The following is a 57,671-nucleotide window of genomic DNA, read 5'->3' on the forward strand; positions in this document are numbered from 1 at the left end:
TCTTTAGTTTTCAAGGAACACGCTGAAATTCTTTTTTATCAAACGCGTTTCGCGGCGACAAAATAGATAATAACACCTTAAATAAATTTCGTCAACACTTTTTTTAAAAAAATGTTTTTGCGGCATAACCTCGGGATGACACTCAACAAAATCATCAGGGGATTGGGCCTCCCTGACCGCCCGACAAATATGCGGGAAGGCCAGAGAAGCATCCCCGGCCCTTTCTTTACCGATCTCGCCTCAAGCCTCTTTTAGATCTTTGGAGACGGCAACAGCCTCCGGCTTACTGGATGGCAACCGGAACACAAACAGCAGCGCGAGAACCGCGATGCCGACCAAAATGAGGAAAATGTGATGCAGACCATAAACGAGCGCTTCCCGCATCGTTTTCATCACGCTCGACGGAATTTGCCCGATGTTGTGCGGATCGAGCAAGCGGTTGAGATCTGACACATTGATATTCTTCACCTCGGCGTGCCCCATCATGAACACCTTCATGTAATGGTTAAAAAGCGTCCCAAAGACCGCCACACCGATCGTTTGTCCGAGCGAACGCAAAAACGTGTTGGAAGCCGTGGCAGCTCCGCGCAGGTTCCACCCGACGGAAGACTGGACAATAACCGTGTATACCGTCATCGAGAAGCCGAAGCCGAAACCGATTATAAGCATGATCACGCTTAAAACCCAATCTGGCGTCGTCTGGCTGATAAAAGCCAGAGACACATTTCCTGCCAAAATGAGAATCAGCCCCAGCACCGCTGTTTTGCGCGGACCGACTTTGAGCATCAGCCTGCCTCCGAGAGTGGCACCAATCGGCCAGCCAATCGACATCGGCAGCAGCGTTAACCCCGAACCGGTTGCTCCGCGCCCGTGTACCCCTTGAACCCAGAGGGGCAAATAAACATTGAGCGCGATCAGAATGCCGCTCGACAAGAGAGCAGCCAAATTGGAAACGAGGATGGACGGAATTTTGAACAATTCCAGCGGCAGCATCGGCTCTTCAGCCTTGAACTCCACCCAGATGAAGATCAGCAAAAACAGGATTCCAACCAAAAACAGGCCGATGATGATTGCCGATCCCCAAGAATAGACCGTTCCTCCCGTTGACAGGGCAAACAGGATCGAGGCGACGGCGATGGAAAAAGTGAGAACACCTAAATAATCGATTTTTCTTTCGCGGGAATCTCCTTCTTCCCGCAAAAAGATCCAGAGCATGATCACAGAAACCAGACCAAACGGCAAATTGATATAAAAAATCCACCGCCATGATACGTAATCAACCAGAAACCCGCCGACAAGGGGGCCGACCAGTCCGGATAATCCCCAGATCGAACTAAACCACCCCTGAACTTTGGCCCGCTGTTCATAAGGGAAGATATCGCCGATAATCGTAAAGGTTGTCGGCATGATTCCTCCGGCGCCCAACCCTTGCAATGCGCGGAACCAGATCAGCTGATGCATCGACGAAGACAATCCGGATAACATCGAACCCAATAAAAATAAAGCGGCCCCAACCGTGAAGACGACTTTTCTTCCATAGAGATCAGCCAGTTTGCCGAAAATGGGCGTCGTCACAGTTGAGGTGAGAAGGTATGCGGCAAATACCCAACTGATGAATTGCAATCCCCCCAGTTCACTGGCAATCCGGGGCATTGCCGTACTGACGATCGTGACCTCAATTGCCGCCAAAAACGTCGCGATCAACATCGCGATGGTCACTTGTTTACGATTCGTTTGCATGAACCAACCTCCACAACTGGGCAAAAATTTAATTGCTCCATTTTATCATAGCATGCTTCCTTTTCCCCAAAAATCATAAAACAAACCTTTTTATTTATTATGTTGCAAAATCGGACATCTTCTTGATCCCGCCCGCACATCCCTTTGATTGCGCAAAAAATGCGTTCGTGTTACAATCTTTCTGACATTGAAAGCGCTTTTTAAGGAGGGGCCGTATGCTGCTTTCCGGCAAGCTGAATAAAATTCGCACCTTTGCCCTTGGCCTGATTTTTGCCGGCGTGGGAGTCATGTATCTGGGATTCCTGGCCAAAGACCTGATCGCCCTCTTCCTGGCGATTGGCATGATCTTCATCCTGGCCAGCGTTGGCATTTATTTTTGGATCGGAATCATCTCCACTCAATCCGCGCACATCATCTGCCCCGCTTGCGGGAAACAGACAAAGGTGTTGGGAAAAAAGGATGAATGCATGCATTGCAGAGCCATTTTATCGTTTGACCCCGCAGATGCTCCCAAGCAATCCGAAACACCACCAATGTAGCGAGGCCCTTCACTGACAAAGGGCTTCGCTTCGTTATGCCGGCCCGAAACTTCTCTTCCGAGTCAATTTCCGCTATAATAGTACCAATTCTTTGAAAACGGGACAGGCTGTCGCCAAACTTGAGAAGCAATCTTGGAAAACCGGCAGAGATCCATGACAGGGGTGAAGCAGAAGGTTCTACAGATCCTTTGCCCCAAAGGAACCGGGGCACCGGAACCCGACAGACTTCTGTTTTTCGGCCTTTGCAAAACAATTTGTTTCTTGAAACATGATGCACCGAAAGGAGGAACAGGCAATTGAAACCACATAATCTTCTTGAAATGGTCTCACAAACGGTCAGCCGATTTCCGGACAAAACGGCGCTGCTGTGGACGGAAGACAGCCAGCCGCGCTCGATGACTTACCAAAAACTGTGGGCCACCGTTCGCGATTTCGCTTTTGGCCTGGAACGGCTGGGAATAAAGGCAGGAAGCAAAGTGGCCATCATCTCGGAAAACCATCCCCGCTTTCTCATCAGCGATCTTGCCATTTTAAGTTTGGGTGCCGTTTCCGTTCCCATCCATCCGTTGAAACCGGCCGCCGACATCAAAAAAATCCTGCTCCATTCCGAAGCCGAGGCTGTCCTGGTCGGAACTCCTCCAATGCTGGATCAGCTTGATCCGCCTTCAGAAATCCGTCACACCATTCTGTTGACCGGAAAAGCGGAAGGAAAACGCGGAGCCCTTCGCTTTGAAACAGTCATCCAGTTGGGGCAAACGGTTGCCCTCGAGGAGCTGGATTGGGTTTACCCCGCGATTCAGCCCCCTGAGCTAGCCGCTATTGTCTATCAGCAAGGCGTCCATGGAAAACCGAAAGGAGCGATGCTCTCCCATGCCAACATTCTCAGCCACCTGGAAAGCATCTCTCATGTCATCCCGATGGTATCGGATGACATTGTCCTTTCCGCTTTGCCCGCCTCCTCCAGCCTGACCCGGCTGGCCGGACAGATGGCCCCGCTCCGATGCGGTGCAACGATTGCATACACGGATCAAACAGATGATCTGCTCAGCCCCATGATCCAATACCGGCCAACCATTTTCATCGGAAGTGCGAAACAGGTGGAACGTCTGTACAATCTGGTGCACAGCGAAATCGAACGTTCCCAATTCAGGGCATTTCTTTTTCGGACGGCACGCCGCCTCACGCAAACCTACTACGATCATGCCCGTAAGGGTTTCAACTGGCCCATACCCGGTACAGCCAGATGGACGCACACCCTGGCCCATACCCTGGTCTTCTCCAAATGGGTGCACCGGTTCGGCGGAAGATTGCGATTTCTGATCAGCGATCAACTTTCCTTGTCGGATGAGGCACGGGGCTTTTTTGAAACACTGGGTTTGCCGGTTATTACAACGCACAATACCGCCGCTTGCACTTCCATCATATTGGCAAGCCGTCTTACTGATCCGGCAGACGGCAGCAGAAATACCCTGCCCGGGATCGAATACCGTTTCCTCTCGGACGGCGAATTGCTGGTGAAAAGCGCCAGCGTAATGATGGGCTACTACAACCGACCGGAGAAAACCCAACAGACGATTGTGAACGGATGGCTTCACACGAGGGAATTCGCTGAAGCCGTTTCGGACGGACAGATCAAAATGACCGGGCTCAGAAAAAATTGTGTCACCTTGTCCGACGGAACTCTGGTAGACACCGATGATTGCGAAGATGCGCTCAACGCAAGCCCTTTGATCGAGAGAGCCGTTTTGCTCGGAAACGCCCGTCCGTACATAACCGCGTTGATCACACCTGATCCCGCTGCCTGCGCCGGAAAGAGCCCGGCAGAATTGGAAGAGCTGATAAAAGAGGAAATCGACCGCCGGTTAGAAGGTTTTTCATTGATAGAAAAGCCAAAGCGGTTTGCCCTCCTGCACCGCTCTTTTTCCCAAAGCCGCGGGGAATTGACTTCTACCCAGAGGCTGCGGCTGCCAAAAATCGAGGAAAACTATGCGGAAATCATCGAAGCCATGTATAGCGAAAGCACAGCTTCCCGATCGGCTGCCGCAACCGAAAGCAAAGACCCTGCCACACCTTAAGCAGGGCCTTTTCATTGCTTCTCTTTTTTTTGACATTCAGGACAAACTCCGTACACTTCCATGCGATGTGTTTCAACCTGATATCCTGTCGCCTTTGCTGCTTCCTGCTCCATTTTGAAGAGCGGCGGATGATCAAAATCGGTGATCTTTCCACACTTCCGGCAAATCACATGATAATGATCGTCCATATTGGCATCAAAGCGGCTGGAGGCGTCACCATAGGTCAATTCCCTGACCAATCCCGCATCTTTGAACACACGCAAATTATTGTATACGGTTGCCACGCTCATATTGGGAAAATTTCCTTCCAGCGCCTTATAAATCTCATCAGCCGTCGGATGACCCATTGAAGAGTAGAGATAGGTTAAAATGGCATGACGCTGCGGGGTCATACGAACTCCAATCCCTTTGAGCATCTCGACTGCTTCTGCCAGGCGGTTGGTCATTGTTCTCCACCTCGCTGAATCCGCCCTGTGAAAGAACGATTCTCACTTAATAATCTATATAATTAGTCTACGCCCCCCTTTGCCCTTTTGTCAATGAAAGAGGTCATTTTCCTGTATCGATCCTTTTTTATTTTTGTCCGGATTAAAAAATAACAAACACCAAAAGAGGCGAAAACATTCATATCCAAATCCATAAAGCAGGGTCTTGGCGCTTCTCTTTGCCCCGGTCGTAACGGTCGATGCGGAGAAGCACCAATCCCCTTTTGCTTTCGTCTGTCGACAGCTTCAACTTCTTTCGTCTGATCTTTCCAACTTTTGCAATTAGAGTTAAAGAGATACTTTCAATTGTTTTTTAGAATCCAGATTAAATAATCAATCTCCGTTCTCAAAGAATGACCGGCAATTCCTTTAAACCGCGCATCAGGAAACTGGGGCGCCATTCCAACTGTTCAAGGGAGGTGCCCGGCTTTATATCGGGGAAGCGGTTAAGCAGCGACGAAATGGCAATCTGCGCCTCCAAACGGGCTAAAGGTGCTCCCAGACAGTAATGGATCCCATAGCCAAAACCGATGTGCGGATTATGTTTACGGGTGATATCCAGTTGATCCGGATTGACAAATTGCTCCGGATCCCGATTGGCCGATGCCAGAGCAACCAGCACCATATCCCCTTTTTTAATGGTCTCTCCATGCCAGTTCACATCTTCTATCGCAAAGCGGTTGGTCGTAAACTCAACCGGGCTGTAGTAACGCAGAAACTCTTCCACCGCCGTTTGAATCAGTTCCGGATTTTGCTGCAAAAGGGCCATCTGATCAGGATTTTCAAGCAGGGCCAGCACTCCGTTTCCGATCAGGTTGACCGTTGTTTCATGCCCGGCGACAATCAGCAGAAAAATCATGGCATAAAGTTCTTTCTCAGAAAGTTTATCTCCTTCTGCTTCTGCATGAACAAGACTGGAGATCAGATCATCGGTTGAATTTTGCCGGCGTTTTTCCACCAATTCCTGCAAATAAGCGACAAAAGCTTTGATTTTGGGACCAGCCTTCCTCATCCGGTCCGGATGATTATTGGCATCAATGATCGCGTTGGACCAATCGCGAAATTTCATCCTGTCTTCAGTGGGAATTCCCAGCATTTCGCTGATTACGATGATGGGCAGGGGAAAGGCAAACTCACTCATTAAATCGATTGGTTTTCCTTTTTCCATTTTCTCCAACAGCCCGTCGGCGATATTTTGGATATTCTCATGCATCCCCTGGATCATCTTGGGCGTAAACGCTTTGGATACCAGACTTCTGAGTCGGGTATGATCGGGCGGATCCATCGCCAGCATGGTTTCCATTAAGTACTCTGATTCCTCAAGCACGATCAATTTTTTAAACCGCTCTTCCCCGAGCGCGGTTCGCCCTCTTTTGATAAAGCGGCTGTCCTTTAAAGCCGAAAGCGCATCCTCGTAGCGGGTAATCAGCCAGGCATCGAGCCCGTTCGGCATTTTCACTTTGTAAACGGGCGCTTTTTCCCGCAATTCAGTATAAAACGCATAGGAGTGTTTCTTATAATCCGGAGCAAACAGATCAAACTGAAGTTTCATTGAGGCCCCCATCCTTTTTGGAGAAAATAAATTACTCTATTATATTCCCCTTTTTTAATTCATTAATCAATGAATTGTTTTTTAAAAAACCGGGCAGTCCAAAATGGTCTCCCCTTTTTTATTTGGTCCAGGTTGCAAGGGTATGGCGAACCCATTCGCACAGGAATTGTTCTTTCCTTTTGCGACTGCGGCTTTTTTCCGGAAAGTAAATATTTTGTGCCAGATAAAAGATAATGGCACCGACAAACTGATTCACCATCATCGACGGATCAAATTGATGAAAGTGCCTCTCATCGATCTTTGCTTCGATCAGGGCGCAGATCTCCCGCCAGACCTCACAAAGCTGATGGATGCTCCTCTGCAACAGCGCAGGGTCGAGCAGCGAACGTTCTTTCAGATAGATGATGAGCAATTCCCGGTCGCGAACGGCATATTTCATCAAAAGGCTGCCAATTTGAAAAAGAACGTCTTTAAGCTCGTCAATCTCCGCAATCTTTTGCAATTCTTGCTTGATCCGGCCGATTTTCCGGTCGATCTCTTCTTCAAAAATCGCATGCAAAATTTGCAATTTCCCCCCGGGAAAATAGTGATACAGAAGCCCGTCCGCCATTCCGATGCTTTCATTGATCGCTTTCGTTGTTGTACCGTGATAGCCCCGCTCGGCAAATAACTTTTTCGCCATCTCCAACAGCTGCTTGCGCCGCTCGATCGCCTGGATTTCCCGGGTTTTTTTCCTCGTTTCCCGCAATTTATTACCACCTCTTCATTTTGCCTTCAGTGAAAGATTCAGTTGGACAATTTAGGCATCACCACCCGGTGTGGCTCATATATATCTAACAAACCAAAGGAAAGAGAGTGAGGTTTATGGCAAAAGGATTCGCCAGGATCATAGGAGTTTTGCTCACCCTCATCGGGGTGATCGGCTTCTTTTTACCAACTCAAGGCACCATTTATAATCTCCTGCATTTAACCTTGGCTCATAACCTGTTTCATCTGATTAGCGGCATTATCTTTTTGGCCGTAAGCGCCCAAGAGAAGTGGAGCCTGCTGACTGCACGGGTCTTCGGCGTTTTGTACGGCATCATCGCGATTCTCGGCCTTTTCGACGGCCTTGTTGAAAATACTGCCACGATTGAAGTCGTTCATATCCTGGTCGCCCTTGCCGCTTTATACTTCGGATTCAGAGATTGGGCCAGGGAAGTCAAAGTGAAAAAGGAAAAACAAACCGAATCAAAAGGTTCATAATTTGACCCTTAATTCCCCACCCTTCTATCCCGGTGGGGCTTTTGTGCATGACGGCGGATCAGCCGCGAATCATGCAAAAAGGCGGTGTTTTAGTTAAAAGGCGACTTTTGACTGATCAAAAATCGCCTTCTTCGCGTTCTCCTTTTACCGCCCCGCCGGCTCGTATTTCCCCTTCTCCTTTTTCACTTTTTTCCCGTACCAACAGTAAGGCAGGAGGTCGCAGATCTGGCATTTGGGATTTCTCGCGGCGCAAACGCGGCGGCCGTGCCAGATGATCCGATGATGGGTGTCGCTCCATTCGGCCCGGGGAACCCGTTTCATCAGTTGGCGCTCCGTCTCAAGCGGGTTGTCGCTATCCGCAAGGGCCAAGCGGTTGGCCACCCTCTGTACATGCGTATCCACCGCCAGCGCCGGAACACCAAAGGCATTGCTCAATACGACATTGGCCGTTTTGCGGCCGACTCCGGGCAATGCTTCCAGCTGCTTGCGGTCTTGCGGCACCTCTCCTCCGTACTTCTCCACCAAAATGCGACATGTTTGCAAAATGCTCCTGCTTTTATTGCGATACAATCCCAGACCGCGAATGTGCTCCGCCAGATCTTCCTCGGTCAAATCAAGAAAATCTTCCGGCCGGGGGAACTTTTCAAACAATCCTTTCGTCACTTTGTTCACCTGGCGGTCGGTTGATTGCGCCGACAGAATCGTGGCGATCAAGAGTTCAAAAGGATTTCGGTAGTTCAGTTCACAATGGGCATCCGGATACATTTCGGCGAGGGTTTCCAAGATTTTTCGCGTCGGTACGCGTTTCGGCTTCTGCACTTCCATTTTCTCCCCTCCCTACAAAACGCGTTTAGCCGCTTCAATAATCAATTCGTCGCTGCGCGCGTCAAAAGGCGTGCGGTAAAATGTGCCAAAGCGATGAAGAATTTTAAATCCGCACAGGTTTAAAAGATGGTTGATTTCGGACGGGTAAACATAACGGAGCCGGAACAGCGTGCGGATTCGCTCAATCATTAAACCTGAAGGATCAAATCGTTCCATGTAACGAATCACATTGGCAATTTGGGCAAAATGGTCATATTCGATAAAATCATGAAGCTCTACGGTTTCACCTGTTCCCGGCACCGGAAACGTACCGCGAAAAGTATAACGTCCATCCGTTTCATAAAGAGCTTTAATTTTGGGAACGAAGATATTGAAAGCAAACAATCCCTCGTCCGCCAAATGGACGCGCACCCGTTTCAGCGTTTCCACCTGGTCGCGAACCGTCAACAGATGCAAAAACGAACGGTACGGAATAATGATCAGGGGAAAACAGCGTCCCAATTGAAAGCGGGACATATCCCCTTCGATCCATTCCACCATCCCGGCGAGTTCCATTTCCTCCGCTTTTCGTTTCGCTTTTGCCAGCATGGCCGAAGAAAGGTCAAGCCCGACTACCTTGATTCCGGCGCGGGCGATCGCCAGGGTAATCCGTCCTGTCCCGCATCCGAGCTCCAAGACCGGACCTCCCGTTTGCTGTGCCAATTCTACATAATAGGTGAGATCGTGATCAAGCCCCGTGGATGTCCAATCGTAATAATCGGGCCAATCGTAAGCATTCACCATTTTTTACCACATCCTTTATCGATTGGCGAAAAACGGGCCCTGTGGCAGGAACCCGTCAACGGAGATGTTCTTTGATATATTGCAAAACTTCCTTTACATGCCCCATCGCTTTCACTTTTCGATAAACCTTGACAATCTGTCCTTCCCCATTGATCACAAAGGTCGAGCGTTCGATGCCTTTAAACTTTTTGCCGAACATATTCTTGTCTTTAAGCACACCATAGGCTTCACACACCTTGCCGTCGGGATCACTCAGAAGCAGGAAAGGGAGATTCTGCTTTTCCACAAATTTTTGATGGGAAGCAACGGAATCCCGGCTGACTCCCAAAATCACCGTATTCAGATCTGCAAATTCCTGATGGTGATCACGAAAACCGCACGCTTCCACGGTACAACCCGGTGTGTTGTCTTTGGGATAGAAGTACAAAACAACATTTTTCCCCCGATAATCGGAAAGCGACACTTTTTCTCCGTTGGATGCCTCCAGTGTAAACCCGATCGCTTGCTCTCCTTCTTGCGGCATGATTACACCTCCATCATTTACTTCACAGGTTATTCACATTCTACCATTTCTCAAAGGCGAAATTAAGCGCTGCAAATGGATGTTGAATGGGAAGCGGACAGATCCATGACAGACAGGCATCCACGCAGTCCCGGGAGGGGAGCGGAGACGTCACTGAGCAACCGGCAACACCCTTACGTGAAAAAAACGAACGGGGCCTGTCATCGGCCCCGGCTGGAAATATATGCAATCGCTATCGTCAGATAAGAGATTTCAGAAAGACGTTCAAACTGCGGATCGAGCAGATTGCCTTGATCCCCCAAATCGGCACCACCGTCAGCAGGATAAAAAGTTCAGCGATCAATTTCATCCGACTCAATCCCTTCTTAAGAAATGCAATTTATACTCCAATCATAAGAAGGGCATATAAGAGAAATATGAGAATCGGATTAATCTTTGATTAGAAACGGGGCAACATAATGATGACCGCAGTCCCTTTCCCAAGTTGGCTCTTAATGTCCAGCTCTCCGCCCATTTTTTTAACCAGTTCCAGCGCGATGGAAAGTCCCAGCCCGCTGCCGGTGTTTTTGCGCTGTCGTTTGGCCCGGTAAAAACGGTCAAAGATAAAGGGGAGATCAGCCGCAGAAATTCCCTGCCCCGTATCCCGCACCACGATTCGGATGCGCTTCGGGGTTCCCCGCAATTTGACCGTGATGCGGCCGCCTTCTTCCGTATATTTGCCCGCGTTGTCCAAAAGGATATCCAGCAGTTCCTCCAAATCCGCCTGATAGCTTCTGCACTCAAGTTCCTCATCCCGGGCATCATAAACAATCTCCAGCTCACGGTGAACTTGCTGCCAGCGCTTCACCCGTTCGGCAATAACCGAAGTGATGTTGAAAGTTTCCGGTTCCTGAACCGGCTCCTCCATTTCCAGACGGGCCAACTTGAGCAAGCGCTCAGTCATTTTTTCAATCCGGGTCAGCTCCTCATCCATGGTGGAAAGAGCTTCCTCCGCCACATCCGGCTTTTTCATTCCCCAACGGCGCAATAAATTCAAATATCCCCGCACCACGGCGATCGGTGTGCGCAACTCGTGGGAGACATCGCTGACAAAGCGATTTTGCTTTTTTATCAAATCATAGATCCGATCGAGCAGTAAGTTAAACACTCTCGACAGCAGCGCAATTTCATCCCCGGTGTTCGGCACCTTCAGCCGGTGAGTCGGCCTGGCCGGATCAAATTCCTGTACCGCCTTTGTAATCATCTTCACCGGGCGAAACGCGATCGTGCTCATCACATATCCGCCGATCACCACAAACACGAGGAGCACGGATGAAGCAATGACCAATGCGGTGATCATCGAGCTGATATACTTGCCACTGGAAGAATAATCGGAATATAACTCCATCCGCCCTTTTCCCCGGTTGAGCGGCATTGTCAGCACCAGCACTTCCCGGTCGGTATATTTTTCGATCTTCTCCTTTTTGTTGGGATAGGACATCGGCAGAAAGACTGTTTCGGAAATTCCCTTGTTAACGGAAGCGATCACCCGTTTGTTCCGAATCAGCCTAACTGCTTGTCCTTCTTCGATCATCGAGGGGAGCCATGCGGAATAAGGAAGTGAGGAAAACGCCTCCTGATCGTAAACTTTCTGAATCGAGATCAGCTTATCCCGAAGCACCGATTCTTCCGTTCCAATCAACCAGTTCTTTAAAAGAACATAGACAAAGATATGAAACAGGATCAAAATCCCAATCAGTCCGATCGTCGATAAAACAACCAGTCTCCAGCGTATCGGCATCTTAATGTTCCCGAACCACATAACCCACTCCCCGCACGGTTTCAATGAAATATTCCAGACCGATGGATTCCAGTTTCGCGCGCAAATAACGGATATAGACGTCCACGACATTGGTGTCCCCCGCATAATCGTAGCCCCATACCTTGGTCAGAATCATCTCCCTTGTCAGGACATGATTTTTGTTTTGCATCAGGTAGGAGAGCAAATCAAATTCGCGGGCGGTCAATTTGATTTCCTTTCCGTACGCTTCGGCCTTTCTCTCATCGAGATAGAGGGTAATCGGGGTCACCCCGATCACGTTCGCCTCCTCTTCCCATGAATGCCGCCGTTCAATCGCCCGGAGGCGGGCCAAAAGTTCTTCAATCGCAAACGGTTTTGTCAGATAGTCATCCGCGCCGGCATCCAACCCGCTGACACGGTCGGGAACGGCATCTTTGGCCGTCAACATGATGATCGGAACCTGGTTGTCGGAACGAATTCGGCGACAGATCTCGATTCCGCTGAGGTCAGGCAGCATAATGTCCAGTATCACCAATTGCCAGTCTTCTTCTTTCATCATTCTCAGCGCAGATCTGCCGTCATGGGCAACCTTGACCTCATATCCTTCATGTCTTAACTCCAACTCCAGAAACCGGGCAATGCTCTTTTCATCTTCAACAATCAAAATTTTCTTTTTCATCCCTACCACCCAAACCTCTGCTTTTTCCGGGCTTTTTTTATTCTCTCATTTCCAGAAAAAACTTCCAAGTGTTAAAAAAACAGGCCAATTCACAGCCCGTTTGACCCAAGTTTTTTCATTCCCGGATTACACATGAATGATTCCTGCGGGAGGGACCGTCATCCTTCGGACTTTTGGCTCCGGCCGGCGGCGGAATTGGCGGACCCGGTTGAGTGGGAATTGGCGGCTGCGTCTCCGGCGGATTCGGTACTTCCGTTTTTTCTTCCTGCCCTCCCGGTTTCTGTGGCTGCCGGGGTGATACCAGTTGCTCCCGTTGATTGACAATATTCAGTGTGGAACCGATATTCATCGAGCCCGCATCCGCAACCGTATTCACCTGAAGCGAACGAATTTCCACATGAATCAATGCCCGTCACCTCATCCCGTGGAATCCACAATATCCGGATCGAGATACACATTCCGCTCAAAATCGAGGTTCCGGCTGAAATCCCCAATCGGTGAAGATCCACCAAGCGATTTGGTAAAGCTTTCCGCGCCGATGTTGATAGTATTTCCGAAATTGACGGAAGCAGCACTGGATATGCTGTTGATTTTGATATTAAAAATATTGTTGATCGTCCCCATGGATGTCCCTCCCTCGGTCAGTGTTACTCCCGGTCATCCATCTTCAGTTTCATCGCATGGTTCTGAGAAGGTTCCTTATGAATGGGAAACCGAATTTCCAAAATCCCTTTGCGGTAACGCGCGCTGGTATATCGCCTGGCAACAGGAACACCCAATGGAATGGTTTTCTGAAATTCTCCTTTTTTACGCTCGGAAAGCGATACATGAAACCCTTCATAAGGGTTTGGGATTTGTCCTTTTATCCAAAGCGTTTCCCCTTCCACTCTCATTTCCAGGGTATGGATATTTTCCATCCCGGGCAAATTGATCACCACAATCACTTCATTCGGCCCATGAAACACATCGACGGCCGGTTCGTCTTTTTCGGCCGCATGCAAGATTTCCTTAAAAAAATCTTCCCCCAGAAACTGCCGGGCCAAATGATGCCACCGCGCAAATTGGGTATTCCCGCTCACCAGAAAAACCTCCTTTACAGGCCGAATCACAATACGGATGCCCATATTTTATTCGCTTGGGCTTTGTCCTGTCACAATTCTGGCATCAATTCTTACCTCATCCCCATATATTTTAAAAGAGATTGCCCATTTCATCCCGACGGAAAATGCATAACCTTTCGGCACAGCTGAGTGATGCAGGCTTAAGCATGCTCCGGAAAGGAGCGGACACAACCGGCGGAATATGGAATGGTTGGAATGAACAGACAACGACATTCCTGTGACGCATTTTCGCAAAAAACATGAAGCACTGGAAAAGGGATTCAGCTTGCTTAATTCATTTTTATTAATGAAGAAAACCAATAGTGCACATAAAGGAGTGAAATCGCTTGTACGGATATGATCCTTTCTCTTATCTTTGGCAACGGCTGGAGCATATGGAGCAGGACCTCAATCAGTTGAAGCAGCAAAATGAAGAACTGCAAAAGCTGGTCGAGAAAATCAAGCCGCTTCAGGTGGAAAAAATCGAATACAAGATTCACGAGCTGCATGTGCAAACGCTGAGCGGAACCTTAAACGTCGGTTTAACCGCCACCGGAGACGATTCCGCCGTGGGAGACATTATCGAGCAGGTGGTGGAAGAACACCGCAAAAATCTGGTGAATGAAGAAGAGGGAGGGCAGGATGAGAACCCCGGAGCCGACAATCCGCAGCAACATTTTTCCTCCCCGTAAAAAAGACCGCGCGATTGTTGGAATAAACAACCCGCGCGGTCAGTTGTTCAGTTGCCTGCTCCCCGATAGTGGCGAATGCCCCGGTTCCAGCACATCAGACCAAACCCGAGATAAAGGATGCCAACGAGCGGGGTGAGGAAGGCATACCATTTCCAATGGTCATGATCCAGAAGGTAACTTGCCGGGTAAAAGCCGACAAAAGCAAACGGAAGAACCCAGGTGAGCGCAAACTGAATCACCCGATGGTAGATATTTACGGGATAGCGGCCATAATTCCCGATATTGTAAATAATCGGCTGGATATCAGATTTGGAATCCGAATAGAGACTGATGCTGGTCAAGGCTATATAGATTCCTCCGTAAATCATCACACTGCCCAACGTGAACAGGAAAAGAAGGAGAATATCAATCAAATCCCAACTGAGATCCAGTTTCCAAGCGGCATACCCCATCACGACAAGTCCGGTTAACCCGCCGACAAGGGATTCCGGAGTCATCGTCTCCATGATCACCTGGACCAAGCTGTAGACCGGCCTGGTCAACACCCTGTCCAGTTCTCCTTTGATCACATAGCGGTCATTAAAATCCCAGAGATTGAAAAATGCAGAAAAAACCGCCCACGGAATGAGAAAATAGCCATAAATAAAAATCACTTCGTAGCGATTCCAGCCGCCGAGGCTTGATGTATGCTGGAAGACCACCAGGATAAAGATGAGATTGATGCCCTGATAAAAAAAGTTCATGATGAACTGGGTCACAAAATCCCAGCGATACGCCATTCTCGTCTTGATATATTGCTTGAAATACTCGATGAACAAATGGAGATGAAACATATTAACCACCTTGTACAATCAGCGTTTTTCTAGCTTTTAACCAGATCAGCTGAATGGGAATCCAGAGCAGCACGCACCAAACAGCTTGGATCAATATGGCATGGACAAAGTCGGAGCCGGCCAATCCTTTGACCAATACCGTGCTCGGCAAATAACTGATCGCCTGAAACGGAAGAAACTCCAGTACTTTTTGCATCCAGTCAGGATAAAAGACGATGGGGATCGTAAGCCCCGACAGCAGATCGACGATCACTCGCTTCGCCCAGATCAATCCTTGGTTGTTTAAAATGAAAAAGGCGAGCACGCCTGTCAGCAGGTTCACTTCCACGTTGACGATAAACCCGAGCAGCAGACTTAAGGCAAATTTGGCCCATACCGGCGAGACTCCCGGCAGATCGATCGGAAAAATGAACGATACCACGATCATTCCGGGAACACTGAATAAAAACAGGCGGAACAATCCTTCTCCCAGCCCCTGAAACGCTTTGACCAACAGATAGTGATAGGGGCGTATCAACTGAACGGCAACGGTTCCGTCACGAATCTCCTGCGCGATCTCCCGATCGAGATTGTTGAAATAAAACGCCCGCGACATCCAGGAAACGGCGATGTATGTGGCCATTTGCATCACAGTCATCCCCTGCAGCGTTCCCTTGTTGCCATAAATGGCCATCCACAAAAAATAATAAACGCCGATGTTCAAACTGTAGATGATAATGCCGCTGTAGTAATTCACGCGGTACGCCAGCATCATGAGAAAACGGATGCGAATCACTTCAAGATACACCTTATACAATCGTCATCCCCTCCTGATAAATTTGGCGCACAATCTCTTCGGTCGATGCCTCTTCAATCCGCATTTCCTGAACGGGCACATACTGAACCACACGGGAAAGCACTTCCGATACCGCCAATTCACCGTGATGAATATGGGCAATATATTGCCTTTGCCCCGTCTGTTCCCATTTTACCGGAAGCCCTTCCGTTCTCTGCTCCAGTTCATTCAACTGGACGTTCTTCGCAAAATCCAGGTGAATCTTGCGTCCGCCACCCCAGTTGAGCCGAAGTTTGGTCAGGCTTCCGTCATAGATGATGCGCCCTTTGTCCAGCATCACAACGCGTGAACACAGGGCCTCGATATCTGAAATGTCGTGCGTGGTCAGCAAAATCGTCGTTCCCAACTCTTTGTTGATCTCTTTCAGGAAGCGGCGAATATTTTCTTTTACCAGCACGTCCAGCCCGATCGTCGGTTCATCCAGAAACAACAGCGGCGGCTGATGAATCAGTGCGGCAGCCAGTTCACAGCGCATCCGCTGGCCCAGGCTCAATTTGCGAACCGGCTGGTCAAGCAGATCACCGATTTCCAAAACTTCCACCATCCGTCCGAGATGGCGTTTATACTGCTCATCCGGCAACCGGTAGACTTTTTGCAGCAGGCGAAACGACTCCTGCACCGCGATATCCCACCAGAGCTGGCTGCGCTGCCCGAAAACGACGCCGATCGTTCGCACAAATTTTTCCCGTTCGCGATGAGGATCGTAGCCGTTCACTTTCAACTCTCCGGCCGTCGGTTCCAAAATCCCCGTCAACATCTTGATTGTCGTCGATTTCCCGGCGCCGTTTTCCCCGATATAACCGACGATTTCTCCCTGGTCAATTGTCAAATCAATCGCATCAACGGCCCGGATCACCCGGTACTGCCGGTTCAACAAATCGCGAAAGGCCCCCGCTAATCCCGGGCGGCTCTGATATACCTTAAACTCTTTGGTTAACCCATGAGCTTCAATCGATCGCACTTTCTTTCCACTCTCCCTTTTGCGAGATCGTCATAAGCGCAACCCAGAGATGAAAGTCAAGCCAGGCCGGCCGGGCTTCCCCGCATTCCGACCTGCTATACACTTTCAAAGAAAAAAAGGCATTCCCTGTTGCAGGAATACCTGGGTCACCATTCTATTTTAATCCTATCGATCGGTAAAGTGAACTGCATCTCCATGGAAAAAATTCCGTTCTGCTCCAACATTCACAGCGGAGCAATCTGTACACCGGCAGCCATCAGTTGCTCACGGATGGTCTTCGCAAACCGGAGTGCATGTTCGCCATCTCCGTGAATGCAAATCGTATCCGCCCGAATCTCCAGGTCTGTGCCTCCAAGCGTTCTCACTTTTCCTTCGCGCACCATCCGCAGCACATGCGAAACCGCTGCGGACGTGTCCTCGATTAACGCCCCCGGTTCCGTTCTCGGGGTGAGGCTCCCATCCTCCTGATAAGTCCGATCGGCAAACACTTCGCTGGCCGTTCTCAGTCCTACCTCTTCTCCCGCCTTGATCAACTCGCTGCCGGCCAGGCCATACAGGATCAATTCCCTGTCCACCCGATACACAGCCCGGGCAATCGCCTGTGCCAGATCTGGGCGGGCGGCCGCCATATTATAAAGAGCGCCATGCGGTTTGACATGCCTCAATTTCCCTCCTTCCGCCGTAACAAAGGCGGACAGGGCGCCGATCTGGTAAACAACCATATCATAAGCTTCCTGGGAGGAAATCGCCATCTGGCGGCGGCCAAAGCCAAGCAGATCGGGCAAACCGGGATGGGCTCCAATCGACACCCGATGTTCCAGTGCGAGTTGCACCGTTTTCCGCATTACAGCAGGATCACCGGCATGAAAGCCGCAGGCGATGTTGGCCGACGTGACAATCGGCAGAATCGCTTCATCCATTCCGATCCGGTAAGATCCGAAACTTTCACCCAGGTCACAATTCAAATCGATGCGAGTCATCCGTTTCCCTCCCGTTTTTTCACAGCAGTGCCAGCCTTTTTTTCAACAGGGCCAATTTTTTTTCCTGTTTGCGATACTGCCTTTGCGCCTCATTGACCGAAACTTCGGCAAACCGTACTTTTTCACCCGGCTTCATCTGGGCGAGCACCGGCAGATCCGCAGTGATGACCTCGGCGATTTTGGGATAACCGCCGGTTGTCTGGCAATCCGCCATCAAAATAATCGGTTGCCCGTCGGCCGGTACCTGCACGGTTCCCGGCGTCACCGCTTCAGATAAAAGCTCGCGCGGATGACACAGAGAAATCTCCGGGCCGGTCAGCCTGTATCCCATCCGATCCGACTGCGCGGAAATTTGAAACGCCTCCGTAAAAAAATTCTCCTTTCCTCTCTCCGAAAACCATGAAAATTGTCCCCCACGGGTGACACGAACAGTCGGATTGGCGCGGTAGGGCGGGAGAAAACCGGGGCCGACATACCATTCCCCTTCGGCATATGCCCGGTTCCCTGCTCTCCGGGCAAGTTGGCTCAGGCGCCGAAGTGCTGATTTACTCATGGTCCCAATAGCGAGCCGGTCTCCTATCTCCAGCGCCCTGCCGCAAAATCCGCCGATTCCTGCACGCGTATAGGTAGCTTTACTCCCCAAGACGGGCTGCACGGCAAATCCCCCCGCCACTGCCAGGTAGGCCCGGCAGCCCTTGACAGAACCGGCAAAAGAGAGAACGGCTCCTTTTCTGACATAGACCGGGCGCCAGTTTTTCACCGGTTGCCCGTTGATGCGGGGCTGAAGATCAGCTCCACAGATGGCGATCAAGAGATTCGCTTCCATCTCCAGCGTCGGGCCGGTCATGGTCATTTCCAGAGCGGCTTCTCCTTCTTCATTTCCAACCAGCAGATTGGCCGTTCGCAGAGCAAACGGGTCCATCGCCCCGCTGACAGGGATGCCGGCTTGGCGCCAACCCGTTCTTCCCAAATCCTGCAACGTCGTAAACAGTCCGGCCTTTTTAACGCTGATATGCATGATTTCCGCCAGCCTCCCAACGTTCATACTCCGCGCGGGAAATCGGCCGGAAGCGGACGATATCCCCCATCTCCAACAAACCGGGCGGGTTTCGGTCCACACGGAAGAGAGAGAGCGGTGTCCGCCCGATCAGTTGCCACCCTCCGGGCGAATCGAGGGAATAGATTCCGGTTTGCTTTCCGGCAATCCCGACCGAGCCCGCCGGAACTTTTACCCGCGGCGACGGCTTTCGCGGTGCGGCAATCCGCTCGGACATTCCGCCGAGATAGGGAAAGCCCGGAGCAAATCCGATCATGTAAACCAGGTATTCCCCTGAAGCATGAATCCGGATCACTTCCTCGGGTGACAGTTTGTTGTATTCAGCCACAAAGGGTAAGTCGGGGCCGAATTCACCGCCATAGCAAACGGGGATCTCCACGACCTTCGGTTGCAGCTCTTCCCCTGTACCGATGTCTTCGGCCAGGGATTGCAGTCGCCGGCTCATTTCCGTAAACGAGAAAGAAAGGGGATCATAAAATACTGTCAGCGTGGTAAAAGCAGGCACATATCCCGTCATTCCCCGGAAGGGATTTTTCTTAAGCGCGGCAGCCAATGCCTTTACCCGGAAATGTGTCTCTTGATCCATTTTCTGCCCCAATTCGGCCACAATGGCAGAATCGCCCATCGGCCGCAAAACCAGCTGATTTTCATTCATCTCAGCCTTCCCTCCCTTTTGCAGCACAATACCGGAATTTTGGCAAAAATCAAGGAAATCCCCCATCATCCGGGGGGATTACCCTTTTTTTACAAATAAGGTTCAATCATTTGCGCAAGCTTCGCTTCCAAGGCGCGCGGACCACGTTCCACCTCTTTTTTCGTAACCGTAAACCGGAGAATCCGCTCATCCAGATTGAGCGCTTCCTCCATGGAACTCATCAGATCAACCGCTTTGCGATCCAACGATAAAATGATGTCGACTTCGTGCACGTGCGGATAAAAGACGAGGCTGACTTCATCAAACGCCTCCCTGTATTCCCCGCTTTCGGGTATCATTTTGTATTCCTGAATAAAGGGATGGCGGGAATAGAATTTATCAAAAGCGTAATCGACACTCGTCAGGCGGAAACCGATTCCCTCCATCCCGTGTAAAACGGCATCGATCAGCGGATGCGGCAAAATCTCAACCCCATCAGTATCATTTGGGTCGATCGCCATTTTAATATCGAGCCCGGTCTTCAGATAGATGGGCGAACCACCTGTGGAAACCGGCGCATCAAGCGGCATTTCAAATTGAAACGGAAGAACTTTCGATTCATGAGGACCGATTTCAAACTCCTCTGTCAAACGAAATTCGCTGACGACATACTCTTTATGGGTCCCTTCATGGTGGTACTGAACGATGAGATAGAGGTAGATCTCATCAATCATCTGAGGAGCCTGTCCCCCCTGGATAAAAACTTCACCGCGAATCATTTCCCCCTGGCGGTATGTAGCTTTCTCCAGTCGCGTATCCACTTTGGCTGCTCCTACCCCTAAACTGGCTAATGCTTTTCCAAAAACCGACATTGTTCCCCTGCACTCCCCTGATTTGATTCTCTGCTTCGTTCTGCAGCCCCTTGAGGGACCATCCATTGCTTTTGCTGACGGAGGGATTTCCGGGTCTTTCCCTTGCATGAAAATCCGAACAGGCTTTTTCCCCCAAACCCCTCCGCCCCGGTTCCGGGATCCGGCTTGCAATAACCTGATCCCTACGGTTTCTGATTCAATAATTCGTCAATCTTTTGCAGCGGATCTTCCTGCACCTTTTGACTGTTGATCGTCAGGGTCCCATCGGGATCGCTGAACTTCCAGGAAAAGGCGCTGTTCAAAATCCGTTCGGACCGGATCATCTCCACATCCATCTCCACTCCGGTCTCCGAAACGTTGAAAATGATATTCATATTATCCACATACCCGTGATAGCGTCCAGTCGGGCGAAATTGAAACATCTGAAAAAACGGAAACGGTTTTTGATCCGGAGCATACTCATTATGAATGTGATAAAGAATAAAACCGGCATCTTCCATCTGTTTTAAAAGTTTTTGGACAAGCGGGGTCGGAAAAACCTCAATTCTGTCCAAGTCCGTAGGATCAATTGCCATTTTGATATCCAATCCGGTCTTGAGGTAAAGCGGAAAACTGCCGGTCGACATCGGAGTTTCCATCGGCAATCGGATTTGAAACGGAATCCGTTTGTGTTCACCCACTTGCAAGGTAAACGATTGAGACAGCCGATATTTCTCCATGGCATGAGCTATTTTTTTGTGATTTCGGTTTACCGTAACCACCAGGTAAAGATAGATATCTTCAACCTCTTGCGGGCTGTTGCCTCCCCGGACAAACACTTCCCCTTTCACCGTCTCTCCCGGGTAAAACCGGCTTCCCTCAAGCCGGGTATCAACCGTGGCGCCACCAATCCCCAAACTTGCAAGCGATTTGTAAAAAATCATGGATGAACACCACTCCTTGCCGGTTCAATATAAGGGGGCTAAAAGCTGTACGACCCTGCATCAGTCCTGAACATAAATCTGCTTCATATATTCCTCAAACTGTCTGGCCAGCCGCTCATGATCTTCGTTTTCGCGCTTCAGACGCTCCTGGCGCAAACGTTCCTGCGTGATCTCCTGTTGTCTTGCTTTTTCGGACGGGTCTGTATTCTCTGCTTTTTCGGAGGGCAGCGGAATGTTTGGCCAATTTTCTTCCAGATCTATTAAACCTGCTTGTTTTTTGATGATGGTCTTGTCAAGCAAGTAATATTTCGAGGATTGTTCCAGATCCTGGCGTTGCTTTTTCAGGCGCTCTTTTGTCTGATTTTCCAACAGTTCCCGCTGTTTTTGCAGCATCTCCTGCTGCCGGCGTTCAAATTCTTCAGCCTGTTTTTCCAGCAGGCTCTGCGCCATTTTTTCAAACTCTCGCCGCAGTCTCGCTTCCAGCTCTTCTTCTTTCTTTTCCAGCTCCTGCCGTTTTCTCTCCCATTCCAGCCTCTCTTTTTCCATCCGTTCCAATTCTTTTTGCAGCCGTTCTTCCTGCTCTTTTTCAAGCCGTTTGCGCTCTTTTTCCAACTCTTCGCGGCGCCGCCGTTCCTCTTCTTCCCGCTGTTTCGCCAGCCGTTCCTGCTCGAGCCGTTCTTTCTCCTGCTGTTCGCGCTCCCATTCTTCTTGCTCTTCCTTTTCAATCATCTGTTTGAATTCGTCTTTTTGGCGCTTCAGGAGCTCCTGTTCTCTCTTTTCAAACTCCTGGCGCTGCTTTTCCAGAAGTTCGGCCTGCCGTTTTTCAAGCTCCTCCCGTTGCTTGCTGAGCAGCTGCTCCTGACGTTCTTCAAATTCCCGCCGCAACCGCTCCAGCGTTTCCTGTTCCAATCTTTTCAGACGCTCTTCGCGCTCGGCATCTTCCTGCGGGATTTCTTTGCGATTGGCATCTTCCTCCGGGAGCTCTTTTCGGTCCGCCTCTTCCTGAGAGAGCTTTCTGCGGTCAGTATCTTCCGTCGGGAGCTCCTCGTTTTGCGCTGCTTCCTGCCTGTTGGAAACTGCATCCTGCGGAGTCTCTTCCGTGACAGCGGGGGCCTGTTCGGCCGGGACCGAATCAGCGGCAACGGCATCAGACGGATTCATTTGTTCAGCGAAAACCTCGGGCTCTTTTTCATTTTCCTGTACACTGGGCTGTTCTTCCACAGGCGGATGGTTTTCTTGCGATGATTCTTTACGTTCCCGGAACAGAAAGGAGAGAAACCCTTTTCCTTCTTTGCGCCTTTCGTATGCTTCAATTTGCGCGAGCACGGACTCAGGTGAATGGTTCTGCAAACATTTCGAGATCAGCTTGGCCATCGGTTTGGAAACGGGAAAACCGACGGGCAGCCTTTGCAGTGGCTTTTCCCGAAGCCGTCCGGACAACAAACAGTAGAAAAAGGTGCCCCAGTCCAGCGTTCGGGAATAAGTGATTTTCTCCGTCCCGCAGAACAAAACTTTTAATTCATCATTTGCCGTCATTCCGATATTGCGCGGATCAAGCAAGATGTACATTTTGAACGGCTTGGCTCTGAGCTCCCGTTCCAGTTGCAAAAGCTCTTTTCCCCATGCAACCACTTGATCTTCATCCACTTCTCTTTCCGAAATCACTTCCCTCAGCGGACGAATCGGTTCATAGGGCCGGATCAACACGAGAAAACGTTCCTCGTCGTACACTTCCTCAATGGGAAGAAGGAGCGGATGGTTCAAAGAGCGGTATTGCTCGACAACCTGGGGAGGTGCGGCCCCTTCCAGGAGAACCGACTCCAGGTAATACCGGGTGGAATCTTTGCGAGCCACTGCCATTTCCCCGCCAAAAAATTGAACGACGTGTTCAACATAATATAATCCTCGATACCATTCCCCCACTTGAAAAACGGACAAGTTTCTTCGCCTCCACAATTCACTTCCCAAATACAAGATAAACCCGGAAAAACCACAATTTGAGGATAACACAGGATGAAAGAAACAGACAACTGAACAACCTTTGAAATCGTGAATCACGGCCGGCTTGTTCCATGCCCGGCGGAATGCTCCCCGCCACCGCCAATCGCCCCGGGACATCCCCTGTCGCTCCCCTCTTTCACCTAGGCATTTCCCCAAAAGCGCGTTACAATGAAAGAGACATTTTCTAGGAGGAGGATGGTTCCTTGAATATTCAACGTTCAGAAGAACTTTACCAAAAAGCGCTAGACGTGATCGTGGGCGGCGTCAACAGCCCTTCCCGCTCCTTCCGGGCTGTTGGAAACGGAACGCCCATTTTTATGAAAAAAGCACAAGGCCCGTACTTCTGGGATGAAGACGGCAACCGATATATTGATTATCTGGCGGCATTCGGCCCGATCATCCTGGGGCATGCCCATCCGGTTGTCACCGCCGCCATCATCGAACAGGCAACCAATGGTGTTCTGTACGGAACGCCGACAGAAAAAGAGGTTCTGTTTGCGGAAATGCTGCGCGATGCGATTCCGTCAATGGAACAGATCCGCTTTGTCAACAGCGGAACCGAAGCGGTGATGACGACGATCCGGCTGGCACGCGCCTACACCGGCCGCGATAAAATCCTCAAGTTCGCCGGATGTTACCACGGACATTCCGATCTGGTGCTGGTTGCCGCGGGATCAGGCCCTTCCACTCTGGGAACCCCGGACAGCGCCGGCATTCCCAACAGTATCGCCAGCGAAGTGATCACCATCCCCTTCAACGATCTCGATGCTTTCGCAGAAGCAATGGAGCACTGGGGCGATCAACTGGCTGCAGTCCTGGTGGAGCCGCTTGTCGGCAACTTCGGCATCGTGCCGCCCAAACCCGGCTTCTTGCAAACCGTTAAAGAACGGGCGCATCAGGCGGGTGCGCTGGTCATTTTTGACGAGGTGATCACCGGTTTCCGCTTTCATTACGGCGGCGTACAAACATTATATGATGTCGAACCCGACTTAACCGCCCTCGGAAAAATCATCGGCGGCGGTCTGCCCATCGGAGCATACGGAGGTTCCCGCAAAATCATGGAGAAAGTGTCGCCGACGGGACCGATGTACCAGGCGGGAACCATGGCCGGAAATCCTCTGTCAATCTCAGCCGGTATCGCTTGCATCAAACAACTGTCACAACCCGGTACATACGAACGGTTGGAGCAAATGGGGAAAACTTTGAGCGATGAGATCATCCGCCTGGCCGGCAAATACGGAAACTCCGTTACGGTGAACCGGGTTGGCGGCGCCTTTACCGTATACTTTACTGACAAAACGGTTGAAGACTATGAAGGGGCAAAAGCTGCCGACGGCGAGCAATTCGCCCAATTTTTCCGTCTCATGCTGGAGGAGGGAGTCTATCTGGCCCCATCCAAATATGAAGCCTGGTTTTTAACAACTGCCCATTCGGAAGAGGATATTCAATTCACCATCAGAGCAGTGGAACGGGCATTTCGCCAAATGAAGCCGTAACAGACCGCACAGCTTGAAAACAACTGCCGGGAGTGATCCGCATGGAAGAAGCAACAACCTTATACGAAAAAATCGGAGGAGCCGACCGGGTACGCGCGCTGGTTGAGGCCTTTTATCCCCGCGTCCAGGCTCATCCGCTGTTAAAGCCGATCTTTCCCGAAGACATCCGTCCCGTCATGGAAAAACAGTATCTCTTCCTGACGCAATTTTTGGGTGGCCCTCCTCTCTATACCGAAAAATACGGCCATCCAATGCTCAGGGCACGGCATCTGCCTTTTCCGATCACGCCGGCACGCGCGGAAGCCTGGCTCGATTGCATGAGCCGTGCCATGGACGAAGTGGGGATTACGGGTCAGGAGCGCGAGCTCTTTTTCGGCCGCCTGGTCATCGCCGCCCATCATATGGTGAATCAAGAGGATGACTGAACGATATCAAAAACTCCCGGCCTCGATCACAAGCCGGGAGTTTCCATTTTGCCTCAGTCCAGGAAGCTTTCAATCATGTAGAGAATCTGTTCAAACCACGAACGCTTCGGGCTCGCCTTTTTTTCCGGAACGGGTTCGCCCGGCTTCTTTCGCCATTTTTCTTTCTCCGCGCCCAGGTTTTGAAAACCGATCAATTCCTCACAAGCCCATCCATCCCGGTCGGCATCCAGCGTATTCTGGGAATGCTGGAGATAATAGCGTTGGGCATCTTCCCAGCGGTCAAACGAATAACAGCCGATTTCCTTCGCCTGCACCGCATGAAAACCGGGAATTGTCAAAAACAGCAAGAGCAGAGCCAAAACAAAACCGATTTTCCTTTCCACTTTACACCAACTCTCTAAATAAAAAATTTTTAAATATACACAAAATCATCTCAATATGATAAGATTATTTCTAACCATCATCTTTAATACCCTAAAGGTAAAAAGCTACACTCCCCCCTGTTTACAATCATATCAAAAAATTAATACTCCCCTTAAAAAAAACAAAATCCCAATAAAAGGAAATAAATGAATAAAAATTCATGATCATTTAAGAAAACGCTTACAGCAAAACTGCCACTTCCCGTTATTATCAAAGGTTTACGCAATCGACATCCTGAGATCATTTTTGTATAAAAGATATTGGAAAATGAATAAAAATGGCATCTCATACTTGCTATGTCATAAATTTTCATGTTATTCTTTTATTGCAATACGATGTTATGTTTTCTGCCAAAGCAATTTTTTTAAAAAACCATAACTCCTCTATCCAAAATTTTCTGTCAGGGAAAGGGGAGACATTATCATATCGGAGGTGAGGAGGAGCGATGACCGTTCCTGTGAAAAGAAGAGCAGACTTAGGGCGCTTCCAAAACCTGACTGCCAATGAACATGACAGTTGTGGCATTGTTGCCGTGATCGAAAAAGATGGAACACCCAAACGTCAAAACATGCTGGATACCATCGCAGCCCTGATCAAGATGGAACATCGTTCCGGATTTATCAATGGAGAAGGGGACGGTTGCGGCATCCTGACCGATATTCCGCGTGACCTTTGGGCGAGGGAATCTTCCCGCCAGAGCAAACTCCCCTCATCCATCGTACATGAACCTCGCTTTGCCGTTGCTCACATCTTTTTACCCAAACTCGGAAAACAAACCGATCATCATAAAAATGAAATCTTGCGTCTCCTCGCGCAGAACGGATTGCAAGTAGTGGCGCAAAAACTTGACCAGGTAAACAGCACCGTCCTGGGAAAAAACGGACTTCTGGATGAGCCTCATTTCTGGCAGTTGGCCGTGTTGGCGGAGAGTGATCAGAACTTGCCCCGCCGTTTATTCGACCTGGTCGTGGAAATTGAACAGAAATTTCCGGTGCAAGTCGCCTCCTTCAGCAATACGACGGTTGTTTACAAACTGATGGGCGCCGCCAGCCTTCTGCCCGACTACTTTGACGACCTCAACGACCCTGAATTCAAATCAGTCGTCACCATTGGCCACAACCGCTATTCAACCAACACTTTATCTAATTTTTTCCGTGTTCAACCTTTTTCCCTGCTCGGTCATAACGGAGAAATCAATACCATTCGCAAGCTCAGGGACGAGGCCAAAATGATCGGCGTTCCCCTTGATGATGACAGCAGTGATTCGCAGGATCTGAACCGCTTGCTCGAGACGCTGATCCATCATTACGGGTTTAGTCTGTTTGAAGCCATTGAAATGGTTTTCCCGCCCATTTTGCATGAATTAAAGCACCTGCCATCCGAGTTGAAAGATTTATACACTTACTACAGGCAAACGTGGGGACCTTTCGCCCAAGGGCCGGCCGGCATTGTTTCCCGCTACGGGGATGAATGTGCCTTCAGCGTTGATGCGCTCGGCCTGAGACCCCTTTGGCTGGTGGAAAACGATCGCGTCCTGTTCTTCAGTTCCGAACAGGGAATTATCCCCGCCAGAGAAATGGTCAGTGAACCGAAGCCGCTCGCACCCGGAGAAACGGTCGGGGTCCGGCTTGCTCCCAAGGTGAAGGTGCTGCAGCATCACGAACTGCAACAGATTGTGCTTCAACGGGCGAAGAAGCGTGCAGATTTCAGCGGTTTTCAATCCTACCTGTCCACACCGACGGGAAAAGGCAAGCCCGATACAATCATCCCTCCGGCCACAAACCAAGCATATGCGGCGTTTGGCTGGGAACGTGAACAAATTCAACTGGTGGAGCAGATGGCCGATACCGGGGTTGATCCGATTCGCTCCCTGGGACATGACGGCCCGCTGGCGGCTCTTGCCAAGGTGAGACAAAACATTCCCGACTATATCAAAGAGAGTGTCGCTGTCGTCACCAACCCGGCAATTGACCGCGAACGGGAAATGGAGCATTTCTCCACCCGCGTCATTATCGGCCCGCGCCCTTCGCTCTCCTCGACTCAAACGGAAGCTGTCCGAGTGGAGCTCCCCTCACCGATCCTCGTGGAAGGTGCGCAAGCCGGTGAAGTTTGCCTCGATTCGGCTACACTCTCATTCGAGGAACTGATCGAACGATTTGAGCAAACCGGATCAGTCACCCGTCTTTCCCTTTCCTATCAGCGGAAAACAGGAATAAAACAAGCATTGGAACAATTGGGGAAAGATGCGGTCCAAGCCGTAAAAGAAGGAGCGAACCTCCTTTTGCTCGATGATAACGGCTGCCATCAGGGTGACAACTTGTTCCTGGACCCGCATTTGGGCATCTCGACAGTGGATCAGGCGTTAAAACGGGAAACGGGGCCGGACGGGCAAAACCTCCGCCGTCAGGCAAGCATTGTCGTCCGTTCCGCGGCCATGCGCAACCTGCATGACTTGGCTGTCGCTATCGGATTGGGAGCAGATGCCGTCTCGCCATATCTCATGTTTGCCACAATCGCCGAAAAAGAGGAAAAATCAGCCCTGAAACTCTTTCAGGCAATTAACAAAGGCTTGGAAAAAATCATCTCCACCATCGGAATTCATGAACTGCGCGGTTACGCCCGCCTGTTCTCCTCCATCGGTTTAAGCCCCGAAGTGGCGGACACACTCGGCATCGTCAATTATTGCGGCTCTGACCAGGCTGGTCTCCACTGGCGTGATATGGAGAAGGATGCAGAGGAGAGACAAACCGATTTCCATAGCGACAAAGCCAAACCAGCCCGCCTCTTCCACCTCTGGCCGCGCATCTGGAAATCGATCGGTCAATTGGCCGGCGGTTCGATCCAATATGACGAATTTGCGCAAAAATTAAATGACCTGGAAAAAGAGAACCCTGTCTCTCTGCGCCATGTGGCCGATTTGCGGCAAAGCGGAGACCAGGGGATCAATCCCGCAGAAGTGGATATCCGCGTTGGAGATCACGACTTGCCGTTTGTGATCAGCTCGATGTCGTTCGGTTCCCAGAACGAGGTGGCTTTCCGCGCATATGCCGAAGCGGCAGACCGCTTAAACATGATCAGCCTGAACGGCGAAGGTGGCGAAATCAAAGATATGCTCGGCAAATATCCGAAAACGCGCGGTCATCAGATCGCATCCGGGCGATTTGGCGTCAATGTCGAACTGGCGAACTCGGCCAACATTTTGGAAATCAAGATCGGCCAAGGGGCAAAACCCGGGGAAGGCGGCCACCTGCCCGGCAAAAAGGTCTCGGCCAAAGTGGCAGCGGCCCGCAACGCCACACCCGGCAGCGACCTGATTTCGCCCTCCAATAACCACGATATTTACTCAATCGAAGATTTGGCGCAAATCATCACCGAATTAAAAACCGCCAACCGCCAGGCAAAAGTGATCGTCAAAGTGCCGGTCGTGCCCAATATCGGAACGATTGCCGTGGGCATTGCCAAAGCGGGCGCCGACATTATCACCCTGAGCGGATTTGATGGCGGAACCGGGGCTGCCCGGATTCATGCGTTGCAACACGTGGGTCTTCCGGCGGAAATCGGCATTAAGGCCGCACATAATGCGTTGATCGAGGCAGGCATTCGCGATCAGGTCGAATTGTGGGCCGACGGCGGAATGCGCAGCGCGCTCGACGCGGTGAAACTGATGCTCCTCGGTGCAAACCGGATTGGTTTCGGTACCCTGGCCATGCTCGCCATCGGGTGTACCACCTGTCGCGGCTGTCACTTGGACACCTGCCATGTCGGGATCGCCACGCAAATCGAAACACCGGAAGAAGCGGAAGAACACGGACTTCGCCGGTTTGTACCCCGGGACTTCGATTTGGCCGTCGCCGGACTGATGACCTTGTTCACAGCATTTGGCGAAGAAGTGAAACGGCTCACCGCGCAGCTTGGCTTTAAACGTGCCCAGGATCTCGTGGGCCGGTCCGATCTCCTGGAGCAGGTGAGAGAGCAGGATAAACTCGATCTGACTGAGCTATTGCGCCTCAGTTCAGAATGGACCAATATTGGGGTGAAGGAAAAAACGGAAACACCGGCTCTCGTTGCCGCGGGAGCATCGCTGGTGATGTCCGAATCTGCCGTTTCGGCAACCCAGGAATATTCGCACACGTTTGCCGGCATTCACAGCGCTCACCGGGTGTTGCTCTCAGATCTTTCCGGAACCCGGGTCCGCAACCGGCTGGATGGCAGCTATCATTCCCTGCCGAAGTGGAGTTTCTCCTTTACGGACGGCTCAGTTCCCGGGAACGGATTTGCCGCCTTCCACGCCGACGGCATTTCGGCAACCGTTCATGGCGGAGCGCAGGACGGTGTCGGGAAAACAGCCTTCGGCGGCAAGGTCGCCATTCTCAAAACACGCAACCGGAACGGCATTTATGTAAACGGCTCTGTGGGAAAAAGCTTCTGCTACGGCGCGCAAAAAGGGTTGTTTATCGTTCAGGGCAACGCGGACTCCCGTGCAGGCATTCGCCTCTCCGGCGCCGACATCATCATTGCCGGTGACATCAAGGAGCCGTTGCGGGATGAACTCGGCATGATCGGAAATCGCGCCAATATCAAAGGATTTGCTTTTGAATATATGACGGATGGACGTGCAGTGGTTCTCGGGGACCCGGGACCGTGGATCTGTTCGGGCATGACGGGCGGTGTCGTTTACCAGCGGCTGCAACCGGAACTGGGTCTGGATGAAGCCGCCGTCATGCGCCGGATCGCCAAAGCGGCCAAAGTGGCGATGGAACCGCTGAGCGAAAAAGGGGTGAGAGATCTGCAAGAATTACTGGGCCTTTACCACACGGAGCTCATCCTTTCCGAACAGTGGGATGAAGCGCAAAAAGTCGAAGACTTGCTCAAGGATCTCGACCGCCATTTCATCCAAATTATCCCGCAAAAACAACAGGCGGACCCATCCATCTCCACCGAATAAACCAATCATTCAATTCATCCTCCCCGGGATCGGGGGGGATTTTTTTCAGCACCATTTTTGATTTATCTGCTTTTCCCGCCGGATTTCCCGCATTTTTCACATCAATAGACAAAAGTTATTTGTAACATTAGCGAAATATATCATTTTTTTGAAGGAAGGAAAAGGAATATGCAGAATATTTCATACCCAACTGAGGATTTGGTGTGAACTGAAAGGTGGGTATCTGATGTTTAAAAGTTTTACCCCTCCCTATCGGGATCAAAAAAGAAAAAAGATCACCAGCAGCATTGCCGTGCTTGAAAAAATACCGCTCGGCGGAATCAGTCAGTCCGTCCTGATTCGCAGCCGCGATACCAAACACCCCCTCCTGCTCTTTATCCACGGAGGTCCGGGCCACGCGCAAATCGGTTTTGCCCGGCATTATCAAGAGGAGCTGGAAAAGCATTTTATCGTCGTCAACTGGGATCAGCGCGGAAGCGGCAAATCCTATTCAAAACGGCTCGATCCGGCTTCACTGACCATCGAACAGCTCGTTGCCGATGCACACGAACTCATCATTTATCTCTTAAAGCGATTCGGACAGAAAAAACTGTTTTTGGCCGGACACTCATGGGGAAGCATCGTCGCCGCTCTCGTCGCCAAGCAATACCCGGAACTGATTCACGCCTATATCGGGATCGGGCAAATGACTGATGTCGAACACGGAGAAATGATTTCCTACCAAATGGTCCTGATTTACGCGCGCCAAAATGAAAAATTCTTTGCCGTCCGCGCGCTAAACCGGATCGGCTATCCACCGTATCGCCGGATTCGGGATCTGTTGGTGCAGCGCAAATGGCTGTCCAAATTCGGTGGGGATGTACGCAAAGGAAGCCTGTTCAGCTTTCTCAGGCGCGGACTGTTCTCGCGAGAATACACCCTGGCCGACTGGTGGCGCTTTTTTCAGGGAACACGCTTTACGATGAAACATCTCGGTCCGAAAATCATGCAAATGAACCTGTTTAACGAGATTTCCGAGCTCAAGGTGCCCGCTTATTTTTGCGTCGGCCGGTATGATTACCTCTCTCCGTTTGAACTGCAGGAAAAATTCTGCGAGCAGTTGAAAGCACCCAAAAAAGACCTTATCTGGTTTGAAAACTCAGCTCATTGCCCTCATTTTGAAGAACCTTCATCCTTTTTGGTCGTCCTCTTGCGCATCAAAGAAGAGACCGCCATTCTGAAGCGGCAAACTCTCTCCCACACTCTCAATTTAAAAGGCGCTTTGCTTCAATAGAGCAATGTCGCCTTTTTTCGTCCGGTTTCCCTGTCGATCCAACAACTGTAATCGTAATACTCACCGCAATATGGGCAACCTCCCCTTACTCGATGGTTTGGTTACGGTGCAGGCAACAATCCGCCAATCTCTTCCATCACCCCATTCGAATCATCAAAATAAAAAACGAATCACAACGATCCGCAGCAATCGGGATTTTCTGTTCAGTTGCTCCCCGTATGGTGAATGGCTTGATAATGTTCAATGATATAAGGGTAAATAAGTTTAAATAACAAAGTCCCCAAAAAACTTCCTAAAGTATTTAAAATAATATCATCAACATCGAAACTCCTGTACTTATAGTTGATTAACAGAGAGACAAAAATCTGTAACAACTCAATGGATAGACTAACCAAAAAACCGATAAAGACTGCTCTTGTAACAGATTGTTTTATTTTCTTCGAAATAAATGGGAGAATCACTCCAAGAGGCATTAACATAACTAAATTGCCTAAAATCTGCTTAATCGCGATGGTTGGCGATACTGCCTGTGTAGCGGTAGTATAAATGCTAAAAAAGGGAATATAATTATCTTTCTCCGGATACATACGAACCAACGGATCTGAATTATCAAAAGGAATAGGCAGAAGAGTAACACCTATCAAGCAAACAATATATACACCCAAAATGATTTCAAAAGGACTTTTTGCCAATTAAAAAATTTTCTTTTTATTATGTAATAAGGTAATCGAACCAGGAAAAATAGAAGTCCTAAAATTAACCCTATAAAGATATTAAAGCTAATCATCGTAAACCTCCCAACACATGAATAGTTTCGGCCCATATCTTCAGTCACCGTTTCGACTGCTCCAACACCATCCTGAGGTTATTGCACAACAAAAAAGTAATCACCGGATTCCACCCTTGGCCGTTCTTGCAATATCTCCCACCTTGCAAGTGGGTCATTGATTGAATGCCTCACCAAGCGGTATAAGCCAAAGTGTTTTCCCGATCCATTGCAATCCTCCTTTTCAATCCACAGAGGATGATTCAACAAGAACGAGCTTTGTTACCCCAACTCGATTACCGTGATCTCCGGACGGCAAGCAAACCGGAACGGCAAGATGGTTGTCCCGATGCCGCGGTTTGTATAGAGGGTAAGCCGCTCATTGATTTGATATAACCCGGAAGAAAACTTCCTGGACAGTGGCGGGGTAAACAGCGGGCCGAAAAATGGCAGGTTAATCTGACCGCCATGGCTGTGACCGGATAATTGCAAATCGACCGGATCAGAGGAGATAACCTTGGCAAAATCCGGTTCATGGACCAGCATCAAATGAAAAAGATCGAGATCAAATCGGGCATCGTTAAAAACTTTTGAGTGATCCGGTTTCCCGTTCAGCAAATCGTCAAGGCCAGAAACAGAAATAACATCATTCCCTTTTTTCACGAGCGTCCATTCGTTGATCAACAAGCGAAAACCGGCACTGGTCAAGCAGTCCTTCACCAAAGCCGTATCACCCCAATAATCATGATTGCCCAGGATGGCGAACTTTCTATAAGGAGCGTCGATTTGTTTCAACAGATCGGATACCTTTATCGCCTCACCGCGGGAGAAGCGGCGGTCGATTAAGTCCCCCGTAAAACAGAAGAGATCGGGATGAAGAGACCGCACTTGGTCCACAAGCGTTTGCAACTGCTCCGGACCATAAAAAAATCCAAAGTGAAGGTCGCTGATTTGCACAATCTTCATACCCTTGAAAGAAACAGGAAGTCTCGGGGATGAAATGCGAATCCGATTGATCTCGAGCTGATTTTTTTCCACAAAAAATGAATAACCGGGCAGTCCCAATACGAAAAGCCCTGCTGCCGCAAGAATCCCCTTTTTGAGGAAATTTCTGCGGGTGAGCTTTTTTTCTGCATTTATTCGCGTTACCGGCAACTCTTCTTCACCTCTAATCCCCTTTCCAGCAGCGAATGATAAACATGGATCTTGCTCCACATCCCCACCCGGTACTTGGTTCGAACTCACACTCTTCCGGATGTCTCCGGGACATTTTCAGTATAATAAAAATACCATTGGGAATTTTCATTTTATAAAAAATAAAGTGAAGGGATGGGATAGCGGATATATGGATGCAGTAGTCGAAAATATGAAAAGCCCCGAAGAACGTGAAAAAAATGCAAGGATCGGTTTCCGCCTTTTTTGGATCGCCATCGCCTTCTTCATTACCGGCATTTTGCTTTTAATCTTTTTCGGTTGATCTCCCCTCCTTTCGCAGCTGCACGTCAGCGGATTGGTAAATATGGGTTCACGAAACATAAATTTTATGAGAAAATAAAAATGAGTGATTGTAAGACTAACCCCTTTTTGTCTGATTCCTCCTATGAGGAAGGGAACACGGTTCCCACCAGTCCGCATCGGAGAGGATGATTTCATTGAAACGAGACCAAATCTTGAATAGCGAAGATTTACTCCTCCCTGCCAAAAAAACGGCTCCTTGCTCGATCTGCGGCAAGGAAGCGCATTATGTAGAGGTTAGCTTTGAATCTCCCATCTGTTCCAAAGAGTGTGCCAAACAGATGTGGAAGTTATATGTTGATACACAAATTTCTCGCAAATATAAAACAATTGACTTTTATACGGCCGATTAACGATGACGCACAGCCCCTCCGCATTGGCTGTGCGTCGTTCTATGATTTGCCGGGACTCAATCTCTCTTTCCCTCCACCGTCAACGGTCCCGTTTTGATCTCCCTCAATCGCAACGAATCTTTGATTTGCTCGGCCTGGTCGACAAAAAGCACTTCGGGCAAAATCACATGCCTCTTCAGATCGACCGGCATCATTACAAATCCATCCTTGTATGTATCCACCACCACATACGGTGAGGAGCCTTGTGTCACCAGGTATTCCGTCTGGTTGGAGGCGATAATGTAACCGCTCGCCCTGGAGACGGAAATGACAATCATCACCAGTGCCAATCCTGTCAGCAGCCAATTTTGTCTCATGGCAAAGAACAACAGGAGTGCCGTAAGCAGAACATATACAAGGAAAAAGAAAAAAATTTCCCAAAGCGATTGCTTGAATTGATAATCCAGCTTCAGCCCGAGTAACAAACCGATGGAGAAGGGGAGAATCACCGGCAAAACAAATTTGCCGTAGCGCATCGCATAAGGCCGCTGCAAAAACATGGCCAGTACCAGAATGACAAAAACAATCGAAGCGACAGCCAAAATGACGGTGTTCAAACTGACATCCGCATAGAGTGAGGGGAGCCCCTTTATAACTCACATCCGAAAGATAAGCGGCAAAATAGCCCAAGCCGGTAACTCCCCCCAATAAAATTCCATCGGAAAAGGGCATTTTCTTGATCATTTTTTCTGTGGCAGATATCTTTTTTCCCTGATCAGTTACCGCTGTCAACAAAGAGAGGATTTTTCCTGTACCGTTGAAGTTTCGCTCTGTGTTGTTGCTGTCCACTGGAAACAAAATCCCCCTTCATTCCGGCATGGAGTCAAAAAGGCCCCGATCCGTTCATACAACAGGCTGGATGTCCATCCCTTTAAAAACCCCAATAAGCCCGGAACAAATCCGTTGTCGTATTTGCCGGGTAGATGACAAACAGGATCAGATAGGTTGTGATCGCGGTAATCGCCCCAACAAACCAGATCCGTGCCGTCCAGCGGCCGAACGCACGGTGACGGTCAAAACGCTTTTTATAGGCGAAATAAAGTGTAATTACCGCCAAGATCGGAGCGATTGAAGTCACCGTGATGTGGAAGGTAAGAAAAGCCGTGTAATACGGCAACAGATAATGAGGTCCGCCAAATGGCACGTTTCCGAGAAACATCGTCCGGTACATATAAAGGGCGAAAAAGCCCGCCGCGAAGATTACGGAGGCAATCATCAGACGGCGATGCACCTTGACGTTGCCCCGTCGGATCATCACCCATCCGATCGCCATCAGAATAGCGCTGATCGTGGTACACGATGTACTGACCAGCGCAATCACACTTCCTTGCACAAAGCATAACCTCCTTACAAAAAACCGTTCATTTTTTCGGCTCAACCCGGGATGCAATTCTCCGGCATGGTGCCCGCTGACCGACCACTTTCTCAGAAAAAATGCCCTCCGGCCTGTCGCTGGCAGAGGGCATTTTTTCTTACATCAAAATAATTCCTACCGCAGAAATTACCGCAATCACAATTCCCAGCATGATAAAGATCGCATAGTAAGCCGATCCTTTCTGTCCAAGATGCATGAAGGTGAACAGCTGCAGGAAAACCTGGATGACGGCAAACACGAGAATCAGCGGCAGAATAAGATGTTCGGCAACGACAGAGCCCGATTTGATCACCACATAAAAAGCTGCCGCCGTCAGTATAATCATGATCAGAAAAGAAATCAAGTGTTTGACCGCGCTTTCCGGCTTAGGTGATACGGCGTGATTATCGGAATGTTGGTTTTCTGTCACCGCTTACCCCACCTTTCCGAGAAGATACACGAGCGTGAAAATGAAGACCCAAACAACATCGATAAAGTGCCAATACAGACTGGCCACAAACAGTTTGGGAGCCATTTCCTCCGTGATGCCCCGTCCGGCAGCTTGCAACATCAGTGTGGAAATCCAAATAATCCCGAAAGTTACGTGCGCTCCGTGCGTGCCCACAAGAGCGTAGAAGGAAGAGCCAAAGGCACTGCTCGTAAAAGTATGCCCTTCATGCACATAATGAATAAACTCGTTGATCTCCAAAATGAGGAAGGCGAGTCCCAACAAAACGGTTACTGCCAGCCAGAACATCATTACCTTCTTTTTCAGTTGGTTCATCGCCAGAATGGCCAGTACGCTGGTCAGGCTGCTGGTGAGAAGGAAAGCCGTGGCCAAACCGACCAATTTCAAATCGAACAGTTCATGTCCGGATGGACCGCCCATCGTTTGATGCCGCAAAGCCAGATAGGTACCAAACAGACAGGCGAAAAGAACGGTTTCTGCCCCAAGGAACAACCAAAATCCAAGAACTTTATTTCTGCCCTCAAATGTGGCCGTCTCCAGATGGTTCGGCATATGGGGACTTCTGCTTGCTTCCGTATGTGTTGCCATTATGCCTGAACCCCCTTATTCGTTTCTTCAATCTCATCCGGTTCAATGTGGTAACCATGATCACGATCAAATGAACGCAAGAACAGGCAAACGATTACCAGCACCAACCCGATTATTGCACCGACGAAATCGCCGCGGAAGATGAACCCGAAACCGGCGATGAAAAATCCGAGCGCCATCAGGATGGGAATGAAGGATGAAGATGGCATATGAATCGAGCCGAGCGGTTCAGCAGGAGGCAAACTTTTGTTTCCTGCCTGTTTTTCCATCCACCAGGCATCATACCCGCGCACCAACGGCAATTGGGCAAAGTTGTAAACCGGCGGAGGTGACGAAATCGCCCATTCCAGCGTACGCCCGTCCCACGGATCGGCCGGAGCAGGAGCCGCTTTTTTGAACGACCAGTAGATGTTGTACAAGAAAGCGATCGTTCCGATGGCCATTCCCACTACCCCGATAGTACTGATCAGGTTGAGACTGTCCAGCCCCATGCCCGGCTGGTAGGTGAAGACGCGTCGCGGCATTCCGAACAGTCCCAGGAAGTGCTGCGGAAAGAAAGTGAGGTGAAACCCGATCAGGAATGTCCAGAAATGGATTTTTCCGATGGTCTCATTCAGCATCTTGCCGAACATTTTCGGCCACCAGTAGTAAGCTCCGGCAAACAATCCCATCACGGTACCGCCAACAAGTACGTAGTGGAAGTGGGCCACGACGAAGTAGCTGTCCTGGTACTGGAAGTCAGCCGGCGGAGCAGCAAGCATCACCCCGGTCATCCCCCCCATCACAAAGGTCGGGATAAACCCGATGGCAAACAGCATCGCTGTCGTGAAGCGAATTTCGCCGCCCCACATGGTAAAGAGCCAGTTGAACACCTTGATCCCGGTAGGCACTGCAATGGCCATTGTCGCCACCGCAAAGATAGAGTTCGACACCGGTCCAAGTCCAACGGTAAACATGTGGTGCACCCAAACCATGAAGGAAAGGAATGCGATCAAAACGGTCGCAAACACCATCGAAGTGTAACCGAACAGGCGCTTACGCGAAAATGTGCTGATTACTTCGGACATCACCCCGAAGGCCGGCAAAATCACGATGTACACTTCCGGATGGCCGAAGATCCAGAACAAGTGCTCCCAGATTACAGCGCTTCCACCCATGGTGTAATCAAAGAAATGCGAACCGAACAAACGGTCAAACATGAGCAGCAGAAGAGCGACTGTCAAGGGAGGAAAAGCAAACAGGATGATGGTTGATGTAACAAAGCTGGTCCATGTGAACATCGGCATCCGCAGAAAAGTCATGCCCGGAGCACGCAAATTGATGATTGTGGCCATGAAGTTCAGACCACCGATCAAGGTTCCGATCCCGGCAATCTGCAAGCCGAGCACATAGAAATCGACACCCGGTCCGGGACTGTAATTGTTCAAAGCGAGCGAAGTATAAGAAGTCCAGCCAGCGTCCGGCGCACCGCCGAAAATCCAGGAGAGATTCATTAAAAGCCCGCCGGCGAAGAAAAGCCAGAACCCGAGCGCGTTGACAAAGGGAAAAGCGACGTCCCGCGCACCGATCTGCAGGGGAACGACCGCATTCATCAGACCAAAGATCATCGGCATCGCCGCCATGAAGATCATGGTCGTTCCATGCATGGTCAGCAATTCGTTAAACGTATCCCCGACAAACAGGTCGTTGTGGGGAACCACCAATTGCAACCGCATAAACAGCGCTTCGATTCCGCCGACCAGGAAGAAGAAGAAACCCGACAGAAAGTATAAAATCCCAATCTTCTTATGGTCCACCGTGGTGAGCCAATCCCATACTTTGCTATTTTTTACGCGTTCCAAGAAGGTTTTGTTATACCCCCCGGTAAGGATCGCCGTAAGAAACAGCGCAAATACGATCAGCACTATCAGCGTCCCCATGGTGTTCCCTCCTTCTTTCTACTTTTGATAGATTAATAGTTTTGTGAGATGAGTAGAGATTGCGAAATTTCCCGACCAAAAAAAACGGTTACTTTCGACTCATCAAGTAATCGGTCAATGCCTGAATTTCATCCGGTTGCAAGTAATTGATTTTCGGCATCAAGGCTCCCGGCTTAACTGCTTGCGGATTATGAAGCCATTGTTTCAAATGCTGTTCATCATGAGGCAAAACGCCTGCAATTGTTGTGCGCGTCCCGAACTTGTTCAAATCCGGGCCTTGGACATTTGGATTGATTCCAGCATGGCAGCCCATGCAGTTTTGCTGGAAAAGCTGTTCCCCTTTTTTCTCGCTTGCCGTTGTCACGGGAGCTGGAGGGGCTTTCATTTCTGCGACCCATTTATTGAAGTCGGCATCATTTGAAGCGATCACCTTGAAATCCATCAAAGCATGGCCGGCACCGCACAATTCAGCGCATTTCCCCTGATAGACACCAGGTTTGTCGGCATCCAGAGTCATATGGTTGACGCGGCCGGGGACTACGTCTGTTTTCCCTTGGAGTGATGGTACCCAGAAAGAGTGCAAGACGTCTTTCCCGTGGATTTCCAGATCAACTTTTCTGCCGACAGGAATATGTAACTCTTGCGCCGTTTTAATTCCCAGGTCCGGATACTCGAATTCCCACCAATATTGGTGACCTGTGACCACAACGCGAATCGCATCCTTTGTTTTCGGCTTCTCGGAAAGATCAAAGGTAGTGCTTACCGTCGGAACCGCCAGAATCGCCAATAAGATAATCGGAATGACAGTCCATACAATTTCCAGTACGGTATTACCATGAACCTGTTCCGGCATGCGGTCAATGCCTTTCCGTTTCCGGTAGCGAATCAGCACATAAATGTAAATCGTCGTCACTACTGCAAAAACGGCAAGCATGAGAATGAAGCTCCAATTGATGAGATCCAATTGTTTCTCACCCGCTGATCCGTGCGGGTCGAGAACGTTCATTTCCACCTTGCTGTTGCTGCACCCTGACAGAGCGAGCGCAAGTAGTGCGAATACTGGCAAGACTCGCCACATACGTTGTCGACTCACCACGATCCAACCTCACTTTCTGTTAGCTTGATCCGGCCTCAAGAGCCCAAGGCCGGATCAATGATTTACAACAGTGCATCTCCAAATCTATATGAAGCTCTTATTAAGCACTGTATCCATTCTTACAGCATTTGAATCAGATCATAGATCGTAACATCTAAAACCATGGCAAACAGGATCGCCGTCAAATAGATCAGGGAGTAGAAAAACAGCTGCTTTGCCCATTTTTCGTGATCCTGCGTTTTGAAGCCTTTCCATGCCAAAGCAATATAGATTCCGCCCAGAATAAGAGCGAGAACCAGATAAATCCAGCCACACGCTCCCGTAAAGAAGAGCAACAGAGAAGAGAAAAACAACATAACCGTAAAGAACAGCGTTTGTTTCTTGGTCTCCGCGGCTCCCTTGACAACCGGCAACATGGGAATTCCAGCCGCACGGTAATCCTCCGCTTTGCGCATCGCCAACGCGAAGAAATGAGGAGGCTGCCACATAAACAGAATCAAAAACAGAGCCCAGGCATTTAAATCAATGTGCGAAGTAACAGCAACCCAACCGATCATCGGCGGAACTGCCCCGGAAAAACCGCCGACCACCGTGTTCAACGTGCTGGTTCTCTTCAGCCACATGCTGTAGATGACGACATAGACAAATGAACCGATAAAACCGAGAATCGCGGCTAGCAGATTGACTCCGAACGCAAGGATCAGGAGTCCCAGCACCGTCAGACTGATTCCGTACCAAAGCGCCACCGCCGGCTTGATCCTTCCCCCGGCCACCGGCCTTGTCTTGGTACGCTCCATCAAAGGGTCTATATCGCGGTCAATAAAGTTATTCAACGTACAGCTGCCGGCAATCACCAAAGCCGTTCCAAGCAACGTGATCAGAAGGGTTACCAATTGAAATGAGTGGATTCCTGCAGCCACCCAGTATCCGGCAAAAGTTGCAATCAAATTGCTTTTATTGATCCCTGGTTTGGTAATTTCGATATAATCACGCCAGGTAGCTTTAGATGCTGATTCAAATGGCTCCGTTTTGATGATGCGATCTGCAGCGGTTTGCTGAGATAATGGTTCCACCGCACAGACCTCCTTTCTAAGCCAAGAAACGCAGTGAAATAAAACTGTTTTCCCCACTTGGAAAACAGGTTATGGCTATACAGAAAGCGGGAAATATTTGATTATAACATGCAAAAAATGTAACAATCGTAGGTAGAATGCCCTATGATTTTACATTCCATTTCTCAAATATTGGAATCGAGAAATGTCAAAAGTCATGGTTTATATCATCACCATTTTAGATGATCAACAACCTTCATGCAAGGGTGGCATGGATGGCTCATTCAAAGATATAACAATGAATCACCGATATTATATCCCTTTTGCCCGCTTTCCTTTCATTAAATCCTTTCTATTTTAGTCTAAACGATGGCATTTGTTTGAAGGTGACATATCTGTGAACAATTTTTGATCAACTGCCGGGATTTTCCTGGAAATGAGAACGGGACAAAAAAACGGCACGGTTTCCTTCCGCGGGAAACGTACGGTTTTTTGGTGAATTTATTATTTTTCATGAAGCATACGGCTCGATTTAAGCCATTTTACCGCTTCCACACACGTTCCGTTTTCGACGGGGATTTGCTTTAGTTCATCCATCAGCATGTAAACTTGCTGCAATCCTGAGGTTTCACCCAGATTTTGATTTTTCCCCTTGGCCAATTCTTCCAAATTCGGAATGCCCGGCCCAGTATCCTGTACCTGAATCTTAATTCCTTTCCGGTCTTCTTCCTCCACCGTCGCGATCGTAATGATTCCCTTATCCGCATATTGAACGACATTGCGTGCCAATTCTGAGATCGATTGTACGATACGCGCTTGATCCAGTTCGTCAAATCCCACTTCCCTGGATAATTCGCGCGCTTCACTGCGAATATGTACAATATCCCATTCGTAGTTGATTTCAAAGGTTTTACGCATGTTTCCCCTCCATCAAGTGGTGAGAGTCCCGATTTGCCGTCTGCGGATCATTTACGGTCCCGTCCAAATTCTGTACATTGAATAAATCGGCGTACAATCCGTTTTTCCGCAACAATTCTTCATGTATCCCTTGTTCCGCTACTCGTCCGTGCTCGATAACCAGAATTTGATCCGCATGTGTAATAGTGGAAAGCCGGTGTGCGACTACGATTGTCGTTCGATTTTTCGCCAGGCGGTTCAGCGATTCCTGAACCAGATGTTCGGATTGCAGATCAAGTGCCGATGTTGCTTCGTCCAAAATCAGGATTTCCGGGTCCTTGAGAAAAACCCTGGCCAAAGCAATCCGCTGCTTCTGGCCTCCGGACAGTTTGACACCCCGCTCCCCGATCTCCGTCTCATACCCGTCCGGAAGTTCCATGATAAATTCGTGGGCGTTTGCTGCTTTTGCCGCTTCGATGATTTCTTCTTTGGTCGCTGTAACCTTTCCCATCCGGATATTTTCCTCCACTGAACCGCTGAACAAAATGTTTTCCTGCAAAACCATTCCGATATGGCTCCGCAAACTGCGCATTGTAAAATCTTTCACATCGATTCCGTCTATTTTCACCTGTCCCTCGATCACATCGTAAAAACGGGGGATCAGGGAGATAATCGAGGATTTTCCTCCACCACTCGGCCCGACCAGTGCCACCGTCTGTCCGGCAGCAACGGAAAAATTCACTCCGTCCAAGATCCAGTCCTGGTCGTCATGATAACGAAACCGAACATTTTCAAACTCAATTTTCCCCTTAACCGCCGGGATCTCACGAGCCTGCGGAAGATCGAAGATATCATAGGTCTCATCCATGAACTCGAACACCCGATCCATTGAAGCAAAGGCCTGGGTCAAAGTTGTGGAAGAATTAACCAGGCGGCGAATCGGATTATAAATCAGGCCCATATAGCCATAGAAGGCCGTTAACGCACCAATGGTCAACTTATGTTCAATCACGAGATAGGCTGATGTTCCGATCACGATAATCGGGGCCAAATCAGTAATCGTGTTGATCGCCGCAAATGTTTTGGCGATCCACCTTGTTTGCAACAACGCTTTATCCAAGTAATAAGCATTTCGTTTTTCAAATTGCTCTTGTTCTTCCCTTTCCAAATGAAAAGCGCGAATAACGGAAATCCCTTGAATTCGTTCGTGCAAATGCCCTTGCAATTCGGCCAGTGCCTGCGAGCGCTCTTTCGTGTAGCGACGCATGTTTTGGAAAAAATATTTGACCGAAACCGCATATAACGGAAAAATCGCAAGGGAAACAGCGGTCATGAACGGATCGATCCAAATCATCATCGATACGGCGATGAGAAGGGTCGACAGATCCAGCCAGATATTCATCATCCCGGTTACGACAAATTCTTTTGTCTGTTCGACATCATTGATCACGCGGGAGATAATCTGCCCGACCTTCTGATTCTGATAAAACTTCAACGATAGTCTTTGAATGTGATCAAACAACCGGTTGCGAATATCAAACAAAATTTTGCTCGCTGTCCATTGGGCAAAATATTGCCGGTAATACTCGACCGGGATTCGGACCACCGTAAACAGCAGGAAAGCTCCGCCGATCACCCAGGCGAGTTTCTGCAATTTTTCATGTGCCGCCATCGAACTGAGCAACAGATGATCGACCACATACTTCAATAACAGCGGCAACAACAGCGGAATCCCGAATTTTAAAATCCCGATCGCCATTGTCAAGCAGATTTCTTTCCAATAAGGCTTAACAAACCGAAGATAACGTCTCATACTCCCCATCTTTATTCAACCCCTACAATTTGCTTTTATATCCACATTGCCATGGCCCGGAGTATGGTGCAAGACGACCGAAGGAGAATTTGTCCCTCCGGCACATACAACCCCGCTCTTCCCCGTTTCATCCTCTGCTGTATCTTCTTCGGTTTAGTTGTTTAACGCCTTACACTTTTTATAACGAAAGTTAGACCCAAAAAGATTCATGGCAATTTTTTAAAAATGTTAAAACACAGGTTTTTGAGTCTAAGCAGTAAGTCATCGGTGCAAAACTGGTTCACCTGCGGAAGCAAATGCCCTCAGATGCCAGATTGTAACCAATCTCGCCCAAACAGGCAAGGGGAGGAAAACACGAGAAACATCTTTTTGGAGCAAAACTATTATATCATAAACAATACTGAATTTTCGTTCAAAATAAAAAAGGCCGAGACTCTTTTGTGAGACTCGGACCTTTTCTTGTTTGTTTTTTAATGTCTGGCTTTTTCAAGGGCTGGGAGCAGTTTCGGATTGAGAATTTTGATGTAGGTCCCTTTCATTCCGAGCGAACGGGATTCCACGACACCTGCGCTTTCGAGTTTTCTCAGCGCATTTACAATAACGGAACGCGTGATTCCGACACGATCGGCAATTTTACTTGCAACGAGCAATCCTTCCATTCCATCCAGCTCATTAAAGATGTGTTCTGCCGCTTCCAATTCACTGAAGGAGAGCGAATTGATCGCCAATTGCACGACTGCGCGGCTGCGTGCTTCTTCTTCTACCTGACCGGCACGTTCACGCAAAATTTCCATCCCGACAACGGTTGCTCCATACTCAGCCAAGATCAGGTCTTCTTCTTCAAAACGCGTGTTCAGGCGGGACAGCACCAGCGTACCCAGATGATCCCCACCGCCAATGATCGGCACCAGGGTGGTAAACCCTTCGCGGAACATGTCCTTCATCTCCGTCGGGTAAGCGGTATAAGGGCTGTCCACACCAACGTTGGTCATGGTTTGGTCTACTTCCATGAGAAGTTTGGCATAATCAACCGGGAACTCGCGGTTTTTGAGATATTGTTCCATCCGCTCGTTGGCCAAGTCATGGTTGATCGCCATGCCGAGCAGCTTTCCTTCTGCGCTGACCACATAGATATTGGCGCCGATGATGTCACAGAGAACTTGTGCAACTTCATCGAAGTCAACCAAATGGTGGCCTACATTTTTTTGCAAAATCTTGGAAATGCGACGTGTTTTTGCTAACAGATCCATTGTGTCATTACCTCCAAAGAATCAGATTTGATTGGCTTTTATGTTTATGGGCCGTCTATCAACCCGCCTTTTGCCAGGCGATTGATTTATTTTTACGGGATTGAGGGAAAGCGGTAAACACTTACCTATTATGCGACATTTAAGCAATTAAGCAATTTGGTTTTTGTGAACAATTTTTGACTTTTATACCTATTTTAAATTGTTTTCTTCATTCAGCATCAAAGCGAAGCTGATAATGAAGGCCGCCATAAAATAAGCTCCACCTTCCCATCGAGTAAATCGTCGGGAACGAGTCCAACGCTGCTATACCGACTGTCCCTGCTGGCATAGCGGTGACGGTTGTCACCCATGACAAACACGGTCCCGCGCTTTACCCGGATCGGGCCGAAATTGCCATCTTCGATCGGGCAATCCGTATAAGCCTCATGTACCTTCTTCCCGTTGCGATAAAGCTGCCCGTTTCGAATCTCGATTGTGTCCCCCGGCACACCGATCACCCGTTTGACCAGAAACCGGTGATGGTCGGACGGATCGCGAAAAGTAATCACTTCCCCCACCTTCGGCTGATCCAGTACAAACGCAAAACGATTGACAAGAAGCCGGTCACCATCCTGCAGAGTCGGTTGCATCGAAGTGCCGTTTACAACTGATAACGCTATCCCGTACTGATTGACTGCCCAGGCAAACACGGCTGCATAGATGACCAACATCGTCCATCTATTCAGTCCCTTTACCCGAAACATGCACATTCACTCCATCATCCCGCTTCAGTCTTCAGCATTAGGTACTGATGATACCAAAATGGAGCGAATTCGGGAGAAAATGGTTCCTCCTGCCGCAATACCCGTCCTTCCAGTTCCTGTTTGGCTCTGTTCACACTGTCCACAACCGTTTGGGGATATCCGTAGTGCAAGCGATTCGCTTCAAACTCGTCCCCATCCACCCATTGGTAATGCCAATCAGGCTTGACGATCAAATCCCAATCGTAGTCGATATAGCAGAGCGTTTTTCCCGCTTCGTCCCACCAGTAGGGTGATGCAATGTTGCAGTAATACTCCTTGAGCCGGAACTGGTCGTCATACAAGATAACCGTATGGAACCAATCGCGCTTGGAAAAAAGACAAATTGCCAAACCCGGAAAATCCCATTCAACACCATTTTTTTCTACCACTTTTGCATTGTAGTTGGCAAGTACCAGCGGTTCTCCCGGTAGCAAAATCACCGATTTTTTCCAAGCCCTGTGCATCAAATTCCCGTATTTTAAGCTTTCAATGCGAATCGTATCACCCTTTTTTGGTATCATTTTCCTCACCTCAAGCGCTCTAGTTTCTTTATTTCCAAAAAGAGAAAAAAATAAAACACCTAAAACTCAGAATTTATCATTTAAAGCCTGAGGCGTTGCTCTTGGCCGGGATCAGACAAAAAGCATTCCGGCCGCGACAAGCGCAATCCCGGGATCAAAGTGAATAAAAACAGGTGGGTCGGGACGGGCTGAGTCCCTCGTGGCCGACATGTGCGCGCCCGCAAGCACTCCGGCGCCTCTTCGCGGAAAAAGGATTGACAAACGGCAGCCAATCTGATTATCTTAAAATTCACTTGGTTATTATTTGAAATTAACACGTTTTCATTATAGACTCGCCCGATCCTGATGTCTGCCTTTCCCCACTTTCGTTGATTTAAATGTTTAAATTTCTTCGTAAGCGGGAAAAGGCATGGAGTCGTCTTCTCCATGCCCCCGGTATCAGAAAGTGATCGCAATTTGCTGTCCCATTTCAACCGAACGGGCTTTGGCCCTGAGCACAGCTTTTTTTATCGCTTCATCCAGCTGGTATTGATCCAAAACTTCGAGCCCGGCCATCGTGGTCCCTCCCGGTGAGGTGACTTCACGTCGCAATTCTTCCGCCGCCTTGCCGGTCTTGAGGAGCATTTGCGACGCTCCGAGCAAGGTTTGCACGGTCAATGCACGTGACGTTTCCGGGGAAAGCCCGGCCGAAATCCCCGCCGCCTCCAGGGACTCTGCCAGATAATAAACATAGGCGGGCCCGCTGCCGGACAATCCGGTGACTGCATCCATCAAAGACTCATCAACGACGATAACCGATCCGATACTGCGAAAAATCAGTCGAGCTGTTTCCAGTTGCTCCGGGCTGACGTGGCTCCCCGGACAAATCGCCGTCGCCGACTGACCGACGGCACAAGAGGTATTTGGCATGACACGAATCACCGCCATCTTTCCGGCGACGTGCTGCTCAAGCAGAGAGGTTGAAATGCCTGCCGCCACCGACAACAGCATCTGATCTTCCGAAAAGAGATGGCCCCAGGTCTGCAACACTTCCGGCACATCTTTCGGTTTGACTGCCAAAATCACAATGTCCGATTTCGCTACTGTTTCGATACGTTGCTTCGTTTCGTCCAACCGGTATCTTTCGGTCAGTTCTTTCAACCGTTCCTGATCCTCGCGGTTGATAATCGAGATCTGTTTCCGGCTTACCTCCTTTTGTACCTCCTTTTGATGACTAAAAAACAAAAACCTCCTTCATCCCAAAGGACGAAAGAGGTTAACTCCCGCGGTACCACCTTTGTTGACGCCATGAAAGCGCCCAGCTCAGCGCGATTTAACATCGCTCAGGATAACGGGTTGGCCCCGATCTGATTTATCATCAGCCGCATCAAAGGATGGGTTCGAGCAGCCAACTGGCAAAACCTCTCAACCTGCGGGTTTCGCTCTCTGTACAGTTGGGGAATGCTCTACTGGTCCTTGTCATCACGTTTCGCTCTCAATTGTTAGTAGTAATTATGTGAAAAAAAACCCCTGATGTCAACAGGGAATAATCAAATCGGCCGGAATTGCTTTATGATTGATTTCTAAGGGAATTCCTTATTTTTCATCCTTTCCTTTGCTTCCGGCACGCAACCATCCGCATTCTCCCCAATATAGCAGCCATTCACAAAAACTTCGGCAGATTCCTTTAAACCATCATCTAAAATAATGATTTATTTTTTAACACGAACCGTTCGCCATCTAAATCTGTTCCGGCTTTTCCGCCTTATGCTTACCAGTCAATCCAACAAAAAAATAAGCCGTTCAAATAATTTTAATTTGAAAGCGTATTCAAAGTGTAGTATTCTTAACATAAAACAGATACCCTTTTATGTGGGAAGACATTTATCTTCCTCTCCCCTCCTGAAAGGATTTGGACACAAAAAAAATCTGCCGTACTTCAGGCAGATTAAAAACAGACAAAACCATAGGCAAAAAACAAAAACAACGATCAACCAGTACATCGCTGACTGACAAACAGCTCTTTTTCCAAACGGGTGGAACAAGTATTGCTGTAACCGAGATATTGGTAAAAGGGGAGCAATTTTTCCGTACCCTTGTCTACCGTGATCCAAATCCTTTTTACCCCTTTTTGCAAAAAACGATACTCCAATTCACGCACTAATGCAGTACCGACCCTTTGTTTCTGGAAGTTCGGGTCAACAGCGAGACAATAGAAGAATCCCGTGTGTTTGTCAATTGTTCCCACAATGGCTCCGATCACCCGTTGATCCGGTGCTTCGGCCACAATAACCAGATCCCGGTCGTAAGCTAACTGTTCATACAAAACCCGAAGCGTTTCCCTTTCCTTCTGATGGGAAGCTGTCATCTGCCAGATTCTTAAAACGTCATGTACATCTGCCAGTTGAAAAGAGCGTAGGCGCATAACCTGATTCTCCTCCATTGGGGAAGTATCACATACCTTGGCTTTTCTATTTTACCTCAAGTTTCATTTTTATTTCAATCTGCGAAAACCATCCTGCTTAATTAGAAAATCCCGATTTTACCTGCTCACCCATATTCCACAACCAGGGAATAAAGATAAAAATGGCAAATCCTTGTAAAAAGGAAACATGAAAACCCATCCATCGAAAACTGACAACTCCGGCCAGCACCACCGTCCAAACCAGCAGCGACCACCAGCTGAGGAACGGAGAAAATTCCCTGGTGCGGAACATCACCGCGGTGTAAATTAACCCCCCGATCGCCCAGCACGTGGGTCCAAATACACCGACCATCCGGATCAATAACGAGTCCCATTCCTCCAGATGCCGGATCAGATTCAGCGTCGGCATCTGCAAAAAAAGATGAACCATGAGAGGAAACAGAAGCATCTGCACCAGATGGTAAAGCAGAAAGACCGCCCCTCCGATCAGTTGAATCAACCAGGCCCATTGCAAAATGATGCGAAACCGGTCATTTAAGGCAAATAACAAAATCGTATAGATGGCCAAAAATGAGAGCACGGCCAGAAACGAACTCACCCAGGCGAGCATGACCCATTTTTCATGTTCCAGAAAATAAACGGATCTCGACAACCAAGGCTGTTTCGCCATCTGCAGTAAAACAAATAAAATCAGCAGAACGGACACGAAATGCAGGCAAGCTGAACCTTTGAACACCCAAGAAAACCATGGCTTTCTGACACCGTGTGGCGGCGCTGTTTTCATCTGTCGGTCTCCTTCCGTTTCGATCCTGCCCGACATTCCACTGGCAAAACGATGCAAAGATTAAAGATTACAGATAAAATTTTCTCCCTATTCCCATTTTATCCTAAACCACACCAATTTAACCCATTTATGACCGCCCGCATGAACAAAAACGGAACGTGAAGAGAACCGGAGAACCCTGAATCCAACAAAATCTGCCACACGGAAGGACGAACAATCGGACTCAGGGAAAACGGGGCAGGAAACCGCCTTTTACACGATGGGGCTCGGACAGCGATCTCCGGCCAGAAGGATCGCCTTCTTCAGCGCCAATGCCTTGTCCATCGATTCCTGATATTCCAGCTGTTCATCAGAATCGGCCACTATGCCCCCGCCGACATGAAAAAAGGCCTTTCCCTCCCGGACAATGATCGTGCGGATGACCATGCTGAGATCAAAGCCGCCGCGAACATCCAAATAACCCAAACCGCCGGAATAGATGCCGCGGGCCACCGGCTCCAAATCATGCAAAATCTCCATCGCCCGAATTTTCGGGGCTCCGGTCATGGAACCTCCGGGAAAAGCTGCCCGAATTGCCTCAAGTGCCGGAACGTCCGGCTTCAGCCTCCCCTCAACGACCGTCACCAACTGATGGACGGTAGCATAAGATTCCACTTTCAACAGTTCCGATACGCGGACACTGCCAGTTTCGCATACCTTTCCCAGATCATTGCGCACCAAATCAACAATCATGACATTTTCCGCACGGTCCTTCTCATTTGATTTCAAGTCCAAGACGAGCGCATCATCTTCTTCCGCACTCCTTCCCCGCGGCCTCGTTCCCTTGATCGGTCTGCTCTCCAGCCTCCGCCCTTCCAGCTTCAAAAACCGTTCAGGGGAAGTAGAGAGGACAAAGAGATCACCAAACCGCAGATAGGCGGAAAAAGGAGCGGGATTGATCCGGCGCAATATCCGGTACAGATCAAAGGGATGACCGGAAAAATCAGCGGAAAGCTGGTGGGTGAAACACGCCTGATAGATATTGCCCGCAGCGATTTCCCCGAGGATTCTCCTGATTTTGCGGCAGTAGGAATCATACGATTCCACTTGGGCAAACGGCGTACTCCCCTCCGCAGGAGAAATGTCGGGTTCGGGAAGCGGTGTATCAGATGCCCGTTTTACGGCGGACAGCCACTGCTCCAGATCTTTTTCCCCGTCACTGTCGTTGACCCGTTTGCTCAAATATGATTTTCCTTCCAGCTGATCGTAAATGAGAACCTGGTCGGCAAACATCCACCATGACACCGGAGCCTGGGTGGGATCCTCCGGGAGATCGGGAAGTTTCTCAATAAACCGGTTCATTTCATAACCAAAATAGCCGACCAACCCCCCGATGAACGGAAAAGGCTTGCCGGTTCCTGCGGGCGTTTGATGCTCATCCAGCAACTTTTGAATCGCTTGAAAAGGGTCCCCTGTGTCAGCTTGCACGGTGTTTTGGTGAATCCATTCGATTTTCCCTGACTGCACCCGAACCAAAAAAGAGGGATTGGCCCCCATAAAGGAGTACCGGCTCAGTCCCGGTGCCAGACGATTTCCGTCGAGCCAAAATGCATAGGGTTCATCCCGGTAGAGATGGGCAAAGACGTGTTCCGGGCGAACCTTGAAAGGAATTTCACGTATGATCCATTTCATTGCAACAACGTCCTTCTTTTGCAAAAATGCATGATCTTTTTCTTTTTATCCAATACTTTTTTTGAGGTGATGGATTGTGTATACTGGCCGAAACCTTGAAGAATTGAGCATGACACCCTTAACAGACTGGAATCTGGATGAACTTTCGTACCACCACTTTATTATGGCGCAAATGTCTCCTTACTTAAACCAGCAAGGCGCCAGCTTGCACCGTCAGGTCATAAAAGAGATCGAAAACAGGGGCAATCAGACATGGAACAGCCAAACGCCGAATATTTATGACCATTTTTAAAGGGATGGCAAGCTGAATGCATGAGGAACGCGGTTCTCCGGTCATCGCCTGCGCAAAAAATCCCCCTCCGGTGATCCGGGTGTTTCATTGAACACCGGGACAACCAAGGGGGATTTGCTTTTACTGACTGGTTGTCGTTTTGGGCAATTGCGCATTTGGTTTTGTCGGATCAACCGTGATCGTGCTGAACGATTCAGGTGCTTTCTCAACTTTGCGCGACTGAACCTTGGCTCCCGGGCTGGTATATACATTGACCGTAAGATGGGAACCGGAAATTTTAATTTTCAGCAGAACCGGTTTGTTCAAATTGTTTTTAAAGCGGAAATCAGGTCCTCCCCAGGAGACGGTGGCATCCCGTCCTTTCGGCACATAAGTCACCTCGGCGCTGTGGTGTTGAATCGCCGTGACCTTTAGTCCCGCTTCATCGACACTGTTGTAGAGCGTGGAGGAAACCTGGCAGATGCCGCCGCCAATCCCTTCCGTAAACTCCCCTTTGACGATCACGTGCGCCGGTTTATACCCCCGGGCAGCCGTCCGCTCTCCGACGACTTTATTGAAGGAAAAACGCTCTCCTGGCAAAAGTACAAGATTATTGATTTGGGCCGAAGCCAGTTTGATGTTGGTGGTACGGTTTACGTTCCCCGGATCAAACTTGGTGGTGTAACTGCCGATCATCTTTTTGTTCACTTCACGCAGGTCTGCCGAGGAAACTTTCGGCGCAACCGAAATGGTGGGAATTTGCGTCGGCTTGTTGATATAGGGGCGAAGGTCTTTCAACCACGTTTTCACGGTCTTCACATCCATCACTCGGCCTTCTTCCCCGCGAATGATCGAATTTCCCCATTTATTGTGCTTAAATCTGGCGTTTTTCGGTTCGATTTTCACTTGATCCCTGACACTGTCCAGCCATTTTGCCAGCTTTTCCTGATTGATCGTCGATAAATCTTTCCCGTCATAACCGATACTGAGCAGATCTAGCTCAAATTTTTTATCATCCAAATATAATTGCAACTTAGCCGGTTTCGGCTGTTCTTTCACAGCAGCCGGGACGTCCGCCTTGACTTTGCTGGAATCAAACGCATATGCGCCAAAACCGAACAAACCGGCCACGGTCATCGAGGCGACCAGAGTGGCAATGAGGATTTTCTTTGGTTTCGGAGTGCTGTGAACCTCTCTTTTGATTGCGGAAAAGATTCCCGTATCCTCCTTGGCGGACTCTGGCCGGGGATTTGCCGGTTTCTGCACTTCCACCTGCACCGGCTCAGGATGATGATCCGCGCTGGCGGGTACGTCGACATCGCTGCTGTTGGCGTTTTCATTCTTCGACAGGGGGCCGTCTTTTTCGCTTGAACCGAAATCCCATCGGGACGAAAGCGGAAAATCCGCCGGTTTATCAGGATGCGCCTGTTCCGGTTCTGTTGATGTCTTTTCACTCCGCTCTTCTTCATGCCTCACTTCCGTGCCCGGTTCCGGTGAAGCTGGTGACTCCCCCGCCCCCTTTATTTCTTTCCGTTCGTCCCTTTCCTCGGACAAAGGCTGTTCGGGTTCGCGCTTTTTTTTGTCTTCCACCCGCTCTCTCTCCTCTGCAAGTATTCTCTTTTTAAGGAAATCAACTGAATCAAAGGACCAAACAAAAATTAAACGGATTCTGGCAACCTAAACGGCCCGGGGCTCCGGACTGATTCGTTTCCTCACGTATTTAGACCAACAGCATAAAGAAAATGTTTCGATTCAAACAGAAAACCATTTATTCGTCTTCAGGCATGTTGTCTGCATGTTCATGTGAACCAACCACATTCCTGATCTCCTTCGTTGGATGAAGTTTTTTGCGTCTCAAGCTCTTGCCTGATCTGCGTCATAATTGCAAGGCTTTATGGTAAACATTGGCTAACGTTATTTCCCCAATCGTTTCCTTTGTCACCCATTTCCAGTTCTCCGGAACCTCCCAACCGGTATCGGGCGTCTCCACTGTCATCACGGTGACTTTCCAGTGGCGATGGCTGAAGATGTATTCAAATTGCCCCTTTATCATAAATTTCGTCGCAGGGATTTGTTTTTGGTCACAAAATTCCAAAATGGACTCCATTTCTTTTTGATCTGACCATCCGATGGTTGGCAATCCCCAAAGACCGGCCAACAGCCCCTGATCCGGCCTTTTTTCGACAAGAAAGTGCATCCCGCAGGTGATCAAGAGAATGGCCACCTCTTCCTCTGTCGGCGGTTTGGCCTTCTTTTTCCGCGGCAATTCTTCTTCCATTCCGAGACGGTATGCATCACATACCGAGAGAACAGGGCAGAATAAACATTGTGGCGAAGTCGGAGAACAGATTAATGCTCCCAATTCCATCAGAGCCTGGTTGAAATCCCCCGGAGCCTCATCCGGAATCAATGTTTCCGCCAATCGTTCCATCTTTTTCCGTGTGGACACCTTTGCAATATCGTCCGTAAGCGCAAAAAGGCGTGAAAAAACCCGCATTACGTTTCCATCGACCGCCGGGGCTTTCTTGTCGTATGCGATGCTTAAAATCGCTCCGGCTGTATAGGGACCGATTCCTTTCAGTTTGGAGATGCGCTCAAGATCATCCGGAACCTTTCCCCCGTAATTTGCGACAACTTCCTTAACGGCAGCATGCAAATTTCTGGCCCGGGAGTAATAACCGAGCCCTTCCCACGCTTTCAGCACCTGTTCTTCCGGTGCCTCGGCCAACGCCTCAAGGGTGGGAAATTGCTCCATAAACCGCTCAAAATAAGGAACGACGGTATCTACGCGCGTCTGTTGCAGCATGATTTCCGAAACCCAAGTCTTGTAAGGGTTTTTCTCTCTTCTCCACGGCAGATCACGCCGGTTGCGCCGATACCAGTCAAGAAGCGACCGTCGAATTTCCGCCACCACTTCCTCGCTGAGCAGGCAATCCATTTCTTCTTCCACTTTCGCTTTTGACAATGATGAAGCCTCCTTCTTTCAAAACCGTGATGAGAGGAAGTGCGCAACAGTATACAGATCCTTATAACCATCATACACAACCTTCATGTTCATGAAAGTGTACGATTTTTAACATTCCGCCTCAAATAGCGAAATCCGGTAAACTTACTAATGCAGTTCCTGTAAGAGTGAACATAAGGAAGACGGTTACCATGGAATGTTCACTTCTTGATCTGTTTTTTCACGGTAAAGGGAACCGCTTTTGTAATATAATTTTGTTAGATTTTTTAAGGTAAAATGGTGAAAAGGGGGATGGCATATGGATACGGCCACTCATTTGGTTATGGGAATCGGACTTTTTGGCTTGGCGCATCTTGACCCGGCCGTCGCATCAGACACGGAAACGGCGCAAGCCGTGCTGTTAAGTACAGTAATCGGTTCGGAAATCCCCGATATCGATACGCTTTACCGCTTTCGGGGAAACGCGCTCTATATACGGAAACACCGTGGTTTCAGCCATTCCCTTCCCATGTTGATCATATGGCCGCTCCTTCTGACAGCCGGCATTTCGCTTTTATTCCCCGGAGCCATTGCACATTGTCTGCTGTGGTCCTTTTTGGCCGTTTTTATCCATATTTTTATTGATATCTTTAATACATATGGAACGCAGGCGCTGAGACCGTTCTCTCATAAGTGGCTGTCGTGGAATACCTTGAACATTTTTGATCCTTTTATTTTCACCCTCCATCTGATCAGTTTCGGTCTCTGGCGGATCATGCCTGACCGGCCGGTGCCCATTTATACAATGCTTTATCTTATCCTCATCGCCTACATCGCTTGGCGCAGCATTGTTCATTTCCGACTGACGGAAAGGGTCAAACGGGAAGTGAGCCTGCCCGGGCGGTATACCGTTACCCCCACCGTCCGCTGGAACGTGTGGAATGTGATCGTTGAAACCAAGGAAAAGGTCAAGGTGGGAGAAATCCGCAATGGCTGCCTTGCCTGGACAGGAGAAATGAAAACGGAAGACCTGAACCACCCGGCCGCCCTGCAATCGAAAAAGGCGGACTCCATTGAGGCGTTTCTGTCCTTCACTTCTTACGGATATCCCCAGGTGATGAAGCGCCCTTACGGCTATGAAGTGAGATGGCTGGACGTTCGCTATCACTACAAAAAACATTTTCCCTTTGTGGCGGTCGCCTTACTTGACCAACACTACAATATTTTTTACTCTTTTGTGGGGTGGATGAACGAGGAGCAATTGGAGAAAAAAGTAAAGCATTTGTCCTGAAAAGTTTCAACGCTTCGTCATGGTGGAGGTGATTGAACGGTGAATTTGTCGCAACCGGATGCGCTGAATACGAAATGGGAGCAAGTCGGACAAGTAGCAACCGAAACAAAAACCCTCATAACCAGAATCATTGAAGACCCTTTCTCTTACATCATCCTCCCGGTAGCACAAATCGCCTTAATCGTGCTGATCGCGATCACCGGGGTTCGTTTTTTTGACCGGGTTATCGATAAAATTTTTGAATTCAGCCGGATCGGAACCAAAAAAGCACATACTCTGCGCAAACTGATCAAGTCGATTGCCCACTATACGATCTATTTCATTGCCGTACTGACCATCATGGTCAATCTGGGTTTTGATCCCCTTCCTGTGCTAGCCGGTGCCGGTATTTTGGGCCTGGCCATCGGATTTGGGGCGCAAAATCTCGTTCGGGACATCATCACCGGCTTTTTTTTGATTTTCGAGAGCCAATTGGAAGTCGGCGACATCGTGCAGATCAACGGGCAAATTGAAGGAACCGTGGAAGAAGTCGGACTGCGAATCACGAAAATCCGCGAGTTCAATCAGCGCCTTCATTATATCGCCAATGGCAATATCAAACAGGTAACCAACTACAATCGCGAAAAGATGCGGGCGATCGTAAGGGTCACCGTTCCATACGAATCCGATCTCACGATGGTGAACCATGCGCTGGAAGAAGTATGTAAAAGCATTGGAAAAAAATATGCCCCTTATTTAATCGAAGAACCAAAAATTATGGGCATTACCCGGATTGATCAAAATGGTGCGGAATTTACCATCACCGCCTTGTGCGATCCGGAGGAATATTGGGGACTGGAGCGGGAAATGCGCAAGGAGGCTGTTTTGCTTCTGCATAAAAACGGCGTTCAGATCGCTTATCCGCGCAGTATTGTCTATCATGCGGAAAACTTCCCCGATCTGGTCAAAGACATGGTAAAGCAGCAATAGTTGCCCACTGCCATGAGCAAAGGCAGGGGATTTCCGGGTCGTCCGCAGGGACGATGACGTGATCGATTCTGCCGGGTTATGGTCCTTCACCATGTTCTTGAACGCAAGTCTCCCAAACAATCCCGGCAAAGTTTTTCAACCCGGGTTCGGGCTTGCGGGAGTGGGAAAACATCCTCTCCCCCGCCTGACGCTCACTCTTACCCCCATCGCTGAAGCCGGGGTTGGTTCTCTCGCTCACAAAGATAAAAAAGCAGGCAGGGTGATCCCCTCCTGCTTTTTTCTGTGAAGATGCATCGCTGTCAGGTCGCAGTTCCCCCTGCGTTTCCAATGGTCTGTCTGGAGTCCGCGGGACATGCCACAGTCTCCACGCCGGGCAGTGCTGCCCAGTTTTTTATTACATCATCGTTTGCCATGCGGTTGCCAGTACGGCGGTCACTGCTGCGGCAACAATAATCCACAACAACGTTCCTTTCAGATCGCGAACGAGAATGCCTTGTGCATCGACGCTGGCTACTCTTTTTGCCTTCGCTTTTTTCCGTGCCACTGCGCGTTCTCTCCTTCGTTTGCAAAAAATTGCTGCTCTGCCTATGATCATACCACATTTGGCGCAGATCATGCGATTTCGGGTTTCTTCTGTCCCCCCCAAGCCGTCTCAGAATACGAATTGCGGGTCGGTGAAAAGACACAAATATATGCTCTTTTTTGCTCATCCAAGGGTGTCCCAGAGATAAAAAGTCGCATAGCTGCGATAAGGGGCCCATTTTTCCCCGATTCTTCTCACTTCACTCTCATCGGGTCTGGCCGGCAATCCGTAAAGTCGGCCGACTGCATTGCGCAAGCCGATATCCGCTGCCGGAAGCAAATCGGGACGGCGCAAACCAAACATCAGCAGGCATTCTGCGGTCCAGCGCCCGATTCCCCTGAGTGCGGTCAGTTTTTTCATCACTTCATCGTCGGGAAGTCCGGTCAATGTCTCAAGATCCAGCTTCCCTTCGGCGATGAGACGGGAGAGATCGATGATATACTCCGCTTTCCGCTGGTTGAACTGGAGATGCCGGAGATCTTCATAACGGAGGCACGCCACCTGTTCCGCAGCCGGAAATACCTTCCATGTTTCTCCGGCAAATTGGCCCGTATCTCCGGCCAGCTGAATGAATCGCTCAATTAAAGTGCCGGCAAAGGAAAGATTCAGTTGCTGACTGATGATCGTTTTAACCAGACACTCGTACAAACTGGCATCCAAAACC

56 protein-coding genes (1 of these 56 running past the window's edge) are annotated in these 57,671 nt (G+C 49.3%); 12 read left to right on the forward strand and 44 right to left on the reverse strand.

What is annotated here, in order from left to right; all coding sequences use genetic code 11:
- Positions 1-240: 240 nt before the first annotated feature.
- Positions 241-1,740 (reverse strand): MDR family MFS transporter, encoded by a 1,500-nt coding sequence (locus tag JG50_RS0111740; RefSeq protein ID WP_033101314.1) that lies wholly within the window; start codon positions 1,738-1,740, stop codon positions 241-243.
- A 215-nt stretch (positions 1,741-1,955) separates the two neighbouring features.
- Here JG50_RS0111740 and JG50_RS0111745 point away from each other — a divergent pair, with 215 nt between their 5' ends.
- Both JG50_RS0111745 and JG50_RS0111750 read left to right on the forward strand, forming a co-directional pair.
- On the forward strand, positions 1,956-2,279 hold the full coding sequence (locus JG50_RS0111745) for a DUF2614 family zinc ribbon-containing protein (RefSeq protein ID WP_052154257.1): 324 nt from the start codon (positions 1,956-1,958) through the stop codon (positions 2,277-2,279).
- 296 nt (positions 2,280-2,575) lie between these two features.
- Positions 2,576-4,354, forward strand: a complete 1,779-nt coding sequence (locus tag JG50_RS0111750) for an AMP-dependent synthetase/ligase (RefSeq protein WP_033101315.1) — start codon at positions 2,576-2,578, stop codon at positions 4,352-4,354.
- An 11-nt stretch (positions 4,355-4,365) separates the two neighbouring features.
- Here JG50_RS0111750 and perR read toward each other — a convergent pair whose 3' ends face one another.
- From perR to JG50_RS0111765, 3 genes are all read right to left on the reverse strand, one after another.
- Positions 4,366-4,800 carry a peroxide-responsive transcriptional repressor PerR gene (gene perR / locus JG50_RS0111755; RefSeq protein WP_033101316.1) on the reverse strand — a complete coding sequence of 145 codons (435 nt, stop codon included), beginning with the start codon at positions 4,798-4,800 and terminating at the stop codon, positions 4,366-4,368.
- Between the two features lie 385 nt (positions 4,801-5,185).
- Positions 5,186-6,391 (reverse strand): cytochrome P450 family protein, encoded by a 1,206-nt coding sequence (locus tag JG50_RS0111760; protein ID WP_033101317.1) that lies wholly within the window; start codon positions 6,389-6,391, stop codon positions 5,186-5,188.
- Positions 6,392-6,509: 118 nt separating this feature from the next.
- A complete protein-coding gene (locus JG50_RS0111765; RefSeq protein WP_033101318.1) occupies positions 6,510-7,139 on the reverse strand; it encodes a TetR/AcrR family transcriptional regulator in 630 nt (209 codons plus the stop codon).
- A 116-nt stretch (positions 7,140-7,255) separates the two neighbouring features.
- On the opposite strand from JG50_RS0111765, the gene JG50_RS18895 reads away from it, so the two are divergent.
- Entirely contained in the window at positions 7,256-7,636 is a 381-nt protein-coding gene (locus tag JG50_RS18895) for a DUF4383 domain-containing protein (RefSeq protein ID WP_052154258.1), read from the forward strand.
- Positions 7,637-7,780: 144 nt separating this feature from the next.
- Here JG50_RS18895 and nth read toward each other — a convergent pair whose 3' ends face one another.
- The 8 genes from nth to JG50_RS0111810 all read right to left on the reverse strand — a co-directional run bounded on the left by nth (position 7,781) and on the right by JG50_RS0111810 (position 13,305).
- Positions 7,781-8,461 carry an endonuclease III gene (gene nth / locus JG50_RS0111775; protein WP_033101319.1) on the reverse strand — a complete coding sequence of 227 codons (681 nt, stop codon included), beginning with the start codon at positions 8,459-8,461 and terminating at the stop codon, positions 7,781-7,783.
- A gap of 12 nt (positions 8,462-8,473) precedes the next feature.
- Complete coding sequence (locus JG50_RS0111780; protein ID WP_033101320.1) at positions 8,474-9,244, reverse strand: class I SAM-dependent methyltransferase; 771 nt, start codon at positions 9,242-9,244, stop codon at positions 8,474-8,476.
- Between the two features lie 55 nt (positions 9,245-9,299).
- Positions 9,300-9,767, reverse strand: a complete 468-nt coding sequence (bcp, locus tag JG50_RS0111785; RefSeq protein ID WP_033101321.1) for a thioredoxin-dependent thiol peroxidase — start codon at positions 9,765-9,767, stop codon at positions 9,300-9,302.
- Between the two features lie 439 nt (positions 9,768-10,206).
- Positions 10,207-11,547 (reverse strand): sensor histidine kinase, encoded by a 1,341-nt coding sequence (locus JG50_RS0111790; protein ID WP_160173862.1) that lies wholly within the window; start codon positions 11,545-11,547, stop codon positions 10,207-10,209.
- 1 nt (position 11,548) lies between these two features.
- Entirely contained in the window at positions 11,549-12,226 is a 678-nt protein-coding gene (locus JG50_RS0111795) for a response regulator transcription factor (protein ID WP_033101323.1), read from the reverse strand.
- A 115-nt stretch (positions 12,227-12,341) separates the two neighbouring features.
- Positions 12,342-12,632, reverse strand: a complete 291-nt coding sequence (locus JG50_RS0111800) for a hypothetical protein (protein WP_033101324.1) — start codon at positions 12,630-12,632, stop codon at positions 12,342-12,344.
- Between the two features lie 11 nt (positions 12,633-12,643).
- Positions 12,644-12,850 (reverse strand): spore germination protein, encoded by a 207-nt coding sequence (locus JG50_RS0111805; protein ID WP_033101325.1) that lies wholly within the window; start codon positions 12,848-12,850, stop codon positions 12,644-12,646.
- A 23-nt stretch (positions 12,851-12,873) separates the two neighbouring features.
- Positions 12,874-13,305: an Hsp20/alpha crystallin family protein gene (locus tag JG50_RS0111810; protein ID WP_033101326.1), complete on the reverse strand. Its 432-nt coding sequence runs from the start codon at positions 13,303-13,305 to the stop codon at positions 12,874-12,876.
- Positions 13,306-13,673: 368 nt separating this feature from the next.
- Here JG50_RS0111810 and gerPC point away from each other — a divergent pair, with 368 nt between their 5' ends.
- Complete coding sequence (gerPC, locus tag JG50_RS0111815; RefSeq protein WP_052154259.1) at positions 13,674-14,018, forward strand: spore germination protein GerPC; 345 nt, start codon at positions 13,674-13,676, stop codon at positions 14,016-14,018.
- Positions 14,019-14,065: 47 nt separating this feature from the next.
- On the opposite strand, the gene JG50_RS0111820 is transcribed toward gerPC, so the two are convergent.
- The 9 genes from JG50_RS0111820 to JG50_RS0111860 form a co-directional block, all read right to left on the reverse strand.
- Entirely contained in the window at positions 14,066-14,851 is a 786-nt protein-coding gene (locus tag JG50_RS0111820) for an ABC transporter permease (protein ID WP_033101327.1), read from the reverse strand.
- Position 14,852: 1 nt separating this feature from the next.
- Positions 14,853-15,605, reverse strand: coding sequence for an ABC transporter permease (locus tag JG50_RS0111825; protein WP_052154275.1), 753 nt, complete (start codon positions 15,603-15,605; stop codon positions 14,853-14,855).
- Between the two features lie 34 nt (positions 15,606-15,639).
- The gene (locus JG50_RS0111830) at positions 15,640-16,647 is read right to left on the reverse strand and encodes an ABC transporter ATP-binding protein (RefSeq protein WP_033101328.1); all 1,008 of its coding nucleotides are present in this window, start codon (positions 16,645-16,647) and stop codon (positions 15,640-15,642) included.
- 224 nt (positions 16,648-16,871) lie between these two features.
- Positions 16,872-17,627, reverse strand: coding sequence for a LamB/YcsF family protein (locus tag JG50_RS0111835; protein ID WP_033101329.1), 756 nt, complete (start codon positions 17,625-17,627; stop codon positions 16,872-16,874).
- A 19-nt stretch (positions 17,628-17,646) separates the two neighbouring features.
- Positions 17,647-18,645 carry a 5-oxoprolinase subunit C family protein gene (locus JG50_RS0111840; RefSeq protein ID WP_033101330.1) on the reverse strand — a complete coding sequence of 333 codons (999 nt, stop codon included), beginning with the start codon at positions 18,643-18,645 and terminating at the stop codon, positions 17,647-17,649.
- A complete protein-coding gene (gene pxpB, locus JG50_RS0111845; RefSeq protein WP_033101368.1) occupies positions 18,629-19,339 on the reverse strand; it encodes a 5-oxoprolinase subunit PxpB in 711 nt (236 codons plus the stop codon). Before pxpB ends, JG50_RS0111840 begins: the two co-directional genes overlap by 17 nt.
- An 89-nt stretch (positions 19,340-19,428) precedes the next feature.
- A complete protein-coding gene (locus tag JG50_RS0111850) occupies positions 19,429-20,190 on the reverse strand; it encodes a sporulation protein (RefSeq protein ID WP_033101369.1) in 762 nt (253 codons plus the stop codon).
- 182 nt (positions 20,191-20,372) lie between these two features.
- Positions 20,373-21,113, reverse strand: a complete 741-nt coding sequence (locus JG50_RS0111855) for a sporulation protein (RefSeq protein ID WP_052154261.1) — start codon at positions 21,111-21,113, stop codon at positions 20,373-20,375.
- A gap of 60 nt (positions 21,114-21,173) precedes the next feature.
- Positions 21,174-23,051, reverse strand: coding sequence for a hypothetical protein (locus JG50_RS0111860; RefSeq protein ID WP_152568569.1), 1,878 nt, complete (start codon positions 23,049-23,051; stop codon positions 21,174-21,176).
- 266 nt (positions 23,052-23,317) lie between these two features.
- Between JG50_RS0111860 and JG50_RS0111865 the strand changes: the two genes are divergently transcribed.
- Both JG50_RS0111865 and JG50_RS0111870 read left to right on the forward strand, forming a co-directional pair.
- The gene (locus JG50_RS0111865; RefSeq protein ID WP_033101332.1) at positions 23,318-24,610 is read left to right on the forward strand and encodes a glutamate-1-semialdehyde 2,1-aminomutase; all 1,293 of its coding nucleotides are present in this window, start codon (positions 23,318-23,320) and stop codon (positions 24,608-24,610) included.
- Positions 24,611-24,651: 41 nt separating this feature from the next.
- On the forward strand, positions 24,652-25,035 hold the full coding sequence (locus tag JG50_RS0111870) for a globin domain-containing protein (RefSeq protein ID WP_033101333.1): 384 nt from the start codon (positions 24,652-24,654) through the stop codon (positions 25,033-25,035).
- A 53-nt stretch (positions 25,036-25,088) separates the two neighbouring features.
- On the opposite strand, the gene JG50_RS0111875 is transcribed toward JG50_RS0111870, so the two are convergent.
- On the reverse strand, positions 25,089-25,418 hold the full coding sequence (locus JG50_RS0111875) for a hypothetical protein (RefSeq protein WP_033101334.1): 330 nt from the start codon (positions 25,416-25,418) through the stop codon (positions 25,089-25,091).
- 485 nt (positions 25,419-25,903) lie between these two features.
- Here JG50_RS0111875 and JG50_RS0111880 point away from each other — a divergent pair, with 485 nt between their 5' ends.
- Positions 25,904-30,403 carry a glutamate synthase-related protein gene (locus tag JG50_RS0111880; RefSeq protein ID WP_052154262.1) on the forward strand — a complete coding sequence of 1,500 codons (4,500 nt, stop codon included), beginning with the start codon at positions 25,904-25,906 and terminating at the stop codon, positions 30,401-30,403.
- Positions 30,404-30,629: 226 nt separating this feature from the next.
- A complete protein-coding gene (locus JG50_RS0111885) occupies positions 30,630-31,676 on the forward strand; it encodes an alpha/beta fold hydrolase (protein ID WP_052154263.1) in 1,047 nt (348 codons plus the stop codon).
- Positions 31,677-31,879: 203 nt separating this feature from the next.
- On the opposite strand, the gene JG50_RS0111890 is transcribed toward JG50_RS0111885, so the two are convergent.
- Together JG50_RS0111890 and JG50_RS0111895 are read right to left on the reverse strand one after the other, a co-directional pair.
- Positions 31,880-32,368, reverse strand: a complete 489-nt coding sequence (locus JG50_RS0111890) for a VanZ family protein (protein WP_081943895.1) — start codon at positions 32,366-32,368, stop codon at positions 31,880-31,882.
- 356 nt (positions 32,369-32,724) lie between these two features.
- Positions 32,725-33,399, reverse strand: a complete 675-nt coding sequence (locus JG50_RS0111895; protein ID WP_160173863.1) for a metallophosphoesterase — start codon at positions 33,397-33,399, stop codon at positions 32,725-32,727.
- 160 nt (positions 33,400-33,559) lie between these two features.
- On the opposite strand from JG50_RS0111895, the gene JG50_RS19730 reads away from it, so the two are divergent.
- Positions 33,560-33,919 carry a hypothetical protein gene (locus JG50_RS19730; RefSeq protein WP_152568571.1) on the forward strand — a complete coding sequence of 120 codons (360 nt, stop codon included), beginning with the start codon at positions 33,560-33,562 and terminating at the stop codon, positions 33,917-33,919.
- A 447-nt stretch (positions 33,920-34,366) separates the two neighbouring features.
- Here the strand turns inward: JG50_RS19730 and JG50_RS0111905 are convergent, their stop codons facing one another.
- From JG50_RS0111905 to pabB, 16 genes are all read right to left on the reverse strand, one after another.
- A complete protein-coding gene (locus JG50_RS0111905; RefSeq protein WP_033101336.1) occupies positions 34,367-34,906 on the reverse strand; it encodes a hypothetical protein in 540 nt (179 codons plus the stop codon).
- Positions 34,907-35,220: 314 nt separating this feature from the next.
- The gene (locus tag JG50_RS0111910) at positions 35,221-35,682 is read right to left on the reverse strand and encodes a DUF420 domain-containing protein (protein WP_033101337.1); all 462 of its coding nucleotides are present in this window, start codon (positions 35,680-35,682) and stop codon (positions 35,221-35,223) included.
- 139 nt (positions 35,683-35,821) lie between these two features.
- Entirely contained in the window at positions 35,822-36,133 is a 312-nt protein-coding gene (locus JG50_RS0111915) for a cytochrome C oxidase subunit IV family protein (RefSeq protein WP_052154265.1), read from the reverse strand.
- A gap of 3 nt (positions 36,134-36,136) precedes the next feature.
- Entirely contained in the window at positions 36,137-36,760 is a 624-nt protein-coding gene (locus tag JG50_RS0111920) for a cytochrome (ubi)quinol oxidase subunit III (RefSeq protein ID WP_033101338.1), read from the reverse strand.
- Positions 36,760-38,679, reverse strand: coding sequence for a cytochrome c oxidase subunit I (gene ctaD / locus JG50_RS0111925; RefSeq protein WP_081943897.1), 1,920 nt, complete (start codon positions 38,677-38,679; stop codon positions 36,760-36,762). The genes JG50_RS0111920 and ctaD overlap by 1 nt, the downstream gene beginning before the upstream one ends.
- Positions 38,680-38,767: 88 nt before the next feature.
- Positions 38,768-39,772: a cytochrome c oxidase subunit II gene (gene coxB, locus JG50_RS0111930; RefSeq protein WP_235281675.1), complete on the reverse strand. Its 1,005-nt coding sequence runs from the start codon at positions 39,770-39,772 to the stop codon at positions 38,768-38,770.
- A 122-nt stretch (positions 39,773-39,894) separates the two neighbouring features.
- Positions 39,895-40,848: a heme o synthase gene (gene cyoE, locus JG50_RS0111935; RefSeq protein WP_033101340.1), complete on the reverse strand. Its 954-nt coding sequence runs from the start codon at positions 40,846-40,848 to the stop codon at positions 39,895-39,897.
- A gap of 483 nt (positions 40,849-41,331) precedes the next feature.
- Positions 41,332-41,745, reverse strand: coding sequence for an ATP-binding protein (locus JG50_RS0111940; RefSeq protein WP_033101341.1), 414 nt, complete (start codon positions 41,743-41,745; stop codon positions 41,332-41,334).
- Entirely contained in the window at positions 41,738-43,546 is a 1,809-nt protein-coding gene (locus JG50_RS0111945) for an ABC transporter ATP-binding protein (protein ID WP_052154266.1), read from the reverse strand. The genes JG50_RS0111940 and JG50_RS0111945 overlap by 8 nt, the downstream gene beginning before the upstream one ends.
- A 461-nt stretch (positions 43,547-44,007) precedes the next feature.
- On the reverse strand, positions 44,008-44,787 hold the full coding sequence (gene codY / locus JG50_RS0111950; RefSeq protein ID WP_033101342.1) for a GTP-sensing pleiotropic transcriptional regulator CodY: 780 nt from the start codon (positions 44,785-44,787) through the stop codon (positions 44,008-44,010).
- Between the two features lie 218 nt (positions 44,788-45,005).
- Complete coding sequence (lepB, locus tag JG50_RS0111955) at positions 45,006-45,530, reverse strand: signal peptidase I (RefSeq protein ID WP_052154267.1); 525 nt, start codon at positions 45,528-45,530, stop codon at positions 45,006-45,008.
- A 14-nt stretch (positions 45,531-45,544) separates the two neighbouring features.
- Positions 45,545-46,090: a DUF402 domain-containing protein gene (locus JG50_RS0111960; protein WP_033101344.1), complete on the reverse strand. Its 546-nt coding sequence runs from the start codon at positions 46,088-46,090 to the stop codon at positions 45,545-45,547.
- A gap of 438 nt (positions 46,091-46,528) precedes the next feature.
- Positions 46,529-47,314: a pyrroline-5-carboxylate reductase gene (gene proC, locus JG50_RS0111965; protein WP_052154268.1), complete on the reverse strand. Its 786-nt coding sequence runs from the start codon at positions 47,312-47,314 to the stop codon at positions 46,529-46,531.
- 745 nt (positions 47,315-48,059) lie between these two features.
- On the reverse strand, positions 48,060-48,494 hold the full coding sequence (locus tag JG50_RS0111970; protein WP_033101345.1) for a GNAT family N-acetyltransferase: 435 nt from the start codon (positions 48,492-48,494) through the stop codon (positions 48,060-48,062).
- A 97-nt stretch (positions 48,495-48,591) separates the two neighbouring features.
- The gene (locus tag JG50_RS0111975) at positions 48,592-49,278 is read right to left on the reverse strand and encodes a hypothetical protein (RefSeq protein ID WP_033101346.1); all 687 of its coding nucleotides are present in this window, start codon (positions 49,276-49,278) and stop codon (positions 48,592-48,594) included.
- 252 nt (positions 49,279-49,530) lie between these two features.
- Positions 49,531-50,949, reverse strand: a complete 1,419-nt coding sequence (gene pabB / locus JG50_RS0111980; RefSeq protein ID WP_033101347.1) for an aminodeoxychorismate synthase component I — start codon at positions 50,947-50,949, stop codon at positions 49,531-49,533.
- A gap of 76 nt (positions 50,950-51,025) precedes the next feature.
- Between pabB and JG50_RS19410 the strand changes: the two genes are divergently transcribed.
- The gene (locus tag JG50_RS19410) at positions 51,026-51,241 is read left to right on the forward strand and encodes a hypothetical protein (protein ID WP_081943899.1); all 216 of its coding nucleotides are present in this window, start codon (positions 51,026-51,028) and stop codon (positions 51,239-51,241) included.
- 120 nt (positions 51,242-51,361) lie between these two features.
- On the opposite strand, the gene JG50_RS20110 is transcribed toward JG50_RS19410, so the two are convergent.
- Both JG50_RS20110 and mutY read right to left on the reverse strand, forming a co-directional pair.
- Entirely contained in the window at positions 51,362-52,810 is a 1,449-nt protein-coding gene (locus JG50_RS20110) for a VanW family protein (protein ID WP_052154269.1), read from the reverse strand.
- A 286-nt stretch (positions 52,811-53,096) separates the two neighbouring features.
- Entirely contained in the window at positions 53,097-54,158 is a 1,062-nt protein-coding gene (gene mutY, locus JG50_RS0111990) for an A/G-specific adenine glycosylase (RefSeq protein ID WP_052154277.1), read from the reverse strand.
- Between the two features lie 325 nt (positions 54,159-54,483).
- Here mutY and JG50_RS0111995 point away from each other — a divergent pair, with 325 nt between their 5' ends.
- The gene (locus JG50_RS0111995) at positions 54,484-55,455 is read left to right on the forward strand and encodes a metal-dependent hydrolase (protein ID WP_033101348.1); all 972 of its coding nucleotides are present in this window, start codon (positions 54,484-54,486) and stop codon (positions 55,453-55,455) included.
- A 39-nt stretch (positions 55,456-55,494) separates the two neighbouring features.
- A complete protein-coding gene (locus tag JG50_RS0112000; protein ID WP_052154270.1) occupies positions 55,495-56,424 on the forward strand; it encodes a mechanosensitive ion channel family protein in 930 nt (309 codons plus the stop codon).
- Positions 56,425-56,818: 394 nt separating this feature from the next.
- Here JG50_RS0112000 and JG50_RS20115 read toward each other — a convergent pair whose 3' ends face one another.
- Positions 56,819-56,968 carry a hypothetical protein gene (locus tag JG50_RS20115; RefSeq protein ID WP_160173864.1) on the reverse strand — a complete coding sequence of 50 codons (150 nt, stop codon included), beginning with the start codon at positions 56,966-56,968 and terminating at the stop codon, positions 56,819-56,821.
- Positions 56,969-57,130: 162 nt separating this feature from the next.
- On the reverse strand, positions 57,131-57,671 hold the 3' portion of the coding sequence (locus JG50_RS0112010) for a DNA-3-methyladenine glycosylase family protein (protein ID WP_033101350.1). Its footprint extends 341 nt past the window's final position; only the last 541 of its 882 coding nucleotides appear in the window; its start codon lies beyond the right edge, outside the window — the gene reads right to left on this strand; it ends in the stop codon at positions 57,131-57,133.

This window comes from Thermoactinomyces daqus (assembly GCF_000763315.1).
In the GTDB taxonomy this organism is placed as follows: Bacteria; Bacillota; Bacilli; order Thermoactinomycetales; family Thermoactinomycetaceae; genus Thermoactinomyces_A; species Thermoactinomyces_A daqus.

Excerpts from the sequence above, each read along its gene's own strand:
- JG50_RS0111740 (WP_033101314.1), bottom strand. The coding sequence starts at position 1,740 with ATGCAAACGAATCGTAAACAAGTGACCATCGCGATGTTGATCGCGACG.
- JG50_RS0111745 (WP_052154257.1), top strand. The coding sequence starts at position 1,956 with ATGCTGCTTTCCGGCAAGCTGAATAAAATTCGCACCTTTGCCCTTGGC.
- perR (WP_033101316.1), bottom strand. The coding sequence starts at position 4,800 with ATGACCAACCGCCTGGCAGAAGCAGTCGAGATGCTCAAAGGGATTGGA.
- JG50_RS0111760 (WP_033101317.1), bottom strand. The coding sequence starts at position 6,391 with ATGAAACTTCAGTTTGATCTGTTTGCTCCGGATTATAAGAAACACTCC.
- JG50_RS18895 (WP_052154258.1), top strand. The coding sequence starts at position 7,256 with ATGGCAAAAGGATTCGCCAGGATCATAGGAGTTTTGCTCACCCTCATC.
- nth (WP_033101319.1), bottom strand. The coding sequence starts at position 8,461 with ATGGAAGTGCAGAAGCCGAAACGCGTACCGACGCGAAAAATCTTGGAA.
- JG50_RS0111780 (WP_033101320.1), bottom strand. The coding sequence starts at position 9,244 with ATGGTGAATGCTTACGATTGGCCCGATTATTACGATTGGACATCCACG.
- bcp (WP_033101321.1), bottom strand. The coding sequence starts at position 9,767 with ATGCCGCAAGAAGGAGAGCAAGCGATCGGGTTTACACTGGAGGCATCC.
- JG50_RS0111790 (WP_160173862.1), bottom strand. The coding sequence starts at position 11,547 with ATGCCGATACGCTGGAGACTGGTTGTTTTATCGACGATCGGACTGATT.
- JG50_RS0111795 (WP_033101323.1), bottom strand. The coding sequence starts at position 12,226 with ATGAAAAAGAAAATTTTGATTGTTGAAGATGAAAAGAGCATTGCCCGG.
- JG50_RS0111805 (WP_033101325.1), bottom strand. The coding sequence starts at position 12,850 with ATGGGGACGATCAACAATATTTTTAATATCAAAATCAACAGCATATCC.
- JG50_RS0111820 (WP_033101327.1), bottom strand. The coding sequence starts at position 14,851 with ATGTTTCATCTCCATTTGTTCATCGAGTATTTCAAGCAATATATCAAG.
- JG50_RS0111825 (WP_052154275.1), bottom strand. The coding sequence starts at position 15,605 with ATGATGCTGGCGTACCGCGTGAATTACTACAGCGGCATTATCATCTAC.
- JG50_RS0111835 (WP_033101329.1), bottom strand. The coding sequence starts at position 17,627 with ATGACTCGCATCGATTTGAATTGTGACCTGGGTGAAAGTTTCGGATCT.
- JG50_RS0111840 (WP_033101330.1), bottom strand. The coding sequence starts at position 18,645 with ATGCATATCAGCGTTAAAAAGGCCGGACTGTTTACGACGTTGCAGGAT.
- pxpB (WP_033101368.1), bottom strand. The coding sequence starts at position 19,339 with ATGAATGAAAATCAGCTGGTTTTGCGGCCGATGGGCGATTCTGCCATT.
- JG50_RS0111850 (WP_033101369.1), bottom strand. The coding sequence starts at position 20,190 with ATGTCGGTTTTTGGAAAAGCATTAGCCAGTTTAGGGGTAGGAGCAGCC.
- JG50_RS0111855 (WP_052154261.1), bottom strand. The coding sequence starts at position 21,113 with ATGATTTTTTACAAATCGCTTGCAAGTTTGGGGATTGGTGGCGCCACG.
- JG50_RS0111870 (WP_033101333.1), top strand. The coding sequence starts at position 24,652 with ATGGAAGAAGCAACAACCTTATACGAAAAAATCGGAGGAGCCGACCGG.
- JG50_RS0111880 (WP_052154262.1), top strand. The coding sequence starts at position 25,904 with ATGACCGTTCCTGTGAAAAGAAGAGCAGACTTAGGGCGCTTCCAAAAC.
- JG50_RS0111885 (WP_052154263.1), top strand. The coding sequence starts at position 30,630 with ATGTTTAAAAGTTTTACCCCTCCCTATCGGGATCAAAAAAGAAAAAAG.
- JG50_RS0111920 (WP_033101338.1), bottom strand. The coding sequence starts at position 36,760 with ATGGCAACACATACGGAAGCAAGCAGAAGTCCCCATATGCCGAACCAT.
- ctaD (WP_081943897.1), bottom strand. The coding sequence starts at position 38,679 with ATGGGGACGCTGATAGTGCTGATCGTATTTGCGCTGTTTCTTACGGCG.
- JG50_RS0111940 (WP_033101341.1), bottom strand. The coding sequence starts at position 41,745 with ATGCGTAAAACCTTTGAAATCAACTACGAATGGGATATTGTACATATT.
- JG50_RS0111945 (WP_052154266.1), bottom strand. The coding sequence starts at position 43,546 with ATGGGGAGTATGAGACGTTATCTTCGGTTTGTTAAGCCTTATTGGAAA.
- codY (WP_033101342.1), bottom strand. The coding sequence starts at position 44,787 with ATGGATCTGTTAGCAAAAACACGTCGCATTTCCAAGATTTTGCAAAAA.
- lepB (WP_052154267.1), bottom strand. The coding sequence starts at position 45,530 with ATGTTTCGGGTAAAGGGACTGAATAGATGGACGATGTTGGTCATCTAT.
- JG50_RS0111960 (WP_033101344.1), bottom strand. The coding sequence starts at position 46,090 with ATGATACCAAAAAAGGGTGATACGATTCGCATTGAAAGCTTAAAATAC.
- JG50_RS0111970 (WP_033101345.1), bottom strand. The coding sequence starts at position 48,494 with ATGCGCCTACGCTCTTTTCAACTGGCAGATGTACATGACGTTTTAAGA.
- JG50_RS0111975 (WP_033101346.1), bottom strand. The coding sequence starts at position 49,278 with ATGAAAACAGCGCCGCCACACGGTGTCAGAAAGCCATGGTTTTCTTGG.
- pabB (WP_033101347.1), bottom strand. The coding sequence starts at position 50,949 with ATGAAATGGATCATACGTGAAATTCCTTTCAAGGTTCGCCCGGAACAC.
- mutY (WP_052154277.1), bottom strand. The coding sequence starts at position 54,158 with ATGGATTGCCTGCTCAGCGAGGAAGTGGTGGCGGAAATTCGACGGTCG.
- JG50_RS0111995 (WP_033101348.1), top strand. The coding sequence starts at position 54,484 with ATGGATACGGCCACTCATTTGGTTATGGGAATCGGACTTTTTGGCTTG.